We start from the raw sequence: 57671 nt of genomic DNA on the forward strand, positions 1-57671 counted from the left end.
ATCGGCTGTCTGTACTTGCTTTTGAAGTTCTTTCTTCTGCTTCTCCAAAAGAAGCACTTTCTGCTCGAGCTCTAACAGTTTTTGATCCTTTGATTTAGGCATCTTTAAAGTGGATTTGTTCACCCAATCAAAGTTACCATATTTCCTTAACCAGCCTGTCACTGTAGAATGAGACTGAATTCCATACTTGCGCGCGGCGGCTTTTATTCCCAATTCCCCACGCTCTATCTCTGAAACAACCGATAGTTTAAAAGCATAACTGTAATCTCGTTGGGTTCGCTTAACATACTTACTCTCTTGTTCTTCTTTCATAACATTACATTTTGTGTAACGCTATTTCAGGACGGGACAGTAACTAATTATTAAAAAGCCTCACAAACTCATTTTGTGAGGCTTTTTAAATGGTATTTGTATTCCTACTGTTTAATCATCTTTCCTACAAACACTCCGCTATCCTGACTTTCCACCATAATCACATAAGTTCCTGCAGCTAATCGAGATATCGCCAAGGTAACCGAACTTGGACTCTGACGAATCACCTCCACGATGGAACTGACTTCCTTTCCATTAGGATCATAAATCCTCATCGAATTCTCAGCAAATTCCAAATCTCCCAAGGCTTGGATTTCAACTTGGGTAGAAGCTGGATTTGGATAGATCTTCAGTTCCTCAGACACTAAGATCCCTGGATTGAATATGCCTGATATGGTCATAGTCACGGGAGCAAGGCGAGTCGTGCAGCCAGCTTCATTAGTCAATTCCACGCTGAATTCACCCATCTGGTTTACAGTCAGCGTTCCTTGCGAGTCTCCTGTTAGTTTCTCTCCATTTCTAAACCACTGATAAGTGTAATTACCTTCAGGAGCTTTAAGAATATTTCCATCCACGACTATTTCACCGCTAGGTTTGGCTAGGGATTCCACCACAAATTTCTCCGTTTCGAAAAGACACCCACCAGCATATCTGACAATAGCATGGTAGCTACCTCCTTCTTTTATTTCCAGGGTTTTGCCTGTGGCTTCACTCACTTCAGTTCCATTTCTTCTCCATCTTACCACTTCAAAGTCAGCTTCTGATACCAAAGTCAATACCTGACTTTCTCCTACACAGATAGCCGCTGGACCATTTACAGTAACAGGCCTAGTATTTACAGCTTTCACAATAGCACTTGCTAGTCTCACTGTATTAAGTCTAGAAGCATCTGTAGCGATAATCTCAATAAATACATTCTTGCCTACATCTTCGCAGGTTATCTTTTGTTTATTGATAGTCAAACTTTCAATACCACAATTGTCTGATAAAGACTTTATGAAATCTTCGGGATTCAAGACCAACTCCCCAACACTCAAATCAAGCTTAACTTCAAAGTTTTTGGTTTCTAGTTGTGGGAATATTGGATCCTGAACCCTTACCTCAATTTTCTCTTCCCTAGAATTCCCTTTATCATCCGTAATCAATACTGTGATTTCTTGGTAACCCAAATCCTCACAAGAAAAGGATGATTTGCTCAGCACCACGGTGTACTCTAAACTAATAGGCCACTTAGTGAATACTTGTTCAGGTTTTAAGGTTGCCTTGCCATCTTTATCAAGTAACAGCTCGACTTTATCCTTTGTCACTGGCGTCTCAGTAGCTTCTTCAAATCTTACATCTATTGAATTGGAAAAAACAGAACAGCCATTCACAGGCTTTACCTTAGCCCTGTAAACACCCGCCACACTAACGCTAAGCTCTTTCGTAGTATTAGCTGAAAGTTGCTCATCTCCCTTGTACCAAGCCTCTACCGTGTAGTCGAACTCTGAACCCAGAGTCAATTTCACTGTGCTTCCTTTCACTCCTTTTGTAGGGCCGCTTATTGATATCTTTTTGCTCTCTGTGGTCTCTATCGTCAGGTAGGCAACCGACTCGGTTGCATTCCCTGATTTATCTTTTACCAAGAGATTAACTTTAATTGGAGTTTTGGTCGTAAGATCCCCGCAACCAAGGGTCTTGGGAGTTATTACTACCTCTAGCTCATCAGCACAGTTATCGCTCAGATTTTGGATGAAAAAATCAGCTTTAAGTTCGAATTGTTTGCTAGTCACTAGATCAATCACCGCGGTATAATTCTTCACCTGAACCTTTGGAGCGATTTTATCCAACACCGTCACCTTCACCACTCCAGTCCATTTGACTTCCCCAGCTTCAGAAACCTTGACTTCCACTTCTTTTATCCCCAAATCAGTACAGGAATAGGCTAACTCTCTGGAAAACTGATAAGTGTAGTCAGCGGAATATCCAGAAGTAAAATAGCTTGAAGCTACGGTAGACACTACTCCATTTTCATCGAGATTAAGCGTAAGAGCATCCTTGAACACAGGAGTTGCAGCAGTTTTACGCAAGGGGATTTTCAAATTGACCACATCTTTGTAAACCCTTCGTTCTACCTTCTGTAGATTATAATTTTGATCCACCACAGGAAAGGAATAAACAGGAGTGAAATTGACCAAAGCATATTCCTGATCGCCTTCCACGCTTCTTTCCAGATTCACTTCCAAATGTCCATAATGCTTTCCCCCATCTACTAACACAGGATTGGCACCGGATGTATTCCACTCTTCTACCGAACTCTGATCAGCAGACCATTTTCTATATTGGTTGTAATCTAGGGTGTTAAATGGATTGCCAAACCAGTCTCTCTTTTCACCTCGCAGTCCATCTCCAGCAACGCCCACATCGTAATACATCACGCCCTTACCGTCGCTATCCTCATCCACAAAACTTCTTTCAAACAATTCATCATGTCCTGAGAACACCGCAACAACTCCATACTCTTCTAACATTGGATTGATCACCCTCATCGGAGTACCAACTTGTCCTATAGAAAGCTCATGATTCAAAGGCACGCCATGTTCACCAGAAGAAAAAGCAATGTGATGGTATTGTACAAAGATCAATTGGCCATTTTCACTGGCATTTTTCAGGTTTTCTTCCAACCAAATATATTGGTCACTTCCAGGTCCATAACTGCTCAAATCATTTCCTCCAGCCGCATTGTATTGTGCTTGAGTATAGTTCTCCTGTGTGTCAGTACCTGGCAGGGTATATTGTTTTCCTGTAAGTTTTGGCTGCCCGTCGAAATCAGCAGCCGTCTGATCTGGAGTTCCATTGCTGGAGTCTAGTGTCAAAATAGTCACTGGCCCATAATCTACGCGATAATAACTCTGACGATGTTTTTGTAGTGGATCTTCTGTCGGTGTTTCAAAATACGCGTGGAAACGCTTTCTACCCAAAACCGGGACGAAATCACCTTTTTCATTGGTGCTGTATCCGCCATTTATTCCTCCATACGCTTCCCAATTTCCCAATGCTGGAATGATTGCATAGCTGGACAAACCAGCTCCTTTTTCACCTGCATTTTGTCTAAAAAACTCATCCCAACCTGGCTGATATCCAGCTCCCTGCACCAAGTCTCCTGGCATGATGATAAAGTCAGGATCGCGTGAATTTATAATCTTCAGGTTTTCACTATATCCCTTTTCCTCCGTCAAAAAATAGTTGGGAAGCTCAAGGCCTTGCTCTATAGTAGTTCCAAACTTCTCCTTCCACAGGTCAGGAATAGTAGTAATCGGTCGAACTAATGGACTTCCCGGATACCATGCCCTATTAGTAACTCTACCTCTGGGGTCTGTTTCAGAATCTGCCAAAGCAATAAACCTGATTTTCTCCCAGCTACTTTTGGAAGAAGGCATCGTGAAATCGCCTGAATAATCTACTCCTCCAAGAGTCACCACATAATTCACCTTGGTATCGGCAGGTAGATCCACAGGATATCTATATCGAAACACCTGATCACTTCCGAGCCAGCTCCCCTGCTCCAAACCTTCAAGAACTTGATTTTTTTCTGGTGTAGTGTAATAAATTTCAGGAACAGATTCAGCTGCAATTTCGCCTTCATAGATCACCGAACCACTAGCATTGGTGAGCTTAATAGAACTTGCAGTTTGAGAACTACTAAACCAAGTCAATTGAATTTTTCCCTCCCCATACACTTGTAGGTAAGGATAGATCCTAAATGGATTCACTCCCGAGATTTTCAGAGAAGCGAAAACTATAAAAATCAATAACCCAACTACAAACAGTATATGCTTTTTCATAATCAAACAATTGAGGTGAATAAAGCACAGCTACATAATAAGCATAAGCTTTACAGGCACCAAGCTACAAAATATCAAGCTATTTGATAGATATCAAATAATCAAAACGAGCTTTTCCTCAACTATTCCACCCTACTTTTGAGCAGGAATAATTGCACTGGATTTAGCGGATCATTGGTGAATATGTAAATGTTTCGCTGATCTATCCCTTGTCTTCCCTTAGGGTCAAAAACCACTTTAAGTAAAATAGATTCGCCTGCTTCCAACGTAGTTTTCGGCAACTCAAGTTTAAGGCATTCACAATTCCCCTGTACTTTTTTGATTTCCAGCACTTGTTTACCTCTATTGTTCAAGACCACATTCACTACTTGAATAGCATTTGCTTTAATCGTTTTCAAGTCTTTCTCCTTTGGATCGATGACTAGCTGTGGCACTAGATTCAAGTCATCTTTGGCAAAAGGCGCATAGTATTCAAAAACATCAGCCAGTACATCAAGCTGTATAAAAGTGGTGCTATCCTTCCAATTAAGCGAAACTTGATCTTCGAAATAACCCAAGTCATTTTTCAACTTCCCATCATAAAGAACCTGAAGTAATCCTCGGTCATTTGGCATAATAGAATCCGTGAGCTGGCTAAACTGTATGTATTCCGGACCTGCAAACTGAAGGCTGTCTTTGTAAAAAGGAGTTTTGCCAAAATTGTAAACCTCCACCTGCTTCAATTTTGGTTGATTAGTAAACACCTCGCCCACATTTACCTTGGAAAGGCGAAAGCCCAAATCCCCTTTACGAGTTCTATACGTTCCTGCAGGGTCACTTGCTCTTGGAATAGCATTTCCTTCGATATAAAGCGTATCCTGCACACCGAATAAATTGCCTTTCACAATGATCATCCTAGAAAACAAACCAGCGCCTGAAGAAGGGTCAAATGAAACTTGCAAAACTCCACTTTCTCCTACCTGCAAGGTGTCCTGAGTGTATTCAACGGTGGTACAACCACAATCCGTCACAACAGTTTCGATGAAAAACAGAGAATCCTGCGTATGGGTAAACTGAAATTCTGCTAACTGCGGACCCTGCTCTTCCAGAACAGTTCCCAAATCAACCTTATTCACTGCCCAGATCAACTTTGGTGTTATAGTCTCTTGAGCCAGTGTAAGTTGGGAGAAAAAGCAAAGAAATAAGAGGGTGTAAAGGGTCTTTTCAATTCTAATCATGCCCGCAATTAACGCATAATTTCAAACGTATTATAGGCTGATTTACTTAATTTGCAGCAAAATCAGACCAATGGCAAGAGTACTTACAGGCATTCAAAGTAGCGGCAGACCACACTTGGGGAATATCCTCGGTGCGATCGTCCCTGCTATTGAATTGATCAAACAGAACAAAGAAGAATCTTATATTTTTATCGCAGACTTACACTCACTCACCACTTCTAAGGATGGGGAACTGAGAAAGCAAAACACACTGGCTGTGGCTGCTGCATGGCTGGCTTTCGGATTGGACATAGAGAACACTACGTTCTACCGCCAGTCCAGAAGACCTGAAGTCGCGGAATTGAATTGGTATTTGAACTGCTTCACACCCTTTCCTATGCTTGCCAATGCGCATAGTTTCAAGGATAAGGCGGAAAAGCTATCTGATGTAAATGCGGGTTTGTTTACCTACCCGGTATTGATGGCCTCAGACATTTTGCTGTATTCTGCAGATTTGGTTCCTGTCGGAAAGGATCAAATGCAACACCTGGAGATGGCTAGAGATATCGCCTCCACCTTCAACAGAATCGTCGGCGAAGACATCTTGACTATTCCAGAAGCCAGAATTGATGAAGTGGTGAAAACCATCCCAGGTACGGACGGCCAGAAGATGAGTAAGTCTTACAATAACTTCATTGATATTTTCCTTCCTGAAAAAGCACTGAAGAAAAATGTAAACAGCATCGTAACGGATAGTAAGGAACTAGAAGAACCTAAAGATCCGGATACAGACAATGTATTTAAGCTTTACAGTTTGATCGCTTCAGAAGAGCAGACCAAGCAAATGCGAGCAAACTACGAAGGCGGAAACTATGGCTATGGCCATGCAAAGAAAGAATTCATGCAGCTGATCCTAGATAAGTACAGGAAAGAGCGCGAGTTATTCGACTTCTATATGAGTCATCCAGAAGAAATTGAAATGAAGCTTGCCGCTGGCGAAGAAAAAGCCAAAGCTGTAGGAGCAGAATTACTCGATAAAGTAAGAGTGAAGCTGGGGTTTAAGTAAACATTCAACCTTTGAGGTGTTATTTCGAATGAGGAACGAAGGAGAAATCTCCTCGAAGGTTTGATATCTTATTTTACAAAAAATGGCTCCGTCATAGTTGATGGAGCCATTTTCATTTCTATTACTAATCGTGCCTTTGGCACTCTGTCAAACTCACTCATCATACTACCCCAGAATTTCATTCTGGGCATCTACAGGCCTTGCCTTTGGCAAGAAACTTAAACCCACTACTAATATTGAGTTGTGCCAAAGGCACATATAGTAATAACCCTGAATCCAGCGAAGTGAAATTCAGGGTTAACAAGAAGTCTCAGGTAAATGAGAGTGCCAACGGCACGATCGGTATCTCACTCAATCATAAAAGACCCCTTAATCCTTTGTGGAGTTCTTCGCGTCCTTCGCGATTTGGCGGTTTAAAAGGATACTTACTTTGTGCTTTACCGTTCGTGCCTTTGGCACTCTGTCAAACTCACTCATCATACTACCCCAGAATTTCATTCTGGGCATCTACAGGCCTTGCCTTTGGCAAGAAACTTAAACCCACTACTAATATTGAGTTGTGCCAACGGCACATATAGTAATAACCCTGAATCCAGCGAAGCGGAATTCAGGGTTAACAAGTAGTCTCAGGTAAATGAGAGTGCCAACGGCACGATCAGTCTGACACTCAATCATAAAAGACCCCTTAATCCTTTGTGGAGTTCTTCGCGTCCTTTGCAATTTGGCGGTTTAAAAGGATACTTACTTTGTGCTTTACCGTTCGTGCCTTTGGCACTCTGTCAAACTCACTCATCATCCTAACCCAGAATTTCATTCTGGGCATCTACAGGCCTTGCCTTTGGCAAGAGAATTAAAACATGCAACTGAACAGTTGTGCCAAAGGCACAAATAGTAATAACCCTGAATCCAGCGAAGTGAAATTCAGGGTTAACAAGAAGTCTCAGGTAAATGAGAGTGCCAACGGCACGATCGGTATCTCTCTCAATCATAAAAGCCCCCTTAATCCTTTGTGGAGTTCTTCGCGTCCTTCGCGATTTGGCGGTAAAAAAAATAAAACCTTCGAGGTCTTAAAGACCCCAAAGGTTAGAAGGTCTAAACAAACTCTTTGAAAACCACAGAGGCATTATGACCTCCAAATCCGAAAGTATTACTTAAGGCAACGGTCACTTTTTTCTCTAAAGCATGCTGGGTGACAATCTGAATTCCTTCTGGAATCGCAGGATCCAGGTTTTCAGTATTTATGGTTGGAGGCACAATTCCTTCATTGATTGCTTTCACGCAAAATATTGCTTCAATCGCTCCAGCAGCTCCTAGCAAATGTCCAGTCATAGATTTGGTAGCCGAGATATGCAACTTATCATAGTTGCCATCCAATAACTTCGAAATGGCTTTGATTTCACTCAAATCACCTGTAGGAGTAGATGTGGCATGCGCATTTAAGTAATCCACATCCTGAATAGTCAAGCCTGCTTCTTCCAAGGCAAACTTCATGGAATGCATAGCTCCTGCTCCTTCTGGATGTGTAGCTGTCAAATGATATGCATCTGCTGTCATGGCTGCTCCTATCACTTCTCCATAGATTTTGGCTCCACGCTTTTTTGCATGCTCATACTCTTCCAGAATCAAAGCTGCCGCTCCCTCGCCCATTACGAAGCCATCTCTTTCAGCATCAAAAGGTCGGGATGCAACTTCAGGATTTTCATTTCTGGTAGAAAGTGCTTTCAAAGCATTGAAGCCTCCCATGGCTGCTTCGGTGATCGGTGCATCCGAACCACCAGTAATCATCACTTTTGCTTTTCCCCACCTGATATAGTTGAAAGCATCCATGATCGCAGAGTTGGAAGAAGCACAGGCAGTGACAGAAGTATAGTTGATCCCCATAAATCCGAACTTCATGGAAATCACTCCTGAAGCCATATTCACCAAGTATTTAGGGATGAAAAAAGGATTGAATCTCGGAGTAAGGTCATTACTGATAAACTCCTTCATCTCCTTTTCGAAAGTACCCATCCCACCTTGGCTCGTGCCCCAGATCACTCCTGCATCAAAAGGAGAGTCTAAGTTGGAAACATCTAAACCGGCATCTTCCAATGCTTCTGCTGCTGTATAAAGTGCATATTGAGTGTATAGATCCGATCTTTTGATGTCGTTTCGATCTAACCTTAGCGTCGCGTCAAAGTCTGAGATCTGGCAAGCAAATCGGGTTTTGAATTTTTCTGCGTCAAAATAGCTGATTGCTCCAGCACCGCTTTTGCCTTTTTTGGCATTCTCCCAGTTGCTCTTCACATCATTTCCAAGAGCAGATAATGCTCCCAAACCCGTAATTACTACTCTTTTTGAATTCATCTTTTAAATATACATCAGGGAAAACTATTCCTTTTCGCATGAAAAAACCCGGCTATTCACCAGGTCTTTCAAATTAATTATGGCTAATATCTAGATTCTTGATTCTAAAATCTAACATCTTAAATCTGTTCTAGTTATTCAATACCTATGTCTTTCTACTTAAATTATCTACTTCTCCAGAGGTCCTTCAATTGACGACCATTGATCAGCATCACAAATCTCGCTGGGTTCGGAATCAAAACGATGCGAACATCCTGCTTATCAAACTGCTCTGATTCCACAGGAACTCCCTGCTGACCCGCTACTTCATAACTCACGATACCGTTGGCATCAGGAAGAAGTGGCTTGTAAACATTAGCGATATATGCTGTAGGAAGTAAGATATCAGTGTCAGACTTAAGTTTATCCTGAATTTTCTCCATTTCAGTTTCAAGTCTATCCTCGTAGTTTTCGTTGAAATCATCTTCTAAATCATGAAGCTCTTCTTCCAGATCATCATAACTTTCGTCGCTATAATCCATAGCCGCAAGTTGATTTCGTTTTTTCACTATTTCGGTAAGCTCTTTATCCAGCGTATCCCAATTCATTCCGTTCAGTATTTTTGATTTGAAGTACAAAGATGGGGAATCCCTTTTTTTATGAAGAACTATTTCAAAGAAATTAACTTACTAAGAGGATTTTTCCATTTCTCCCTGGCTTGTTATATGCTTCGATTGCGGCTTTTACTTCAGCTAGAGGGAATTTCTCAGCTACTTCTGCGGTAGAATCATCACTCATAAGAAAGGCTTGAGTTTCTTGATAAAGCGTAGCTCTATCTTCTTTAGAAATCCGCTGTAAAATACTGCTCAGCCAAAACCCCTCTATAGTAACTTCTTTGAAGATCATCAATCCAGTGTTTAGCGGCATAGCTTGTCCACTCAAAACACCAAAGGAATACATCTTGCCAAATTGCTTGATACAAGTCAAGGCTTTAGCAGCCAGTTCTCCTCCTACTGCATCAAATACAGCAGAAACTCCTTCGCCGACTACATCAGTAATCACCTTTTTCAGGTCTTCTTTTTCTGTGTTCACTACTAAATCAGCTCCTAGATTAGCTAGATAAGTTTTCTGCTCATCATGGCGAACTGTACAGGCCACTTTTATTCCTTTGGACTTGGCCACCTGAATGGCAAATTTCCCAAAAGCCGAGGCTCCTGCGGTCAGTAAAAGCCATTCCCCAGCTTTCAATTCAGATTTATTCACCATCGCCACCGCAGTTACGGGATTGACAAAAGCCTGACATGCCACTTCAAATGACATACCCTCTGGCATAGGAATCACCTGTTTTGCAGGTAGAGTAATGTACTCTCTCCAAGTACCCATACTGGTTCCCTGTGCAGTGAACATCACTTTAGTTCCTACCGGCAATAGCCAGTCTGCATCAGCCTTACTTACTATTCCCGCAGCTTCAAAACCTGCACTACTAGGCAAATTTGGCTGGATACCGTATCGTCCCTGAATAAACATCAGATCAGAAGGATTGATATTTCTAGCTTTTACTTCTATCTGAACTTCATGCGATTTAGGCTCTGGAGCTGGTGATTCTTTTACCTGCAAAACATCCTCGGGCATTCCAGTTTTTTCAAAAATTACTTCAATCATAGTTTGTTAAAATTTGAGTTTGGCTATTATTAACCTGTTAACTAGGAATAATATGCATTCGTTCAGGCTTACTAGGTATCTTTTTTTAACTTGAAAGGAGAAAACTAACTAATAATGGATCTCTCCTCTTTATTCTCCCTCGAAGGAAAAGTCGCACTGATCACTGGTGCCAGTAAAGGAATCGGCTTAAGTATAGCCGAAATTTTTGCTGCAGCTGGCGCCAAAGTGGTGCTGTGTAGTCGCAAGCAAGAGGCTCTGGACATAGTTGCCAAAAAACTCACATCGAAAGGTTATGAAGCCATCGGAGTAGCTTGTAATGTGGGCAATATGGAAGAACTTCCAAGGCTTGTAGAGAAAACTATTGAGAAATATGGCCAATTGGATATCCTGGTGAACAATGCTGCCACAAGTCCAGTATTTGGGCCCGTACACGAAACTAGTACAGAAGCTTTTGACAAAATCATGGATGTAAATTTGAAGGCTCCATTTGAGCTGGCAAAGCTGTGTTGGCCGCATCTCAGAAAATCTGCCAATGCTTCGGTAATCAATATCAGTTCCATCGGAGGCGTATCTCCAGAACATGGACTAGGAATCTACAGCGTAAGCAAAGCAGCTCTGATCTCAATGACCAAGGTTCTGGCTAAGGAATGGGGAGAAGCTAAGATCCGTGTCAATGTCATATGTCCAGGTTTGATCGAAACTAAATTCTCTGAACCACTTTGGGCAAACGAGAAAATAATAAGCATGGTAATGAAAAAACTTTCCATCAAACGCGTAGGAACAGCTGATGAGATCGGTGCGATGGCATTGTTCCTAGCCTCTCCGGCAGCAGCATACACCACAGGATCCGTCTTCACGGTGGATGGTGGTTTTACTATTTAAATGCTAAGTAATGAAATTGCAGTTGATGAATGAATACAGAAACACCTAACTATGGAGATTGCTAACATTTGCATTCTCGGCGCCGGCAACCTCGGCTCTAGAATAGGACTCCAAGCTGCACTTTCAGGCTTTCAGGTCACCGTATATGATGTCAATCAAAAGAGCCTTTCTGGTTCTTTGGTCACCATGAATAAGCTAATAAAGTACTTAATCAAATCTCAAGAAATAACTGAAAAAAAAGGGTTAGAAGCTATACAAAGAATCACTTTCACGCCTGACCCTTTAGTCGCTGTAGAAAATGCTGACCTAATCAGCGAAAGCGTCACCGAAGATTTAGACATAAAAAAAAGTGTGTGGAAGCAATTTGGCCACATCGCTCCTGCCAAAACTATTTTTACTACTAATACCTCCTACTTGCTTCCTTCTATGCTGGCAGAAGATAGCGGAAGACCCAAACAATTCTGCGCCTTTCATTTTCATGATGTGTTTCACTCCAAAGTCGTGGACATCATGCCTCATCCTAACACGGATCCAGAATTGATAGCTGTTTTGGAAGACTTGGGGAGAAAATTGAATCAGATCCCTATTCTGGTAAAAAAGGAAAACTCAGGCTATATTTTCAATACCTTGTTGGTATCATTAATAGATGCAGCAGGCAGACTTGCAACGGGAGAAGTAGCTGAAATAGAAGCTATTGATAAATCCTGGATGATCAACTTCAACATGCCTATAGGCCCATTTGGGATTTTGGATAATGTAGGTATCGATACAGCATGGCATATCACAAGTGTTAAGAGAAATGCAGCATCCAGAGCTTTTGCAGACTTGCTTAAAACATACATAGATCAAGGAAAACTAGGAGAAAAATCTGGGGAAGGATTTTATAAATACCCTAATCCCAGCTATAAAAATTCAGATTTCTTAAAATAATTTGAACAATTTCGCCGCAGAAAAGATCTACTAGGAAGAAACACTTCGTAATTCGCCTTACCCTTTATCACCCTTTATTACCCCTTACCTTTATTTCACCCCATGAAACAATTGTATTTATGCATTGTTTTAGGCTTGCTTTTCATGCAAGTCAGAAGCAGCAATGCGCAAATTTCCTTAAACCAAGAATCCGTACTTCCGCTTTCTCTTCATTCTGTAGCTGAAATCGTACAGGTAGATTCTCCAGGTTATACGTTGGAAGAAATTATAAAAAAGGAGAATTCCCTGGATTTTCATGCCTTAGAAAACTCCATTACAGATCTAGGCTTTACTGACCAGACTTATTGGCTTAGATTTTCTCTTGAAAATAACTCTGATCAATCTCAGACCTATTACTTAGAAACTGCCAGACCTATTACGGATGTGGCACATCTGTACCAATTACATCAAGGAAAAATCATCTCAGATCAGTTAAGCGGAGATTTGATAAAGTTCGCGGATAGGCCTTTCAACCATAGAAAGATAATTTTTCCTATCACCCTTCCTGCCGGTTCCAAATCTGATTTTTATATAAAATATCAAAGCGATGGAGAAGTAATCAGTCTTCCCTTAGTACTCAATGACACCTCTTCTTTAGTCTCGTCTTCGTTTTTCAATCAATTAATATTTGGCTTTTTCTACGGCGTACTCTTTATAGCTGGAGTTACCTATCTGTTCTTTTATTTTGGAATGAAGGAGTCGAGTTTCATCTACTATGTGGCGTATGTGCTTTCTGTAGCCTTGCTCCATATGAATCTTGATGGATATTTCTATCAGTACATCACACAAGATCCAGGATGGTTTGCAAATCGCTCCCTTCTGATCTTTGCGGCCTTGAGTTCTCTGGCTCTAGGCACTTACAGCTATGTTTATTTAAAAGCAGATGAAATCTCAAATTTCATCAAGAGATCGTTTCAGCTGTTATTTCTAGCCCATGGGATTCTCCTGCTAGCTATCTTGACTTACACAGCGGGTCAGGCATATTATTACCCGGCAGTAAATGCTTTAGGTTTCCTTATGCTTATTCTAGTCATCCTGACGATTTTCAAAAGCTTCCTAGCAAAAATACATGTGGATACTTTTTTCAGTATCGGTATTGCCTGTCTGACCTTCGGTTTTGTGATTTTCATTCTGAACAATTTCTCACTGATTCCAAATTCATTCTTCGCTTCAAATGCCTCTAAAATAGGAACCGGAGCAGAAATCCTGTTTCTATCACTTTCTATGGCAAATAGAATTCGCTTGTTGAAAACCGAAAAAGAAGAAATTCAGGAAATTGCTTTGATGCGTGCAGAGGAATCCAATGACATGAAGTCTTACTTTTTGTCAAACATGAGTCATGAACTTAGAACTCCTTTGAATGCGATTGTAGGACTGTCTAAATCCATAATAAGTAGTACGGACGATACCACAATCAAAAACAACCTGGAAGTGATCCAATACTCTTCCATGTCTTTGCTAGGCTCTATCGATGATATTCTGGATTATTCTAAAATTGAAAAAGGCGAGCTGAAACTGGCACATGTAGAATTTGATCTTCACAAAATTATTCAGGAATTGAAGGTCGTTACCAATCAGAAATCACGTGAAAAAGGATTGGAATTCGTCTATGAAGAGCGTAACAATATCAACACAAAACTGGTCGGTGATCCGATAAGGTTGAAGCAAATCATTTCGAATGTACTGAACAACGCTACTAAATTCACTCAAAGAGGTCAGATCAAATTAATTGTCAACACAGAGGAAAAGAAAGGGAATAAGCTCCTATTATCATTGGATATTGAGGATACTGGAGTTGGGATTGCCAAAGATAAAATCACTAGAATTTTTGATTCATTCAGCCAAGAGCAGATTAATTACAAACGGAAATATGGAGGTTTTGGAATTGGCCTTTGCATCGTAAAGGCGCTAGTGGATCTTCATTACGGTTCTATAAAAGTCAGTAGTGCGAAAAATGAAGGAACCCAGGTAACTATCAAAATTGAGCTTGAGAAATCTATGGCCTCACCAAAGACCCAAGATTTAATGACGCTGGCTCAAGCTGAGAAGCTGATGCAAAACAAGCATTTCTTGGTTGTAGAAGACAATACCGTGAATCAACTGGTCATCAAGTCAATTCTTAGAAAATGGAAAGGTGTAAGTTTTGACTTTGCAAACGACGGCTTAGAAGCTTTAGAAGCTCTGAAAACAAAAGCCTATGACGTCATCCTCATGGATCTACAAATGCCTGAAATGGATGGATATGAAGCCACCGAGCTAATTCGAGCCGGAAATTCTGGAATGAATTCTAAAGACATTCCCATTATTGCTGTGACTGCTGACACTACTGAAAAGACCAAAGCCCGTGTATTCGCAATTGGTATGGATGACTACATCACCAAGCCGATTGATCAGGAATTACTTTATGCCAGCGTAGAAAAAGCGCTTTACTTAGAAAAAATCAAGCTGAATATAGACATATAGGTAGATGCCTCCCGGACGAGATCATTCAAAATAGCTACTGAACTCCGCGTTTAAATTCTGCGGTGGGTAAATAGTCTATGGGCAAAAGATCGCCCACTCGTTCCCAACCTATGTAACCTTCGACAACTAAGCCAAAGGGATCTGAAAGGCTGCCATTTTCAAAAATCTCCAAAGAATCAACCGTCATTCGCATTATGGAAGTTTGACTCTTACGTACCTCTCTACCAAGACCTTCGACATATAATGGACTTTCTTTTTCCAACAAATAGGTAATAAGTAAATACCCATCTAACTCGAGAAATTCTCTTGTTTCCCTATTCTTCCTAATATCTAAGGAGGTAATAACTTCCGTCGCCACACTGTCTATAAATTTGCCAGCATGCACAGGATCATCCTTGCGGTACAATCTTCTTATCTCAAAGCCCTGAGCGATAGTTTTACCAATGTATACCGATCGAATAAAGTGCTGCAAACTTCCATTATAGGCCTCCAATCTGTTTTTTTCTACTCTTCTTTGCCTCCCTCTGGAAAGACTTGAATCAGGTATAAATAGTGGATAGCCTCCGTAAGTCACAAAGCCCTTTTTGTAATGAAAGCGGAAATCATTGAGTAAATAGTCGAGCCTATACCCCAGATTTGGATTTTGGATTTTAAGAATTTCTTTTGAACTAGCTATCAACAAACCCGGCTCAGAAATATCATCTAATATCATAGACATTTCATTGTCTATTTTACTAGCTCTTCCATTTCTCGATGTGCCCAAAAAATACCTTTTGAAATCAGCCAGATTCCTATACCAAGCAGGGTCACGTTTGTCATTTACATCTAGTGTTTCTAAATCTTCATCTACCGGAACAAGCATAAATTTGTATCCTTGCGACTTTACTGTGGAAGCAGGAAGATTAAATGTTAATCCCTGATAACCCAGCATCCGCACTATCACTTCATAGTTCCCTTCTGGTAAGTAAATAGAGAATTTCCCATCCTCGTCTGTAGATGTACCAAGGGTAGTATTCGCTAAATATACGGTGGCGTAAGGAATCCCTTTTCCCGTTTCATTGTCAGCTACTGTTCCTTTAAAAATCGCCTGAGAAAAGGACGAAAAGCTCCCAAAAAATAAAAACAAGCCTAAAACACACTGAAATAGCATTGAATTAGGCTTGCTCATATAGTATAAAATTGAACTTGAGTTCGTGGTTTTTATTTACTTTTTCTTGGCAAACTTCCCACCTTTTTTCTTTGGTTCAGGCTGATTTTCAATGATATGAATCGTCTCTTCGTAGGTTAAAGTTTCTGCTTCCTTATCCTTAGGAATCTTGTAGTTATTCTTACCCATCTTGATGTAAGGTCCCCATCTACCATTCAATACCTGAATCTCAGGATTCTCATCAAATGACTTGATATGCTTCTTGGCATCTGCCTCACGCTTATCTTGAATTAATTTGATTCCTTCTTCTTCATTGATACTCAAGGGATCCATTTCCTTAGGAAGGGAGACGAAAGAACCATCATGACGTACATAAGGTCCAAATCTACCAATTGCTGCTACCATCTTTTTATCTTCAAACATCCCAATGTCACGAGGCAACTTGAATAGCTCAAGCGCATCCTCCATCGTGATATTTTCGATAAATTGACCTTTTTTCAAACTAGCAAACTGCTTCTCTTCGTCTTCAGAATCACCAATTTGAACCAAGGGCCCAAACTTACCAAGTCTCACGATCATCGGCTTACCACTTACTGGGTGATTACCAAGTTCACGACTTGAATTGATATCCTGTCTAGAAATCTGCTCTGTATCCTCTACATTCTTATGGAAATTGCCATAGAAAGACTCTAGCATATCCTGCCATACTTGCCCTCCAGCAGCTATATCATCAAACTCCTTCTCTACTCTAGCGGTAAAGCTAAAGTCGATCACATTTGGAAAATGCTCTACTAGGAAGTCATTTACCACCATGGCGATATTGGTAGGGAAAAGCTTCTGCTTCTCTGCACCTGTATTTTCAGTTTTAGTTGCGTCTTTGAACTCGCCTTTGGCGATGATCATTTCCACATAATCTCTTGGCGTTCCATCTCTGGATTCTTTGATCACGTATTCGCGTCTCTGAATCGTAGAAATAGTAGGCGCGTAAGTAGATGGACGACCAATTCCCAGTTCTTCCAACTTCTTCACCAAGGATGCTTCTGTATATCTTGGAGAAGCTCTGGAGAAAGTCTCACGACCCTTCATTTCCTGAAGAGCTAAAGACTGACCAATTGTCAATGGAGGTAAAAGTGCTTTTCCTTCATTGCTATCGTCCTCTTCCGGCTCCTCATCTGTATCTTCTAAGTACACTTTCAAAAAGCCATCAAACTTGATGATCTCTCCAGTTGCTACCAGATTCTGAGTCTGGTTTGATATATCTACCGTGATAATAGTCTTCTCCAATTCTGCATCAGCCATCTGCGAAGCAATAGCACGCTTCCAGATCAGCTCATAGAGGCGCTGCTCGTTGCGTTCTCCCGTCACATGGGAATTAGCGAAGTCGGTAGGTCGGACGGCTTCGTGAGCCTCCTGAGCGCCTTCAGACTTGGTAGTGAATTTTCTTGACTTATGGTATTTCTCTCCATATGAATCGTGAATTGCTTTTTTGGCAGAAGCCATTGCATCATCCGACAGATTCACACTATCTGTTCTCATATAAGTAATCTTACCCGCTTCATACAGTTTCTGCGCTACAGACATAGTCTGAGCCACTGAGAAGTAAAGCTTTCTACTTGCTTCCTGCTGAAGTGTAGACGTGGTAAAAGGTGCCGCTGGAGATTTCTTCCCTGGCTTTTTTTCCAGGTTAGCAACTGAGAAATCAGCTTGAAGGCATTTTTTCAGGAATTCCTCCGCTTCAGCTTTGGTGTCAAATTTCTTTGGTAACTCAGCTTGGAAAGTTCTTCCTTCTACTTCGAAAATCGCGGTAATTCTAAAACTTGACTTGGCTTTGTGCTGCTCCACTTCCCGCTCACGATCCACGATCAAGCGAACCGCCACAGACTGTACTCTACCAGCAGAAAGCCCTGTTTTGATCTTCTTCCATAGAATAGGAGAAAGCTCAAAACCAACCAAACGATCCAGAATACGTCTAGCCTGCTGTGCATTGACCAAATCTATATCAATACCTCGAGGGTTTTCAATAGCTTTTACAATTGCATTTTTGGTGATTTCACGGAAGACGATCCTTTTCGTGTTTTCATCCTTTAGCTTTAGCACTTCTTTTAGATGCCAAGAAATTGCCTCTCCCTCACGGTCATCATCACTCGCTAGGTAGACAGTCTCCGCATCCTTCACTAGAGCTTTGAGGTTTTTGATCACATCCTTTTTATCGGCCGTGACCTCGTAAGTAGGACTAAATCTATTTTTAATATCGATCGCCTTATCGCCTTTTGGAAGATCTCGAACGTGACCGTAGCTAGATGCTACCTTATAGTCTTTGCCCAAGTATCCCTCAATGGTTTTGGCTTTGGCAGGTGACTCGACGATAACAAGGTTTTTTGACATATAAAAGCAATTTTTCTGGGTTTTCAAACCCGATAAGAAAAGCTAAAAATAGACGGCATTGTATTCTCGTCCAAATATTTAAAATTGACTAGACCCGATTTGGTGGGATTTTTGATGAAAGTGACAAATACTTTTAAGGGTATAAACCACTTATCATGAAGCAATTGTTTTTACTCAGACACGGAGAAGCAGGTTTTTCTCAAGGTTCAGATTTTCAAAGGCAACTCACCAAAAAAGGGAGAGAAAACCTGATCCGTATGGGGGAATCCTTAGATGAAAAGCTAAAATCTGTGGATTTGATGTATTGTTCCTCGGCAGAACGAACCATGGAAACAGCTAATCTAATAGGCACGCACATTACTATTAAAGAGTCTATTTTCACCCGCGACATCTATCAAGGAGATTTGGGAGTACTGATAGCTTTACTGGAAAAAACTTCAGTTTCAGTTGATACTTGTCTTTTTGTGGGTCACAATCCCACCATTAGTTTACTTCTGGCACATATTTCCGATGAACAATATCTGGGATTGCAACCTGGAATGATGGCTGTAATTGACCTGGAAATATCGGATTGGAAAATGATTGGCTTTGGAACTGGAATCCTAAAAGAAATTATCCAATAAACACACATCACTTTTAGATAATTACCCAACAATTAAAACCACATTTCTAATTTTTATCAAAAAAATCTACCCTAAGATCAAATTACAAACCCTACTTCCATTATATTCGCATAATAATTCACAGATAAACGGATAATATGAATCACCAAAGTAAATATTAGCTATATCTGCATTTGTTACAACTGTATACTACTCTCAAAATCCGGAATCTTACCCCGGTACCTAGCCCAAAATATTCGAGTGAATCCATTGCCATGGAACCAAAATTTGATTTCCAATCAAATGGCTAAATCGTTGAGTACCCTTTTAAAGAATACATACCCAAATTGAGATTACCAGATTAAAATTAAAAAATAGAATGCCCAGCATTACTAGTGTGAATTAGTTTTTGCTTTACTCAAGTAGGCTTCAAAAGATTAGCAGAAAGAAACACCTTCTCTATTCCCCAGTAGCAAACTAAGTTTAAATGCAAAAAGCCCTGAATCCAGAAGATTCAGGGCTTTTTCATACATACTGTTTTATTAGAAATCCGTCGATTTCCCATCCAAATCAAGCTTCTTGATCCATATATTTCTGTAATAAACATCATGCCCTTCAGCTTGCAACTTCAATCCTCCAGGTGTATCCGTAATTCCTTTGCCTCCATCATTGCCTCCATCTAAACCAGAGTTTGGACCTCCCCAAACTTGCTGTATTTCCTTATCCTCATGTATTTTTACACCATTCAGGTAGACAGTTGCTCTAGGCTTCTCTACTAATTTACCATTTTCGAAACGCGCTGCTTTAAACTCAATGTCATATGCATTCCACTTGCCTATGCCATAGTACTCTTCGGAAGTTGGAATATGCTCATTGATCAATGCACCCAACCCATGATCACCGTAGTCTCCATCCAAAATCTGAATCTCGTAGCGATTTTGAAGATAAACACCTGAGTTTCCACCTTCGCTTTTGATGAAAAACTCCACATGTGCACGGAAATCGTTGAATTTATCTTTCGTAACTACATCTGCAGCTCCATAGAGGCCGCCTGCTGATGCCGGGTCATTACTACTGATTGCTTTGCCTCCATCGACAGGATCACTGACTTCAGGCCATTTGATTGGCATTTCAGCCTTAAATCGTGGCCCTTCCCAATAGGTCCAGTTTTTCTCAAGTGATTTTTTTGAACCATCCAAGTATACCTTGGCTCCCTTCTCAGGTTTTGCTCCTACTCCAGTTTGAGCGTGTACAAGTGTTATTGCACAGATCAATGCCACGCTAAGAGATAGTCGCTGGAAAATTTTATTGTTCATAGGTTTATGAGTTTAGGTTATTTTTTCGAAATTAAATATTAGACAACGTCCAATTGTTGAATTTGGTTAATTTTAAACAATTTCAAACTATTAATGCCATGAAATCAAACCTGCCTGATGCAGACACCCCTGGCTAATAGTTGATAGTAGAAATGAGTATTTATAATGTGAGATCCCTCCCAGCAATGGGTTGACCAATGAACAGCAAATTATAAACATATGAAATGGGAAGGAAGAAGACGAAGCTCAAATGTAGAGGATAGACGTGGCCAAAGCAGTGGTGGTTCACGTGGCGGTGGGTTTAGCCCTATGCTCATTGGCCCTCTGATTAAAATTCTATTCTCTAAAACCGGACTAATTATCGTCGGGATTGTTATTGCTATCTCAGTAGTCACTGGCACCAACCCCTTGACATTCTTAGGGAATTTCATGGGTGGTGGTGGACAAGGATTTACCACGGAGAGCAATTACACTCCTACTGCTGAAGAAGATCGTTTAGCTGCTTTTAGTGAAACTATACTAGCTGACACGGAAGACGTTTGGAATAAAATCTTGGATAACTATAGAGAACCCACTTTGGTACTTTTCAGCGGACAGGTATCTTCTGCTTGCGGCATGGCTTCCAGTGCTACAGGTCCTTTCTATTGCCCTGGTGATGAAAAATTATACATAGACCTTAGCTTCTTTAAAGAAATGGAAGTGAAGTTGAAAGCTCCGGGAGATTTTGCCCAAGCTTACGTAATCGCTCATGAAGTAGGTCATCATATCCAGAAAATCTCTGGTATCACTGCGGAAATGGACAAACTTCGAGGTCAAGTGAGTGAAAAAGAATACAATCAGTTTTCTGTGAAACTGGAGCTTCAGGCTGATTTCTTAGCAGGAGTTTGGGCAAATCATAGCCAAAGATCCGTCGGATGGATGGAAAAAGGTGATTTGGATGAAGCTCTCAATGCTGCAAATGCTATCGGAGATGATCGCCTTCAGAAGCAGTCTACAGGACGTGTGATGCCTGATTCCTTCACGCACGGTACTTCAGCTCAGCGTATGAAGTGGTTCAAAAAAGGCTTTGAAACTGGCGACATCAACCAAGGCGATACATTCAATGACCCTAGCTTATAGGAGAAGTCAATTCGTCTCCAATACCAAGATCTGTTCAGGATTGATCTGATGTATATATTGGCGTAAAATATAAAAGGTCTCCGGCACTTGTGTCACTAGCTCAAGTTGAGATGGAATATCTTCGGTAATCTGGTCATTTTCCAAATAGGCAAATCTGCTCAGCATACCCCTTTCAAACATACAGTAAGCAGTTTCATTAGAATTCCGCCCGTCTAACTTGATCAGAATCTCCTTTTGGCTCTCCTTTATTTTGCCCATAAAATCGGTAACTCGGTTATTGTATTCTTGTGGCTTCTCAGTGAAATCACAGCCACCGTTACAGCTCATTTCCTGCTCTGAATCGCAATTCACTTTTCTGAGTCCACATAATTTGGGACATAAACCGTAAGTGCTGATCCCAGTTTTTAGAAAGGCATTAGCCTCATCCATGGAGAAAAAGGATTCGATGGGCTTAAAAAACTTCGTGATTTTAGAAACTTGAAATCTCCCGTAGCCTGAGTTATCCTCATAATGAAACAAGCCAAATAAGCGTTTAGGGAGCTTTGAGGCAGAATTATACTTAGGCCATAATCTCTTGATTTCCAAGGTTTCAAATAGAAGCGCCATTAACTCTGTTCCCGTCAATTCCCATTTCAAATCAAAGACTTCAGTCTTTAGCTTTTGCTTGAGATTAGGAAGTAATTGCCCAGAAAAGTGATTCTTAAATCGCTCTCGGATATTTATCGCTTTGCCTACATAGATCACTTTTCCATGCTCATCAAGCATGTAATAAACGCCACATGCCGTAGGGATTTCCTTGAATTTGGAATGAGGGAAATTCGGAGGAAGAAAAGATTCTCCAGTATTTTTCTTAAGAGATTGATTGATAATCTGATAGTCAGATTTGATCATTCTATCAAACAAAATCGCAGTAGCCTTTGCATCTCCCATTGCTCGGTGCCTGGCTTCGATTTGTATTTTCTGGCTTTCGCAAAGTCTCCCAAGGCTATAAGAAGTCATGCCAGGATATACTTTTCTACTTAGTTTGACAGTGCAGAGTTTGGGAGTTTTGAGCTCCTTCCCCACTTTCAAAAATGCTTCCCGAAGAAAACCGTAATCAAAACTAACGTTGTGCGCTACGAATACTCGATCGTTTAGCAAGTCCCACAACTCTTCGTGTACAGCTGAAAAAGTAGGCTTGTGCCTCACCATAAAGTTATCAATTCCAGTCAATCCAGTGATGTAAGTTGGGATCGCTTGCTCAGGATTAATAAGAGTCTGATACTCTCGGATAATCGATTCCCCGTTGTGAATCAAAACCGCTACTTCTGTTATACCACCATGCTTGGCTGCGCCTCCGGTGGTCTCAATATCTACTATGGCAAATTCCATTGCCTAAAAGTATGAATTAGAATTTTCTCTAGAGAATAGATGTCACAGAATGACGCGGTTTGTATGAATTTTTGATTTTCTATCCCCACTGAGGCAATAGGTACTAATCCAAACAACAGCCAAATCACACACTAGTTGCAATTTTTTACCATTTATCCTATAAATGCAACTTTGTTTCATTTATACTAGTTTATAATTTCTACGCCTTCTATTTTTGTATTGTGAATTTGAAAACAGGAATACTATTAACATTGATTCTACTGCTTGGATTTAATATCCAAGCTCAGGATTGCTCGCTTTCTATCAGGGGAAAAATCATCCATCTAGAAAATAATGAGCCTATTGAGGCAGCATACGTGTGGGTAATTGAAGCTGAAGAAGGAGCTGTGAGTGATCAAAATGGAAATTTCACGATAAAAAATCTCTGCCGCGGAGACTACACCGTCACTATACAATACCTAGGTCATAAAACCATTACGGACACCATAAAGTTAGAATCCACAACTTTTAGCAAAACCTACAGGTTAGAGGAAGAAGCAGTGGGTTTACAAGGCGTGGAAGTACACGGACACCGCGATGCTGTGCAAACTACGACTGCAGTATCAGCCCTTTATGGAGAAAATCTGATGGAATCCCGTGGAGAAAACTTGGGAGAAAGTTTAAAACGAATCTCCGGAGTATCTACTTTTTCTACAGGAAATAGCATCTCAAAACCTGTGATTCACGGTATGCACAGCAATCGGATTATGATCATGAACAATGGCATCCGACTGGAAGGACAACAATGGGGAGCTGAGCATGCGCCGGAAATCGACCCCTTTCTTGCAGATGAAATCACTGTAGTGAAAGGCGCAGAAACAGTACGGTATGGCCCCGAAGCTATGGGTGGAGTGATTTTGGTAAATCCAGCACCCCTTCCTACTAAAAAGATGAGCAAGACAAGTCTTAACCTAATCGGCGCAACAAATGGCCGAATGGGCAATGTCAATTTGGTGCATGTGGGAGGCTCAGACAAAATCAAAGGCTTGGGGTATCGTATCCAAGGCTCCGCCAAAAGATCTGGAAATGTAAAATCTCCTGAGTATTTCCAACAGAACACTGGCTTAAGTGAGCTCAACTTAAGCAGCTCGCTTGGCTATAGCAGTTCCAAACTTGGAGTGGAAGCCTATTACAGTCTTTTCCATACCGAACTTGGAATACTGAATGATTCGCACACTGGAAATCTTTCTGATCTTGAAAATATTATTGAGAATGGACGGCCATTCGCAGATGGAGAGTTTAGTTATGACATCCTCAACCCAAAGCAACGAGTAACCCATCAACTGGCAAAGCTGAAGTCCCACTATCATATTTCTGAAAGCTGGAAATTGAATTTCCAGTACGGTTTTCAGCTCAACCACAGACAGGAATTTGACAAAAGACGTGGAGACTTGAATGACAAAGCGAGCTTAGATCTAGAACTCTATACCAACACAATTGATCTCTACGTAAACCATACCCACAAGAATGAACTGAGTGGAACCTGGGGAGTCAATTTCATCCAACAGGCAAACAGCAATGTTCCGGGTACAGGAGTAACTCCACTGATCCCAAATTATGACATGGTGAATACTGGCTTTTACGCTATGGAGAAGTACTCTAAAGGCCCACTGGAAGTAGAAGCTGGCATAAGGTATGACTTCAGAAATGTCAATACTGCCAGATACATCAATGAAGAGTTGAAAACGGCTGATATTGCTTATCAAAACTTCTCAGCATTTCTGGGTGGACTCTATCACATCAGTCCGGATCTGACGTTCAATTCAAATCTCGGATCCGCTTGGAGACCTCCAAATGTAAACGAGTTATTCAGCGAAGGACTACACCATGGAGCAGCAGCAGTAGAAATTGGAAATCCTGATTTGAAATCAGAGAAGTCACTTAAATGGATCAATGAACTCCAATATGATGGCAAAAGAACACATTTGGAATTCACCGCATACCTGAACCCTATCAGCGATTACATATATCTAAATCCTACTGGAGAAATCTATACGAGCCTTCGGGGTACATTCAACATCTACGAATATTTGCAGGCGAATGCACTATTCTACGGCTTTGACTTTGCTGGCAGCTACGAGTTCACGGATAAAATAAGTGGGTATTTAAAAGGATCTATAGTACAGGCAAAGAACACCGATGTCGATAACTATTTCCCTTTTATCCCTTCCAACAGAATGGATTGGGGCATTTCCTACGACTTTTCCAAAGTCACCGACTCACGTACAAACAAGATAACTATAAGCAATGTATTGGTCGCCAAGCAAAATAGAGAGCCAGATTTTGACATTGCTCCTCCTCCCTCAGCTTATGCACTTTTCAATATTTCTTACAATAAGCAAGTGAACATTGGAGACGATAAATTGAATCTAGGTCTACAGGTGCAAAATCTCCTCAATACTAACTACAAAGATTATATGAATCGCTTCAGATACTTCTCCTACGATATGGGAAGAAATGTACTTATAAAAATCAATTACGAATTCTAACCAACTATTTATGAACACAACCAACAAACTTTACCTCATCGCCCTAGCAGTGGTTTCATTTGCCTTCTCTAGCTGTACCAGCGAAGACCCCGTTTCAGAAAATGACGGAGAATTGATCACTGATGTCACACTGACTTTTCAGGAAATAGATGCAAATGGAAATGCAGTCGGCGCATCTTTTGACTTCACCGCTTCAGATTCCGAAGGAATTGAAATTGGCTCTACTCCAACAGTTGAAACCGTTACGCTGACCAAAGGAAAAAGATATGAAATGTCCATTGACGTATACAATTCAGTAGCTAGCGAAGACATCACAGAGGAAATTAGAGCTGAAGGTGATGAGCACCAATTCTATTTCTTAGGCTCAGCATTCACCAGTTCTCCGTTTCTATCTTACGAATACAATGATGAGGGAGCTGAGATAATCGGCCTAAAAGGAATCGTGACTGTTCAGCAAAGCCCAGGCTTTACTACTGCAGATTTCCAACTATTACTTCGTCACGCTTTGGATAAAAACTATCCTGGTGCAGAAAATCCTAATTTTCAGGATTACGCTAAAGCAGGTGGAGAGACTGATTTAGACATCACTTTCCCAGTTGTAGTACAGTAATATTTTAAGTTTACAAACACAAAAAGCAGCTCTAGAGCTGCTTTTTGTGTTTAGGCATGTTACTCTAAAAATTCGGTGAGCAACTTGTCATGAGTGTAGCGTCAAACTTTAGGTTCTCATTGACATTGGAGCCAATATTACCTGCCACCAAGATCACTTTGTAATCTGGTCCTTCACTAGCTAAATGCACCTTCACGTGTCCATCAAAGGTCTTCATATCTTCAAAACTCAACTTTGTTCCATTCATTAATGAGCCTAGTAGCGTCTTGCTTTGAAGGGTAGCTCCACTCACTGGATTTAGCATAAATGCCATGGGAGCTTCTGGATTAGTATAATCTCCGAAATGCAAATGCGCCGGAAATGTAGTGGCACCAGTACTTTTTGCACCTACCAATTGTAAAATCAATTCTAAATTCCCGTCAGTTAATTCTCTGATAGTAAGTGTGCCAGTATATTCATAATCACTGGCCTTATTCAATTGATATTCCAGCTTCTGTCCTGTGTAAAGCTCAGGATCATTCTCACTACATGCTCCAAAACTCATTAAAATTAGAAGTCCAAAAATTATATTTCGCATAGATCAGTCTTTGGTAGCTCAACGGAAAGAGAAATCATTCTGTTCGATAATCCTAAAATTATCAATTCAATTGGAATACTTCTGCTTTTAAGAATACTGACAGTCTTTTTACTGAATGATTACTATAAAGAATTCTGCCAGTAGCCGAATTATATGAGGTCGGTAGACCAAAATTTCATACCGTTGACTATGGACTGTTGAAAATTAATTTGCTCTCCAGAAGAAAGGAGTAAATAAAATCAATAAAGTATAGAGTTCTAATCTTCCCAGTAGCATGATCACAGAAAGGAAGATTTTAGCAGCAGGCGAGAAAAACGCAAAATTATCCACTGGCCCAACTGATCCTATTCCAGGTCCCACATTCGCTAAACAGGTCGCTACAGCTCCAAATGAAGTAACCAAATCATATCCCATCAGTGAAAGTGCCAAAGAACCTAGGACAAAAGTCAATAGGTAAATCAGCAAGAAATTCATGATGTGTGTGATGATTCTACCTGTAACCCGATCACCATTTATGATCAAAGGAACAATTGCTCTTGGGTGCACCAAGCGCTTGAACTCCAGCCATGAATTCTTGATAAATGTTAGGTGTCTCACGAACTTGATTCCACCCGCAGTAGATCCAGCACAACCACCTATAAAAAGCAACATAAAACAGATAAAGGTCACTCCTTCACTATACTGCGTGTAATCATCCGTCACAAATCCTGTAGTAGTAACAATAGAAACTACCTGAAACAGTGACTTCCTAAATGCCAATTCAGGATCAATACCCGTAGCTGCTATCGGGAAATAAAGAATAACAGCAACTCCAAGTAGAGTTAACCCATATGTTTTAAACTCATCACTCTTCAGTACTCTCTTGAATTTACCAATCAAGCCAAAGTAAATCACCGTGAAGTTGGTACCCGCCAAAAACATAAATAAAATGGCTACATATTGAATGAAAGCCGAATCATAATACGCCATGCTGGCATTCTTGGTGGAGAAACCACCTGTTGCCAATGTTGTCAGCGCATGATTTATTGCATCGAAGAAGTTCATTCCTCCGGCCCAATAAAGCAGCATTGCCAACACGGTAAGGCCTACGTATACATACCACAGTCTCTTAGCTGTTTCTGATATTCTTGGGTGTACCTTATCAGAAGTTGGCCCTGGCGATTCAGCCACAAAGAGCTCAATTCCACCAATTCCCAACAGTGGAAAAATAGCTACAGTCAATACGATTATTCCCAAGCCACCAATCCACTGAGTCATACTTCTCCAAAAAAGCAAGCCCTTAGGCATCGCTTCAATATCAGTTAAAATAGAAGCTCCCGTGGTCGTAAGGCCAGACATGGTTTCGAAAAGCGCATCTTCGAAACTGACAATTTCATGACTCAAAATATAAGGAAGCATCCCAAAACCAGCCATAAAAACCCAGCTCAAGGCTACTATCAGGTAACCTTCTCGTTTTCTGATATTTTGGTCTTGCTTAGAAAAAGAAAAGAAAAGCGTCATTCCGATGATCATGGTGATCACAGCAGAACTCAGTACTGGCCAAGGATCCTCATTGAAATGAAGGGAAAATCCAACTCCAGGAAGCATCAAAAGGGCTATTAGCACCAAGAGTGCGCCCATGATCTTCCCTATTTCTTTGAAATGAATCATGCCTTAATGAAACAATTTTTCAAGTGCATTCTTAGCCTCAGGTAAGGCCAAAACAATTGCCTTATCATTCAAATCAAGCTGAAAATCTCCATCTGGAATAAAAACCTGCTCTCCTCGGATAACTCCCGCTACAATAGCTGAATCCGGAAAATGAAGCTCTCTAAGTGGATTCTTAATCAATCGGTTATTCTTACAAACTGAATACTGGATAAACTCAGCATCCACCCCATAAATACCAGATACGGCTTCTACAGTACCTTTTTTCAGGAATCTAGAAATCTCATTTGCCGCTACCAGCTTTTTATTAATCAGCGAATCCACTCCTATACTATGTGAAATATGAATGTATTCCCGTGTATCAACGTGAGCGATTGTCTTATAAACGCCATGATTTTTGGCGGTCAAACTCGCAATAATATTCGTTTCAGAAGACTCTGTCAAAGCAAGGAATGCATCCATCTGCTCCAAGCCTTCTTCAATTAGAAGCTCTACATTTTTGTAATCACCTTGGATCACAAGAGAGTTCTTAAGGTTTTCTGCAAGCCATTTACAGCGTTCTTTATCTTTATGAACAAGTGTCACACGGAAGTGATCTTCAAGTCTAAGTGCAGTAGTCAGAGCCATATCATCGCCACCGATGATCATCACATTTTTAATCGTGTGCTTCACCTGACCCAGAACTTCCATGATCGTCTGTGTATTTTTCTTGTTGGAGATGAAAAATACATGATCATTATTACGAATAATCGTGCTACCACGAGGTATGATCGTCTTTTGATCTCTTAAGACAGCAATGATCCGTATATCTTCAAAAATCGGATTAGACTTGGTGTCCATGATACGCTGATTGACCAAAGGATTACTTTGATCCAGCGTGATACCTACAATATTCAGTTTCCCTCCTTCAAAGTCAAAAACCTCCGTAAAACTGGAGTTCTCGATCATATTGAAGATATGCTTGCTACAAAGCATAGTCGGTGAAATCAAATTATCAATCCCAAGATTTTGGAAATAGGACATGTTGTCTGGCTCCATATAGGAGTGATTTCTGACTCTTGCCATCACTCGCTTAGCTCCCAATTGCTTAGCCAAAACGGCCGTCACAATATTGGTTTTCTCCGAGGTAGTCACCGCAAGTACCATACTGGCCTTGTTTACATTGGCGCGCTTCAGAACTTCAAACGATGTCGCATCCCCTTGCACTGTCAAAACATCAAGTTTGGAAGAGACATAGTCCAGGACTTCTCTGTCTGTATCGATCAGTGTGATGTCCTTATTATCGTAACTTAATTGCTCAGCGAGGTGGTAACCCATATCCCCAGCGCCTGCAATCACAATATTCATCCCCATAGAGGTAATTCAGGTGATTTTTGAATTGGCAAAAATAAGTGCTTTCTAAATGGTAATCAGTTATTAAGCTATTTCTTTTGTGCCTGACAGGTCAAAGTAACAAAGCTAAAATAGAAAAACTCAATTTTTGAGAGGTTTTTCAAAGTGACTTTCACCACGAAGTGCACACCATTTTTCGCAAATGCGACAGCTCTAATGAGTGCTCAGACACAGGAATAGAACAGTTATCTTTATTCATTTTGATTGAAAAACTGATCTTTCCCGCCTTTTACTTTTCGCTTTCAACTTCTCACTTCTCAGTCTGACATGACTGAAAACTGAAACTGCACCACCCAACTACTCCTGAGAACTGCTCACCGCCACTAGTATTAACCACTTTTCAATTTTCACTTCAGACTTTTCATTTCTCACCGCTTACTCATCAAGCAGCTTGCTACTCTCCGTCTCCGGCAATTCTTGGATATCCTTTAATTTCCTCTGAATCACCCTTGTCCTAGCTCCTACCAGCTTATCCAATTCGGAATTGGCCTCCGTTAGCTTCTTTTGGGTCCTTTCTATCAGTTCCCCAAACTTCCCAAACTCAGTCTTGATTGCTCCCAAAATCTGCCAAACCTCAGAACTTCTCTTTTGGATTGCAAGCGTCCTAAAACCCATCTGAAGACTATTGAGAATTGCAGAGAGAGTCGTTGGCCCTGTGACAAGCACTTTATAATCCTGTTGTATTTGTTGCGTAAGCCCAGGTTCACGGAGAATTTCAGCATAGAGACTTTCTACTGGGAGAAAAAGTATGGCAAAATCCGTAGTGTATGGTGGATGAATATACTTGTTCTGTATATCCTGAGCTGCTTTTTTTACAGCTTTAAATAGCTCATTTCGATTAATTTCTATTTCTGGTTTCGAGGCAATCTCATATGCATCTACTAACCTTAAGTAAGATTCCTGAGGAAATTTAGAATCTATAGGCAGTAAAATCGGCTCCGTTTGCCCTGGCATCTTTACAGCAAACTCCACCCTTTCACGAGTGCCTTTTCCTACAGAAGCGTTAAGCACATATTGATCAGGCGAAAGCAAATTCTCCAAAATCGCCTGCAACTGATATTCTCCCAGTACGCCACGGCTTTTCACGTTTGTCAATACGCGCTTCAGATCTCCTACTCCTGTTGCGAGACTTTGCATTTCGCCCAAGCCCTTCTGCACGGCCTGAAGCTGATTACTAACCATCTCAAATGATTGCCCAAGGCGGGTTTCCAGCGTTTTCTGAAGTTTTTCATCCACTGTCTCACGGATCTTTTCCAATCGCAATTCAGTCGTTTTCATCAGATCCTCTTGGCGGCGATTCAGTTCATTAAACTTCTCTCGTTGAAGCGTGTTGAATTCTTGAACGTTCTGGCGAAAGACTTCCCCAAAGGATTTCAACGCTTCATTTTGATCTTTGGAATTAGCGCGAATGCTATTAAAAACCAACTGAAACTGATTGGTTAGATTCTCGCTCGCCTCTCTCCGTGATTGCGCCAAAGCTATTTCTAGCTCTTTACTCATTCTAGCTAGTTCAGTTTGCAGAAAGGCTTTTTCCTGATCATTATTCTTTCGTAGGAAAAATAAAACCAGAAAAATCACTTGAAGAATAATTACAAGAATTATCAAATACTCAATCGGCATACGTCATCAGTTTGGGTTGTTGAAAGTAGTCGTTTCGTACTTCCACCCCTAAAAATGATAGATATTTCGCGACAGACTCCGTCGGTATTTCTTCCATAGGCACATGGCCTGCATTTTCAAAAACAATCAATTTAGACCCTGGAATGGCTTTTTCTAAGGTATATGCCTGCGTCACAGGAATCCAAGAATCTTCTTCACCCCACATGATCATGGTCGGCATAGTCAAGCGATCAAAGTCAATCCTAGACTCACGCGGAGCAGCCAATCTGTCCAAAGTTGCTTTCCGATTGCCCTTACGGCGCATCAGTTCATAGTAGCGATCAATATCCCGTTCTGTGATTTTACTTGCATCTGAATAAACTTGCTTCATATTCATCGCAAATAGAAAGCGAGGTGTACATTTCAGTAGTAGCTTGGAGAAAATTGGGTTATTAGCCAAACTGAAAACCCAGGCTCCACCGGGTTTAGTATTTCCTTCTACCGTTTGCTTAGGTGCTCCTGCTGCATCGATTAGATTCAGAGAAAGTACTTTGTCTGGTCGAGTAGATGCGACTTGCATAGCTACAGCTCCACCCATAGAGCTTCCTGCCAAATGGAATTTATCCAAGTTCAATTTCTCAGACAACCTCAAAACCAACTGGGAATAATCAGTCAAACTGTACCGCTTCTCATCATCTGGCCCCGTAAGACCATGTCCAGGAAAATCAATCGACACAGTTAGAAAATATGGGCTAAGCTCTTGCTGCCACACATCCCAAGTATGAAGAGATGAAAAGCTTCCATGCAAAAGAAAAATCGGATCACCCTCCCCCATTATCCGCACATGTACATTGATTCCATCAACTTCTATAAAATGTGATTGGGCAGTCCCGTATTTCTCCTCAATTTCATGAGCAGGGATATCACTTCTGAAAATGAGTAGTAGAAAAAATATACAAGCCAGAGCCAAGACGACTAAAACTTTTAAAATTCGTTTGATCCAAAGCATAAAATTCGGCTTTTTTGAGTTTGTGATTAATCTAGCCCGATGGGAAAAAGTACAAAAATCTACCCGTTTCTCTTTCTATGCTACTAAAGAAACATTGTGAGTTTTAAATCATTTTTCAAAAACCTCGGGCCTGGCCCCATTATCGCCGCAGCATTTATTGGCCCGGGAACGGTTACAGTTTGCACGCTTGCTGGGGTGAACTTCGGTTTCTCATTACTATGGGCGCTGGGATTATCTATCATTTCTACCGTTGTTTTGCAGGAAATCTCAGGAAGACTTGGCTTAGTCACAGGTCAGGATTTAAGCCAGTTGATTCGAAATCAAAAAGGGAAACCGTTGTTTAGGTATTTTTCTATGGGATTGGTTTTGATAGCTATTGGTCTCGGAAATGCGGCTTATGAGTCAGGAAATATCTCTGGCACAAATCTGGGGTTACAGGTTTTCTGGGCGGCCCCAATCGTAAACCTTGCTGGATTTGAGGTGCTTACTGGTAATCTAATCCTTGGAGCATTTGCATTTATTTTACTGTGGATCGGTAATTACAAAGCATTGGAGCGTGTGCTAGTAGGTTTGGTGATATTCATGTCCATTGCTTTTACAGCCGCAGCTATACTTACCAAACCAGATTGGTCAGCTGTATTTGCCGGCTTCCTCCCTAGATGGAATGACGACAATCTTCCAACCTTAGTCGCTTTGATCGGAACCACCGTAGTGCCCTACAACCTATTTCTTTATGCCAGTTTGGCTAAAACAAGATGGTCTGGATTTGCAGACATTCCCTGGATGCGAAAAGACATCGCTATTTCAATCATTCTTGGAGGACTGGTTTCGATGGCGATTTTGATGGTAGGGGCTGCTAATTCAAGCAGTGAAATCACCAGCGCTATTGACGTTTCTAAAGGCTTGGAAGGTGTTTTCGGTAGCTTCGCAAAGTACCTGATGGGGTTTGGATTAATGGCTGCCGGGCTTACTTCCAGCATTACCGCGCCACTGGCAGCGGGATTAGTCATCTGCGGGATATTGGGTTGGAGTCAGGAGATCCGTTCTAGCTCTATGCGTGCATCGATGGGAATCATCGTGGGACTAGGTTTAGTTTTCGCTTCTCTAGGAATCAAACCTGTACAATTGATCACCCTGGCTCAATTGGCAAATGGCATTCTTCTTCCACTTATAAGTGGTTGGATTATCTGGATTGCTTCGCAAAAGGAAATCCTAGGAAACTTCCGAAATAAACCAAGACAAACTGTTATCGCTGGGGTAATCTGGCTGGTGACTTTGATCTTGGGATTGAAGAGTATTCTGGCGGTGCTTGGAATATCAATGTAGTGTTCTCTCGGGGCGGCAAGTAATTTTGACCAATAAAAATTTAATCATAAGTCAAACCTTCATCAGACTATTCCAGTATAACTACTATTTACTTACTACATCTTTTTTAAGTGCAAATCCATGAAACGACTACTACTTCCTCTTGTGCTTCTTATTTCTTTTACTTCCTGTTTAGACAAAAATGATCCTAATACTTTTCTAGCGGGTAAATGGAAATTACGCTCAATCGAGAGCGCTTGGACAAGTCATGTATTTGAGGGTTCAGATATGGTATACACTCAAACATATAGGTTCAATTACGATGGCACTTTTATAAAAACTCAAAATTCAGAGGACGGGAATTTTGAAGCAACTGGCACTTATACTACCACTCCGCGACAAGAACTTTCATCTCCAGATGTTCGGTTTTATCTTGACCTAGTATATTCTGATGGAGACCCCATTGCTGGTGACTGCTATGGATTGGACCAGGAACATTTAGTCGTGAAGAATAACAAGCGAATAAGAAATACTTGGGGTGAGTGTGATGGCTCCATTTTAACCTATGAAAAGAAGTAAAGCTCTACCCCTACATTTGATCTCTTTTCATATAAATACAAGTTGATCACCCCTCCTTTTTTTAAATAGTAACTAAGAATAATCCACTTATTGCCAATTCACGTCCTAAAAACCTCCTGTTTTTAGAGAAAATACGACTTTTTATAGGCTAGTGTTATTAATAAAAAAGCTCACTTTTCGACAGAAAATTGTTAATACAACAACTTTTCTCGAAGAGATTTATAAAATCTGCATTTTCTGCACCACTTTATTAAAAGTAAGTTTTTACCTGCTGAATCCTGAAAAATAAAATTTTCTCTCTTATATATGGGTTTGAACAAAATATTTTTTTAAATTATACGAAAGCGCAATTAACCCTTAACCCTAATATTCATGAAAAAGCTATTACTTTTCTTTGTTTGTGGGATGCTTTGGGTAAGTAGTCTCAAGGCTCAACAAACGCAGTACATGGTATTCGAATTTGTCAAGGTTGATAACGATCAACTTTTTGATTATATCGAGTTTAAAGATCAAATGGAAAAAGTATACAGGCAGGCTCTAAACGACCGCCGTATCAAAGGCTGGGATTTCTGGTCACTCCAGTCCGGAGCTGATCATTCAGACTTTCAGTACATCATGGTCACTTATTATGATGACCCAGTGAAGATGATGAATGGATTGGACGAGCAGTCAATGATGGAATACACCAAAATTGCCTACCCACATCTAAACAGCATGCAAGTCAGCAAAATGTTTCAGGAATCTCTAGCTATGCGGGATATGCCTATGAGACTATACATGCGGGAAATCTCAGAAACAAACGACAAGTTCCAGATGAAACCTGGTGTACTAGCTTCTTTTGACCTAATGAAAGCCCGAGAAGGCAATTTCGAAGCTTATGAAGAAGCAGAATCACAGATTTTCAAGCCAATCCATCAGAAATTCGTAGAACAAGGATTAATGGGACACTGGAGTTTGTTAAGGACGGCTCTTCCTCTAGGATCAGAAGCAAAATCCACTCACTTGACCATGAATGTCTATAAAGATTACATGCAGTTTTTCAATGCGCAATCTTATGAAGACATGAATCAAACAGAAGAACAGAGAGTAGCTGTAAATGAAGGTCTAAACTCTAGAGATCAAAAATGGGTTTACCTCGCAACATTAGAAAACGTAGTTCGATAGTCCGGTTGTAACTTACGTAAAGAGGCTTCGAAAGAGGCCTCTTTTTTTGTTTTATAACCACATAGGAGAAAGTTCTCATAGATTAGAAATGTTACCTGATCTTCCTATAAGTCGCTACTACGACTTTTGTGGTAAAGATTTTTTCACCACAAATGGAACAAAGGACATAAAGTTTTTAAAATCTACAGATTACAATGTTTTCTATGTCACTATGCGGTAATAAATGATCAATTCTCAATGGTCAAATTCAATGGTCAAAGAAAAGGATCATAATTTAATCTTCAAACTCAATGGTCAAGGAGATATCCTGAGGTTTAAAGAACCTCCCTCCGATCATACAACCTAAAAAGTATCAGTCCAATCACTGGCCCTATAAATAGCAAAGCTAAAACCTGATCAATATGAATCCATTTCAACAGGAACTGAGCTAGTTGAATACTGCCAATGGATATCGCAAAACCCATTGAATTCACTAAAGTAAGCGCAGTTCCACGGTATTCTGCAGGTACACTTTGGGCGACTAAGGTAGAAAACTGAGGTGAATCAGCTGTCACTAAAATCCCCCATACTAGTAACAAACCTATCCATGCCCAACTTGGTAATCCAGGTGCAAATAATACCAAAACACAGCAAACCCCTGAGCCAATAAGCGCCCACTGAGCTACCTTTTTACTACCAAATCGTTCAGCTATTCCTCCACCTATTGCACAAGAGATCCCTCCTATTGCTATCACGAAAAACGAGAGTAAACTATCCTCAGGCAGGATTACCTCATTTCCATTCAGAAAGATGATTAACATAGGCACGAATGCCCAAAAAGTATACAACTCCCACATATGCCCAAAATAGCCTGAAGCAGCACTTTTCAGCGCTTTTATCTTCGAGAGCTTAGGTAATAAACTTAGGTCAAATTTTGAATTGACCTTGTGAAAAGGGCCATCTGGAACAAAGAAACCAACGATCACCCCTCCTAGCAAGACTAAGCCCGAGGTAAACCAAAGCACTATTTTCCATGAGAAATTTAAATCTAAGCCTTTTAAAAGATGAGGAAATGCAGTGCCCAAAACCAATGCGCCTACCAAGAAACCTAGCGCAGCACCTAACCCTTTTTGATAATAATCAGCCGCGATTTTCATTCCTACAGGATAAATACCAGCTAGGAAAAAACCAACCATAAATCTACAGACAAGCACAGAAGTAAAGTGCAATGGTAGTATGATAATCAGCAGATTAAAGCAAGCCGCAAAAACAGAACTGAAAAAGAATACATCACTTGGAGAAAAGCGATCTGGCACCGAAAAAAAAGCAAAAACCAGAGTACCGAGTATAAAACCAAATTGGACTACCGATGTAATGCTTGCCAAAATCCCCGGTAATTCAAGTAATTGGCTGATTTCGGGAGCTACAGCATTACCTGCAAACCACAGCGAAGTGCCTAAAAATTGAGCAATTACGATCAAAATCAAGGCACTTCGAGATGTTATTTGAGATTTCAAGCTCCTAGAATTCCTCTAATAGTTTGCACTTCTTCAGCACTGAAAACAGAATTCCTCACTGCAGCTACGTTATCATCCAATTGCTCTGGTTTGGAAACTCCAACCAATACAGAAGTGATTCGCTGGTCTTTCAGCAACCAAGCAATTGCCATTTGTGCCAGTGTTTGCCCTCTTCCTATTGCAATATCATTAAGCTTCGAGATCATATTGATTTTTTCGTCAGAGATCTGCTCTGCTTTCAGGTATCTACCATCCTTGGCAGCGCGAGAATCTGCTGGAATTCCTTTCAGGTATTTATCTGTAAGTAGTCCTTGCTCCAGCGGAGAAAAAGCAATGCTTCCTACGCCTTTTTCTCCCAACACGTCCATAAGTCCATTTTCAACCCAACGGTCGATCATGGAGTATCTCGGCTGGTGGATTAAGAGTGGTGTACCCAAACGCTCCAGAATCGCATAAGCTTTCGCAGTATCTTCAGCAGAGTACTGAGAAATCCCCACATATAATGCCTTGCCTTGTCTCACTAGTAGATCAAGTGCTCCCATCGTCTCCTCTAGTGGAGTATCTGGATCTGGTCTATGATGATAGAAAATATCCACGTAGTCCAGCCCCATTCTTTTCAAGCTTTGGTCACAACTTGCTACCAAATACTTTTTGGAACCGTAGTTCCCATAAGGACCAGGCCACATATCCCAGCCAGCTTTAGAGGAAATAATTAACTCATCTCGCAAAGTAGAGAAGTCCTTTTTCAGCATTCTACCGAAATTTTCTTCAGCAGAACCAAATGGAGGCCCATAATTATTTGCCAAATCAAAATGACAAATACCAAGGTCAAAAGCTCTACGAAGAATAGAACGTCCTAGTGTGAAGTCTGCGTTATGACCGAAATTATGCCATAAACCAAGGCTAATTTCTGGTAACATCAAGCCGCTATTTCCGCATCGGCGGTACTTCATTTGATGGTAGCGATCAGCTGCAGGCTGATAAGGTAAAAGTGGTGAATGATCGTTAATGTCCATTAATTATAGGTTTGAGTTATTGTTTAACCGAACCAAATTAGAGCGATTAAAACTGAAATCAAACCTAATCCCATAAGAAGTAACCAACTTTTCCATATGTAACTGATCCAATGATTATACTTGATCCCGGCGGCAGCAAGCACCGCCATCATCCCTCCATTTGTAGGCGTCATGAGATCCATTAAACCACAGGCATACTGATACGTCAGCACAGCTATTTGTCTAGAGATGCCCAATAAGTCCATCAATGGCACAGCAAGCGGGGTAGTTAATACAGCTTGACCTGAAGTACTCGGTACGGGAATGTGAATAATTGCTTGACTTAGGTACAAACCTACAGCAGCCAACTGTATAGGCATACGCTCAAGGGGCTCAAACATCGCCTGAATCATCGGATCAACACTAGCTGTATTCTGCAAAATCAAATAAACACTCCTTGCTAATCCCACTATTACTCCGGCAAATATCATTTCGCTAAAGCCGGCTGTATATACTCTAGCTGTGCCATTGAGCCCTAATTTGCCTATCAATCCACAGCTAAACCCAACGACAAAAAATAACGCACTCATTTGATTATAGTCCCAATCTCTATAGATAATTCCCCAGGCCATTACAGCTACCCCACTGAATGTCAAAAATAAGATCACTGCATGCTGAAGTGATATTTTCACTGCTTTCAATTCATAAACTTCAGAAACGGCAGTTTTCATTTTCCCATACTTAATATGATAACTACACCAAATAAAGATAGCCATAGCTAGGAAGACTAATCGATACGCTAATCCTTCTGCGAAATCAAGTTCAGCGATGTTCTGTGAAAGCAAAGAGCCAAAGGGATTGAATGGCGAAAAACTTGCTCCTACAAGGGCCGAACCTAAGGCTAATGCGATAATAGACCGAATATCGTAATTGATTTTCTTCGCCAAAATCACCAACACTGGTGCCATGGCAATAATCTCCTCCTGCATCGCAATCGTACTGCCGCAAAAAGCAAAGACAATTCCTATGATATAAAGAAGCAAGTACTGTCTACTTCGAAACCGATAAATAAGAGCTTCAATACCAACTTGAAGTGCACCAGTTTTTTCCACTACGTAGAATGCTCCTCCTATTAGCAAAATCAACACAACAATATCAGCCCCTAGAATAAACCCTTCTGGTATAGATAGGGCTATCTCATATAAGCTTGCATTGTGATCTTCTACTGTATGAAAACTTCCCGAAACAATTATCTCTCTCCCAGTCTCAAGATCCAATACTCTATCATAACTACCAGATTGAATAAAATAGCTAGACAAGCCTGCCAGTAAAACAAAACCTACTAGGATAATGATTGGGTGCGGGAAAGATAGTTTCATACTAACATCACTATTTATGGATTGATATAGGATATAATTTGCCTAGCAATTTCAATTCTAAAATCCTCCTTGTCTCTGGAATTCGAAAACAGAAAAATACCAGTTTCGGCTTCTTTGGAATAAAACAAGAGGCTAGAATATCCTGCCTGTCCGCCATAGTGTCCGAGCCATTCTCTGCCTTCAATTTGAGTCTTCTGAAAACCTAACGGAACCTTACTCTCATCAATAGTGAGCCAGTCCAATGGTCTTCGGAAAGCTCCACTTTGTCCCCGCAGCAAATGAGTAATAGCTATGCTCATATCTTTTGTGGTGGTAATCAGACCAGAGGAAGGAGAAGGAAGTATTGGGAAGTTGATCCTTTTAGGCTCAATCCTTTTCCATATAAATGTCTTCTGATACCCTGTGATTCCATTATCCTCTAGAGGCCAAGCTGTAACAAAGTCAGAATCTGACATTCCAGATGAAGCCAGCACACCATTTTGGATTAGTGAATGAAAATCACGGTCTTCATATTGACTGAGCAAAAATCCAAGTAAGTCGTAATTTGAATCCGCATAGTTATAACCGACAGAATCTGTATGATAGGTGGATGAGTTCTGCAAAAACTCTGCACCCCAATCCTGCAATACTTGAGATTTTGAGGTCGAAAAAATCATTTCAGAAAAATTCTTATCGCGAACACCTGACTCGTGAGTCAAAAGATCTTGAAATCGGAGTTTGGAAAGAGATGATGATTTGAATTTTCCTTTCAATTCTAAAGAAGACACTGGATCATCGGGAGAAATCCCATTGTCACTTAATGTATTCGCCAGTGCCAAAGCAGTGAACAATTTGGAAACTGAGGCAACCACAATTGCACTTTCTACCATCAAAGAATCCTTGGTTGCTAGATTTTTATACCCAAAAGCATTCAAATAGATGACTTCGTCATTCTTCACTACAGCCACGGATATACCAGGCAATAGGTATGTTGACATGGCTTGATACAAAATAGAATCAATGCCTATGGATTCGGATGTCACTTCAGAAATAGGAATATTTCGGACTTTAGGATAGCTATGCCACCATTCCCATGCAATAAATAGAGCGATCCAGAAAACCAAAACAGCCGATAAGATCTTGATTTTCTTGTTCATTGAGGAAACTACTTTGGGCCAGGTGATACTAGCCATTTATTGAAAATTCCATGAGCATAAGATTTTCTTATCCTGAAAGATTGGAATACACCACTTAAAACTCTTCTTCTACATGTGCGAGAAATCGCAATCAAGATTCTCCCGATCCCAGTTACCCAACTGTGCAGCAGCGTCGTAGGTACTTTGCAAAAACTCTAGAAGCATCTCATTAGGAGCGGAGGATTTTCTCACATCATCGTAATTCAGCATAAACTCGCCCAAGTCTTTACTCCAATAGGCCTGCTCAGGTGAAACTTTAGCATGCTGAAAATCAGGATAATTCGGATAGCAATACGCGTAGAAAATAGGAGTTTTGAAAGCTTCACTCCCCGGCCAAAAACCAACACTAAACACTTCATGGGAATAGGCTTCTTGCATTACTGCTAGTGGGATATTTGGAACCTGACCAGAAAACTCAGGAGCTTTACTGCCAGAAAATCGCGTGTATGCCAAATCAAAAGAACCCCAAAAGAAGTGTATAGGGCTATTTTTACCTGTAAATTTTGTCCTGAATACGCCAAATACATTCTGAATATGAACTAGCGTTTTCCAGAGATTTTGAGCTGCGTTAGCTTGGTAAATTAGCCGTTTCTTATTCTTTGAAAATGGAATAGGATCTGGGATTTCATTTGGAATGGAATGAATTTTCACATCAATTCCCAAAAACCTCAGCTTTTCCATTAATTGCTCATAGAAGCTAGCAACCGTCTGCCCTCCCAACTCAAAACGGTCCTGTGTACCGTTGCTGGTTTTTATTCTTAACTCGTGATGAATGAAGTCAAATTTGATATCAAAAACTCCATTTTCATAAGGGATAAGACCTGTTGTCAACCCCTGTGAATCGACATAGAGTGACACATGCCAAGAATGGTTTTGCCAAGGCGATTTTTTGAGCCGCACCTTGCCCACGATCTGTGTCCAATGATGTAGCAGATAAATGGTGTCTTTACTATCTTCAAATTGAAGTATTGGCCAAGAATTCTTTTTAGGTGCCATAAATAAAAGTTTATCTCTCAATTTATAGGTTTTCCGTGCTGAACAAAAATTAAATCTCAGTCTTTAGCATTTTTTCAAGAGTCTTTATGCCAGAAGTAGCATTTTCCGAGATATAAAAAACCTTTTTACCTAAACCAACCGCAGGATTGACTGGATCAATCAAAAAAATTCTGCTGCTAGTAGGAACGTAATTCACTAAACCTGCCGCTGGATAAACTTGCAACGAAGTCCCTATCACTACCAAAATGTCTGCCGTAGCGACAATTCCTATGGCTACATCCATCATGGGAACTTGCTCACCAAACCAGACAATATGAGGGCGCAACTGACTGCCTTTCTCACATGTATCACCTTCTTTGATTTCCCAATGGTCCAGCTCATAAACCAAATTCGGATCCACTGAACTTTGAGCCTTTTTCAATTCTCCATGAAGATGAATTACGGTGGAAGAACCAGCTCTCTCATGTAGATCATCGACATTTTGAGTGATGATGGAAATTTTATAATCCTTTTCCATTTCAGCTAATATCAAATGGGCCTGATTTGGCTCGCATTCGAGTAATTGCTTTCTGCGTTGATTATAGAAATTCTGTACGAGTTCTTGATTTCTTTGCCAACCTTCGGGCGAAGCCACTTCCATCACTTCATGACATTCCCAAAGTCCACCCGAATCTCTAAAAGTTTTGATTCCACTCTCTGCAGAAATACCCGCACCGCTAAGAATTACCAAGTGTTTCTTACTGCTCATGGGTTATTGGGATTTTGGATCTTGTAAATTTCGAATGAACACTAGTTAATCTACCTAATTCCCCGGAGATTAACGCTGAAAAGGATCGCTGATAATCGCAGATTATTCCATAGCGATCAAAGTAAATTCACCGAGTCAATTGCGCAAATCTGTGTCATTTATCCGCGAAGCTCTGCGGGAAATCTAATCAATCTTAAATAAACCTGCACTTGAGGTATTTGATCTTTTCCCCCTTATCAGAAAACATCTTTTCATAGCGAGTTTGTATCCCAAAGTGATCATCCTTCCATTCAGATTGATAGAAATCATGAGTAAATCCGATCACTTCTATATCTACCCTGCTTTGAAAAAGCTCTAGAGAATAATTAAATAAGTCAGTATTATCGGTTTTGAAGTGTAAAAAGCCATCATTCTTTAGCATGGGCTTATACATTTCCAAAAAGCGAGGTGAAGTCAATCTACGTTTCTCATCTCCATCCCGAGGAAATGGATCTGGAAATGTGATCCAAAGTTCAGAAATCTCATCTGAAGCAAAATATTTCTCTAGAAGCTCAATTTGAGTTCTAAGAAAAGCAACATTGTGAATTCCTTCAGCGGTGGCAGTAGAACTACCTTTCCATATTCTGCTGCCTTTGATATCAACTCCAATAAAGTTCTGATGAGGGAAATTACGAGCCAATCCCACAGTGAATTCTCCTCTACCACAGGCTAATTCTACGACGATTGGATTAGGATTTTGGAACTGTACTTCATTCCAGTTTCCTTTGATCGTTTCAAAAAGTGGCTTACCAGCCTGGATTACATTTGGATTCTCGTCGTTCTCTTGGAAGCGAACCAGTTTTTTTCTACTCATCTAAAGCTCTTCGATTTCTGCAACCACAAAAGTACTCCCTCCCACAAAAATCAAGTCATCTTCCGCTGCATTTTTTCTAGCAAATGCTAAAGCTTCATTAATATCAGGAATAATCTCACCTTTCAATCCCACAGAAACAGCCTTTTCTGCTAATTGATCAGCTGGCAAAGCTCTAGGAAGTTTGGCTTCGCAAAAGACATAGTTGGCTGATTTTGGTAGCAAAGAAAGAACTTTAGAGATATCCTTATCCTGAACCATCCCCAACACAAGCCAAAGTGTCGCATAAGAGTAGGTCTCCAATTGGGCTAGGATCTCCCGAAAACCAGCTTCATTATGCCCTGTATCACAAATCACCGTTGGATTAGATGACAGCGTCTGCCACCTACCTTTCAGGCCAGTTAACTCCGTGACATTTTTCAACCCTTCCAAAACTGCTTCATTTGGCAAATCCCATCCCAAATCCCTCATCTGAGCTACTGATTCTAGAATGCCTGGAAGATTGTATTTCTGATAGTTTCCATTTAGCCCGAAAATCAGATCAATCGTTTCCTCTCCCTGTGCGGTGGTCTGTGTCTTCACAGACCACTTTGACTCTTCACTAATGACAACTTTATATTTGGTTTTGCCTTCCTCTTCAGCGACTTTATAAGCTATCCAGTCTTCATCGGCAAAAGTGACTGGAGCGTTCATATCAGCAGCTTTATTCATGAAGACATCTTTTGTTTCCTCATGAGTCTCGCTAATCACCACAGGCACATTTTTCTTAATAATTCCAGCTTTTTCTCCTGCAATCAATGGAAGGGTATCTCCAAGAAATTGCACATGATCAAAACCTATATTCGTGATCAAAGAAAGCTCAGGCGTGATAATATTCGTGCTATCGAAATTCCCACCCATACCGACTTCTATGATAGCGATATCCACTTCCTCCTGCACAAAGTACCAGAAAGCCATCCCCACAGTCATTTCGAAAAAGCTAGGCTTCAATTCATCCAGAAAGCCTTGGTTTTCTTCCACAAACTTTACGACTAGCTCAGGACTAATTTCCTGGCCGTTTATTCTTATTCTTTCGGTGAAAGATTTGAGATGTGGTGAGGTATAAAGTCCAGTTTTGTAACCTGCACTTTGAAAAATAGCAGCTAAACTATGAGAAGAACTTCCCTTTCCATTGGTGCCTGCTACGTGAATAGATTTGAATTTTAATTCTGGATTCCCGAGATGATCACAAAGCAAAATAGTACTTCTAAGATCCTTCCTGAAAGCTGAAGCTCCCACTCGCTGGAACATGGGAAGGGAGTTAAACAAATAATCCAGCGTCTCCTGGTAATTCATTGCTTAATCTACCTTAATGACAAACGTGATTTTACCTGAAGAAAACTCAGCAGCTGCGCCACCCTGTTTTTTAAAAGATATCTGATTTACTACCTGACGGTAATAAGCCAACACATCATTTGACACATTATATTCCAACGGAACTGCCTGCACTACTCTTCCCAAATCGTCAATGGTGATTTTAAAAACTATTCTACCGTTGCGAGTAGATACTCTATCATTGATATTTGGACGCTGCGCAAAATCCCATCCAGCAAGGTCTAGACTATATCCGTCACCTGAATTAGCCCCTTTTCCAGAACCTACTCCCATGATAGCTCTGCCGTCAACTGTTCCTTTTGGGTCACCTTCATCGCCTTTCTCGTTGGAAGTTCCTTGAGCTCCGCCAGATGCAGGCTTAGTTCCAGTACCTGAAGTACCACCAGCTCCGAATATCGCTCTTTGATCAATTTTCGGCTTTTCAGGTGCTTTTTGCACTGTCTCTTTCTCCTCAGCTTTTGCTGGGGTTTCCACAGGTTTAGCAGCCTCCTTCTTTACTGGTTCTGGTTTGATGGTTTGTTCCGTGGCTTTCTCCTCACCTCTTATTGGAGATGGTTTTGTGGTCACCGCTTTATTAACCGATGGCTTTGGCTGAGCTTTAGGTTTGGCTGTTTCTGTCTTAGGACTAGGCGCCGGAGTGGCTGGTTTTGTCACTGCTTCAGCTATTTCTCCCGGAGCAGCAGCTTCTACTACTGGTGTTGGGGTTTCTGAAGGAGCATTTGGACTATTTCGTTCGCCAGAGCCTGTTGGAGTAAAACCAAGATTAAGCTCTAGACCGAATGTAGGTAATGGTGGAACAGGCTGCTTCCAAACCACAATAAAATAGAGCGCAATCAAAAGCAACACGTTGAAGATAATTGTGATTACCCACGATTTTTTCTTGCTTTCGTTCTCTATTTTTTCTGCGTTCCAGTATTCCATTGCCTATTAGAATGGTTTTGTTGCGATTGAAACATTTGCTTCCAATCCTGCTGCAATTCCTCCGATCTCCACTAAGTACTCCACTGGAACATCTTTGTCTATGTGCAACACGACTTGACCTTTCTTATCCTTTAGTAAAGAAGTCAATTCTCCCTTGATTTGTTCCCTTGGGACAATTTTGTCATTGACAGAATACTTAAGATCCTTAGTGATCGTAACGCTAACTTCCTGCATAATGATATCCGAAGTTTCGCTGGAAGGTAAGTTCACAGGCAAACCTGAAGGAGTGATGAAGGAAGAAGTAAGCATAAAGAAGATCAACAACAGAAATATAATATCTGTCATCGATGACATACTAAATGCTGGATCTACTTTATTTTTAGCCTGAAGTCCCATGGTATTAGTCTTGAAGCAAATCAATAAATTCTATCGAAGAATATTCCATGTTATGAACAAGCTTCGACACTTTTGATACTAGATAGTTATAACCCAAGTAAGCAATAATACCTACTACCAAACCTGCGGCAGTGGTGATCATCGCTTCATAGATGCCTTCAGATAGAAGCTTTGGTGAAACCATCCCTTCCTCTTGTGCTATCGCAATAAATGCTTGAATCATACCGGCAACCGTTCCCAAGAAACCAATCATAGGCGCGGCACCAGACACCGTTGCCAGGAGATTCAAGTTTTTCTCCAACTTGTAAATCTCTATTTTACCAACGTTCTCGATAGCTACTTCAATATTCTTCAAAGGCGAACCAATACGCTCAATTCCTTTAGCAATCATGTTTGCAACCGGTGTATGTTCTCCAGCGCAAAGGATTTTAGCTTTTTCTGTCTGACCACTCTGCACCAATACTTTCACCTGATCCATGAGATGCGAGGAAGTTTTGGAAGCTTTATTGAGTGTGATCAATCTTTCTACAAAGATGAAAATTGCCAGAATGAACAGTAAGTAAAGCGGAACCATCATGTATCCGCCTTTGATTAAAAGATCAAGAAGGCCTATGTTATCTTTGGTGGCACCCATCGCCAGGCTATCTGCTGCAGAAAATGTGTCTGTAGAGAGCGTTTGAAGTAAAATCATATTAATATTTCAAAATCCATAAATCTTCCTTGTACTGGTCTTTGATTCGAGCTAGCTCTTCATTGATGGCTGTCCAGCCTCTCGAAGTCCCTATTGCCAAACGATAGTTTGTGACGTCTTCGTATGGTGTAATCAGGTAAATCGTCTCTGCTCTATTCTTATATTGCTCTGCTTCCTCCAAAGCCATAGCTTCATTAGGAAGGCTTCCCACTATAATAAAGAATTGAGGTCGATCAGCTTTTTCTGTAACGCGAACCAAAGTTCCAGACACCCTAGACGCAATAGTTGTACCAGTTTGAGCTGATTCAGCGACAGGTGTAACAGAACTTATAGAATCTGAAATATTATCTTGATTGTCAATTACTTGTGTTTCTTCACTTAGGGTGGAATTGACCGCTACTTCATCATTTTCCTTAGCGGCTACACCTTCTATAGACTCAGAAATAACCGCACTAGAATCTTGAGAGGTAACTACAGACTTATTCATTTGCCAAATTATCACTATGACTACAGCCAAAGCCAAGATTGCAGCAATCCAAACCCAAGAATTGCTGGATTTTTTTTCCTCAATTTTATATTCAGATCTGGAAACTTTCTCACTCTCCACCAGTGAAGGTTTAATAGCTTGAATAGTCTTCTTTTTGACTTCTGCCACATCTATTGGGGCAATTTTCTCCTCCTCTTTCTTAGGGATTTCGGCCTGAGCCAAAGGAACAACTTCTACATATGGAAGACCATAGTCCTTAGAATCAGTCCAATGCTTATTATCTGTGGTTTTACCAGTCATTGCTTTCGGGGAATGTTACGAAACTAAATGAATTGAGTCTAAACCCCAACCCAAAGCATCAAACTATCTTAGAATTTAAAGGATGCTCCTCCTATAAACTGAATACCTCTTACTGGATAATTCAACCAACGCATGTTTTTACCATTCAGGATATTATTGCCTTCGGCAAAAATTGAAATTCGATTGGTGATCCCATAATCAGCTTTCAGTTGTAGATCTGCTATAGTTTTCAAGTTGACTACATCATACGGCCCGCTGTATCCTACAACATCGCTCAAATCACGTCCACGAGCTTTTATACCGCCCATCAAATTCAAATTTGCTTGTACAATCAATCGTTCAAGAGGCGTCACCTGATTATTTATTCTCAATTCCCAAACAGGTTTATTCCAAGCTTCAGCCTGTGTACTTAGATCATATTGGTACAGATCCAACCTACTGTTAAGCGAGTACATGTCTGAGAACTTGTACCCCAACTCAGCATTGATATTGTAAACCGTGGTTTTGTCGTCATATACCAAACTAAATCTCGCCGAATCAGTAGTCACCAAATTACTGGTGTAATTATTCACAAAGAAGTGAAGCTGATTGTAACGGCTCACATTGGCAGCGGCACGATAGCTGAAAGCTCCCTGAAACTGACCTACTATCCCAGCCTCAAATTTGTAATTCTGAACTGTATTAAGCAATTGCTCACTTGGTCCCAAATATGGATTTTCATTTACAAAGCTGTAATAAGTGTTTCGCTTCACATCGCCTGAGAACTCCGCGAAAAAGCCAAACTCTTCAGCAAACTGATAATTGGCTTTTAGAACAGGAAATACATGAAAATCACTTGCTTTATTTTCCAAAGAATCATTTTCAGAAACTAGATTGACTCCCGCCGTGAAATTAAACGCTTCATACTTGTAAGAAATAGTAGGACGTATAGCAAAATAAGTTCGCTTCAATGAATAGTTTAGATCCTCAGGATTAGTACTGAAATAGGAAAACCCAACTTTACCAGCCCAATCATCTGTTGGTCTGAATGTCCCGCTTGCCTCAACTCCAATCTGATTTTCTTTGACTAGGTAGCTATCAGTGAAATTTCTAAAACTCAACTGACCTTCATAAGAAAAAGGACCAACTTTCTCAAGCTCTCTTATCCCGGCTTTCACCTCAACAGCTTGAAGAACATTACTATCGAACCCTTTAAAGGCTCCATTGTCATCAAGTGTATATCTAGGATCTAAACCATAAAACTGGTAACTGTCCTGATTCCAACTAATGCCACCAAAGACCTCAAATAGATCTGTAAAGTAACTTCCGTCAAAACCTAAATTCGTGTGAGATTCCTTGGATTCTTCAGCTAACACTGGGCCTTTTCCAAAACTCTGATGATTCAACTGCAATGAATAATTGAAATCAGCAATGTCTATCCCCATGTATCTGGCCTCCAAAAGTGGAGATGCAAAATTGCCATAGCCTGCGCGTACATATCCTGGAAATAACTCCATTCGCTCTGGCGTATAAACCTTCTGAGAAGGCTCAGCTTTCAAATCCAATGGTTTCAAATTTAATGGATAGCTGGTCACTAAATATCTGTATTCATTCATTCCTGTTGGCTTAGGTAGCACAGGCAGTTTCTCGTACATTCTTGGTTGTACTGGCACCGTGAGCACACGGTCTTTTCGGATTACAAATTCCTGATCCGTGACAGCTCCCCTCTGTTGGGTTTGTGCCATGACCAAACCAGATGTCAAACCGATAATTCCTGTAAAAAGGATAGTTGTCGCTAACTTTTTCATGGTTTACTTAAGGGTTTGAAGTTTTGATTGAGCCATTTGTTTGATTTCTGCATTGGTAGAATTTTCTACGATAGATTCCAAGGTCGCCTTCGCCTGGAATTCCTCCCCACTTTTCACATAGTTATCTGCCAAAAGCAAGAAGATCCTCCCATACCAATAATCGTAATTAACGAATGGTCCCGACTGATCAAATATCAATTCGCTGGATTGTGTGATTTCACCCTTTTCTTGGGCACCTAATGCCAATAAATAAAGCCCTTCAGCTCCCTGCTCAGTTTTATAATCAGCTACTAGAGCTGTTAAAGTCAATTCCGACTGAGGTTTTTGGTTTAGTTCCTTTTGCGATTTTGCTTTGATAAGCAAGGCTTTTGGAGATGATTCAGGAATAACTCCATCAAGCGTAGCTAAACGCTCAGCTTGTGTGATCGCCTGCTGATATTTCCTTGTTTGAAAATTCGCAATCATCAAGCCTTGAACAGCCTCAGCTTCCTCAGGTTTGCTACGTGCATTTTGTACAGAAGTCTCTAGGTATGGTATTGCTTGGGCAAAATTGCCTCTTTCCAATTCTATCACACCTATCTTCTGCATAGCACGAAGGCGCTGCGGAGAAGCTGGCTCTCTTTCTAATGTTTTGAATTGCGCTAGTGCTTTTTCAGTATCACCAACCTGCATGTAGCTATCTCCTAAGAAATAAAGTGCGTCTGCACGCTGAGCTGATTGCGGATAGTTTTTCAGGTAATTCTCGAATCCTCGTATAGCTTGAGAATAGTTCTTATCGAAAAATGTTCCTTTGGCAGCTTCAAATTCCAAAGATTGAACGCTTCCGTTACTTGGGTTAGCACCTTTATACTTGGTCAAGTAATCAGAAAACTCACCAGATCTTCCTTGAAGAGCGACTGTTTCCTGAAGACCTTTTAGTGCAGTTTCAGCATTTTCAGCATTAGGGTGATTATTTAAAATCGTGCTGTAATCCTTAATAGTCTGATCGTAATTCTGAAGTGAGAAATTTGCCACAGCTCTACCTTCCAATGCATAAGGAACGAAAGGGCTATTTGGCTTGGTTCTGAGCAAATCCGAGAACGAAACAGAAGCAGCCTGGTAGCTGGTTTCTTCCATATATATCTGTCCTCTCTGATACAGTGCATCTTCTAAATACAAGCTATTCGGATAGCGAGAAATCAACACATCCAATTGACCTAGCGCTTGCTGATTGCTAGATTGGAAGTTTTGCACCACTGCCAATCTGTAGTAAGCATAATCAACTCCTGAATTACCCTCATTGATAGCTCGTTGGAAAGTAGAAGCAGCTTCGCCAAATCTCTTTTGAACATAATAGCAATCGCCTAATCTCAAAAGCGCATCGTCGTATTGCTGCTTGTTGGCAATGATCTGTCTATTCTCTGTGAACTTCCTGAACTGCTCTTCAGCTTTTGGGTATTGCTGGGAATTGAAGTAAGCGTAACCTAATCCATAATGGGTTTTGGAGACGGTGCCATTTGTTCCTGATGGACGCTGGCTAATTACTGATTCATAGGATTTGATCGCCTGCGGCAAATTATCAGCTGCTGAATTGATTTCCCCTTTCCAGAAATAAGAATCTAATACCATGCTTTTATCAACAGGGTATTTTAGTGATTTATCTAAATAGGCTAAGGCAGGATTCCATTTCTGATCACGGTAATAAACCATGGCCTGATAGAAAGCCACCTTTTGGTAAGCTTCCTGAATTCTTGGCGACTTATTCGCAATTTTATCCATCTGATCGATGGCACGTAAGTAATCGTTGGTATTTACAAGTGCCTCAGAAAGCAAATTCTCAGCTTCTGCTCTGTATTTACCTGAAGGATAAGATTCCACATATTCGTCTAAAGCAGTGATGGCAGCCTGGAAACTCCCCTTCTGTAGGTTTACTTTAGCATAATTAAATATGGATTCTTCTTTAATGGCAGGATTGAAATCTGATTTTGCTGCTGACTGGAAGCTCGTAGAAGCAAACTGATAATTCTCAAGTTTCAGATACGACTGAGCTAGATAATAACTGGAAGCTTGTCCAATTTCATCAGATGAAGATGCGGACACCTTCAAATAATCCGTAGCACGTTGGTAGTTTTTGATTTCAAATTGAGAAATACCCGCTTTGTAAACTTCCTCTCTTCCCAATTCACCTTTACGGGAATTGATATAAGCATCGTAGTTTTCGGCAGCTTTCGGAAAGTTCTTTTTGGCATAATAAGCTTCCGCCAAATACAAATAAATCACTTCCCTTTTCTCAAGGTTTTGACCATTTGTCAATTTTGGCTCAGCAAAACTGATCAATTGATCATAACTACCTTGCTTATAATAAAGGGCTGCCAATAGATAAGGAACCTTATTGGCATAGTAAGCAGATTGGGAAGCAGTCTGAAGATCAGAAATGGCTTTTGCAGTATTCCCATTATCCATAGCGATAAAACCACTGTAATAATAGGAATCAAAGCTCGCCTGCTGGTTTAGCACTTTTCCTGCATCAAAATAAGGAGCAGCTTGTCCATACTGATTAAGCTGAAAATGAGAATAACCCTGTTTAAAAAGCACTTCAGCACGGTTCTCCAAAGTCAGTTTTTCGGTATTCACCAACTTATAGCTGTCGATCGCCTCTGGGAAATTCCTTTTAAAGAAAAAGTGATCTCCTAGATACAAGCCCGCAGTGGTTACCGAAGGATCATTTCCATGATCATAAATATAGCTTTTCATCAAACCAGCTCCGTCTGGGCTTTCTACCTGTAGGGCTGCCATGGCTCGATTTAGTTCAGCATTTTTTGCTTGACCAGAGTTTACAGGCCTTGCTAAAAGCCTGGTGTTATCATAGATACTTGCTGAAAAAAGCTGCTTCTCAAAAAGCTCCAGATTATGATCTAACTTCTGTTGTGGACTGGTCTGGTAGAGGCTAGACTGGGAGTACGCCTCCAAACTAAGTCCAAGGCTCGCCAGGAGCACAAGGTGATATTTCATATGTTATTAATTTCTATTTAAAGGCCATATGCCCGCCCGGCTGACTACCGTCGGACAGGGAATCTCGCATAAGTGATAATTTCACCCGAGAAGCTTGCTGCCATGCTCGATTTCATGCGTTTATATTTTGATATTTAGCAGCCGCATGGAATCTCTCATGTATTGCAATTGTCCAACTGTTTGGAACTTGCAATCATGCTCAATTTCATAGTGTGGCTTAGGTAATCAATGCAAAATCTTGTAAACAAGCTCGCGGAGGTTTTCGGCTTCGCTCATACTTCCGGAATCAACTCCTTTGAAACGAAGATCAGCCTCTTTGATGTATGCGAACACATCAATTACCTTGCCCAAATTGTAGTTTCGGGACGCTACCATATATTCTTTGACTACAAATGGAGGCAACCCTAAAAGACTGGCTAGCTGCTGCTCATTTGCTCCTGTTTTCTTCGCCTGGTGAATCAAAGCGATTCTAGTGAAATAGTTAAACATCAGTGAAAACATAGGGATCACCGGATTCGCCTTTGGATTCTGGATGAAATAATGAATGATCTTATTTGCTTTGATCACATCCTTAAATCCTATTGCTTTTAAAAACTCAAAGTTATTGTAGTCCTTGTTGATTCCGATGTACTTGGAAATGTGCTCATTAGTGATTTTCGTAGGCTCCCGAAAATTGATCAGCATCTTCCCTATTTCATTGGAAAGTACTTCCAAGTTATTACCGATAGAATCCGCCAAAAGTAATGCTGCACGCGTATCTATGGAGTGCTCAGTTTCCTTAATAAACCCTTCTATCCAGTCCGTCAGCTTGTAATCCTTGACTTTGTCCGAGCGAACATAGACAGTTTTCTTATCCAGTTCTTTGTAAAGCGCAGATCTACCATCCAGCTTTTTATACTTATGAGCAAAAACTAAAATCGTACTTGGAAGAGGGTTTTGTACATAGCTCACCAGCAATTTCTGAGAATCTTCTTTTGTTAGATCAGACAAACTCTGGGCTTCCTTTACGATCACTACTTGGCGATCTGACATCATCGGGAATTTCCTCGCGTTATTGAGGATCATACCGACATTGGAGTCTTTTCCATAAAGCACCACTTGGTTAAATCCACGTTCATGCTCTGCAATCGCATTCTTCTCAATGAAGTCTGTGATCTGATCAATAAAGAAAGGTTCCTCCCCATCCAAAAAGTAAATTGGAGCGAACTTTTTCGCTTTCAGATCCTTAAGTACAGCTTGTGGTTGTTGGGGCATAAATTTGGAATAATCTCAAGCCTTAAAGATAACAGGCCTATCCATTTGCCTGCAAAAACAGAGGAAAGATTCTTTGGTAAACTATTCAAGAGTTAACTTTGTCTTTGTGTAGCGGGAGTTGCAAAGTGAAAAGTTTGAGGTAAAAGTAATGAGCCTCAGAAAATATTTATAAAATTGAAGCAACACGAATTTCGACATCTCGCCCATCGGCAGGTGAGCACTCAGTCTGACAGACTTAAAACAATTGATATTAAAAAAGAGTAATAAAATAAAATATTGCGGCCTCTACGTAATCTCCGCGAACTCTGCGGTTAAAAAAGAAACATTATGAGCTTCGAAAAAGGAATTGAATTATATAAGTCAGGGAAATTTGAGGAGGCTTTGGCCATTTTTGATGGATTGGTAAAAGCTAACCCGGATCAGCCACAGCTTCATCTTAGTCGTGGTAGAATACTTTCCCGACTAGGAAGAACTGAAGAGGCATTGGTAGAATTTGACCTGATCACTTCACTTGAACCATACAATACAGATTTCATCTCTGACCGAGCGGTGGTTTTACATTTGCTTAAAAGAAATGAGGAAGCACTTACCGAGCTGGATAGAGCAGCCAATCTCGACCCAAAAAACCCCTATCGCTACAGCAGTCGTGCTTATTTCAAAGATAGAATCGGTGATTTGGAAGGCGCGATTGCAGACTATGAAACAGCTATAGAACTCGATCCAGAGGATGCCGTCTCGCATAATAATAAGGGAATGGTAGAGGAGAAGTTGGGCTATCAGCAAAGATCAAAGAAGAGCTTTGAAAAAGCAGACGACCTGATCGGCTACAAACCAAAAAAAACAGCAACACCAAGTCCAAAGGCAGCTGAAGAAAACTCAAGCTTCCCTGAGATAAATCCAAAAGCTAAAGCAAAGCCTGTAATCCGTTCTCAAAAGAAAGAAATGAGCTTTGGCCATTTTATGAATACACTTGGAGCTGTTTTCACGGATGCTAAAGCAAGAAAGGAATTTGGGGATTATTTGAAGAGCGTGTTTGGTAGCAAAAAGAATGAATAGAGGGATTTGGTTTTTTCTAAAACAACCATGCTTATCTTAAATCAGGCAGTGCCCTCAGTGCCTTTCTTTGTGACCAAAAAACTTAAGAAGATTTAATCACCCAAAGCGGTTTATTAATGAAATAGGCCATTTTTTTTGATAAACTCTTCGAGAAAATCTGATCAAAAAACGACTTCTTTTCACTAAGCGTCACTAAGATATCGCCCTTGGCGGTTTGGAGGTAATTTTCCAATCCCAAGGCCACGTCATCGCGGAAAGATTTCAAGACAAAATTCACTTTATCATACTTAATAAAGGGCTCTATTTCCGCTACCATAGTCATGTGCAGAGATTTATCAAGGGCTTTGTGAGTAGTGCTCACATGCACCAAATCAATCTCAGAATCGAAAAACTTAGCTACTTCCACGATTTTTTGAATGGCTATTTTATCCTCTTCTAAGTAATCACTTGCATACACAAGCTTGCGTGGAGCTTTGAAATAAACCTTTCTAGGTACTACTAGAATATCACGATCAGACTGCTCCACAATCCTACTTGCACGAGAGCCTATAATATTTTCTCTAAAATCATTGACACCTTCAGTCCCAACAACAATTAAACCTGCATTTATTTCAGTTGCATACTCAAGAGTTTCTTTAACTATACTACCTTCTTTTACTACAGAAATGCAGCTTTTCAATCCATTCTTTAAGCTTTCCTTTAGTACAGCTTCTTGTAGGTTTTGAAGTTTTTCAAGCACAAAATCCATTTGATGTTTACCTAATTCGTCATTAGGTGACAATTTCTCATAATCCTCCCGGTTCAGCACATGAAACAATATCAAATCTGCTTTATACTTTTCACCCAACCTAGTCGCATACTCAATGGCATTCAGCGAGCATTCAGAAAAATCTGTAGGACATAATATTTTAAAAGTTTGCTCCATAGCTTATTAGTAACCTCTAGTTCGATTAACGACATTAACCAGTTCTCTACTTTCCCTGATTCGCTTAATATTCTCTATTACTTGTGGCGCTGCTGCTTGCGGATTCGTCACACTTGCTATATGTGGAGTCATTGCTATTTTCCAATTCTCCCAAAAAGGATGATCTTTTGGCAAAGGTTCCTCTCTATATACATCAAGCATGGCACCCGATAGATGCCCGTCATCCAAAGCTTTGATCAAATCATCCTCTACCAAATGCTTGCCACGAGCTACATTGATGAGATACGTATTGGGACTACATTTTTCAAACAGCTGGGTGTTCAAAATGTTTTCAGTATCGGGAGTAAGTGGAAGTAAACAAACCAACACATTCACTTCCTTTAAAAACTCATCTAATTTGTCTTTAGTATAATACGGGTATTCAAAATCAGTTTTTTCTGAAAAGCCAAAGCCAACCACTGGGAACCCCATAGAGTGGAGTTTGTCCATCACATCCTTCCCTAGAGCCCCCACTCCCATTACTCCTACAGCCACATCCAATTCTGGGCAACTCATATCCCAGACTTTTTTCGTCTGATTCATTTGGTAGCGAGCGGTCTGCCTATGATAATTCAGCACTGCCATCACCACATAATTAGTCATTGAAAAAGTAAGCTTTTCATCTACTATCCTTACTATGGGAATTGATGAAGGAATTGATTTATCTCTCAAAATATGGTCAACACCAGCCCCCATTGAGCTAATCAGTTTTAGATTTGGGAAATCAGAAAGAATTCCTTCTGGGTGTTGCCAAAGGAAGACATACTCCACTTTTTCTGGCTGGGTAATTTCTGGGTATACCTCAAGATCCAAATCAGGTGCAAGGGCTTTAAATTCTTTGATCCAAACATCCGGGTTCTTACCGGGACTAATAATTGCTAAACTCATATTGTTCTATACGGAGGATATAAATTGAGGATGAAAAACATCGGAAAACCTTCTCGATAACGCAAAAAAATGAGTTCTCCACTTTAAATTATTGCTTTAAAAAACATCAAATTGCAGAGCTTTTCAGAACATCCTATCAAATTTTACGCTTAAGTAACTTTAAACCAAATTATAACTTCCATTCCAATGAAACAAAAAATAGCATTCACTTTAGCATTTATGCTGTGTAGCCTTTTTTCTTTTGCTCAGCAGATTCAAATGCCCCAAGCTTCTCCTTCGGCTAAAATTGCTCAGAAAGTAGGTTTGACAGATGTGACTGTAGACTATAGTAGACCAAGTACAAAAGATCGAAAGATTTTTGGAGAGCTGGTTCCCTACGGTCAGGTTTGGAGAACGGGTGCCAACGGGGCTACAGTTCTTTCTTTTTCAACGGACGTGCTAATTGACGGAAAGAAAATTCCTGCAGGTCAATATGCGCTTTATTCTGTTCCAGGTAAATCAGAATGGACAATGATACTTTCCAAAAATATCAAACTTTGGGGAGCTATTGGATATGACCAAAATGACGATGTAATACGATTCAAAGCAGCGCCAGTTAAGCTTAAAAAGAAGAATGAAACCTTCGAAATCAGTTTTGCTAACATGACAGACACTGGTTCAGACCTTTCTTTGAAATGGGAGAACACTAGAGTTGATTTTAGAATTGAGACCGAAGTAGACCCACTTGTGATGGCTCAGATCAAAGAATTCGTAATAGACGGCGACAGTGCTGATCCAAGCTTATTGTATTCTGCGGCAAGCTACTATTACACTAACAGCAAGGACATGAATCAAGCATATAACTGGATAAATGAATCTGTGGAAAATGACCCAAAATACTGGACTATGCATCTAAAAGCTAAGATTGAAGCGGCTTTGGGCAAAAAAACGAACGCCGTAGAAACTGCCGCAGAAGCAATTGACTTGGCTGAAGAAGCCGGCAATAAGGATTATGTAGGATTAAATGAAAGACTCATCAAATCTCTGAAATAAATAAAGGGACACAGGTCCTGACACCTCTAGCTACCCCATAGCTTTAAAGCTAAATACAACAAAACAAAGTCGCCCAGCACGGGCGACTTTGTTTGTTTAATTTGTATTCCAAAAGTATTCAGTAGTAATCCCTGTTTGGAGATACTAATAAAGTGTCAAACCAAATATTTTTTGCTAAAACGTCTCATTATTTAAGGAATATTCTAAATATTTTCGAAGACGATTTGGTTATTAAAAAAGTTAATCTTACTTTTGTGCCGTCAATAAGACATAGAACAATTTTTCGTGCCGTGAATTCCTTACTGTCGCTTGTCGGGATATTTATTAGGACCGAATGGCAGGGAAATTAAGGAAACATCATGGATCAAACACTCAAGTTCTCAGACTTGGGAATTTCTTCAGAAATTCTTAAGTCAGTGGAAGAGATGGGCTATACCCAACCTTCCCCAATTCAAACACAATCAATTCCTTTTATCCTTCAGGGTAGAGATGTCATCGGACAAGCTCAAACAGGAACAGGTAAAACAGCAGCTTTTGCTATCCCAATCATTGATTTGGTTGATGCTGATATCAACAAGCCTCAAGCAATCATTCTTTGCCCTACTCGTGAACTTGCTGTTCAGGTAGAAGGCGAAATCCAAAAACTTGCTAAATATCACAGAGCAATTAACTCTGTAGCTATATATGGTGGTGAGTCTATCGATCGTCAGATCAGAGTTCTTCGTAAAGGCGTACAAATCGTAGTAGGTACTCCAGGTCGTGTACAAGATCATATCAACCGTGGCACCTTGAAGCTAGATTCTGTTGGCATCCTAGTTTTGGATGAAGCAGATGAGATGCTA

General features: G+C 40.5%; 46 protein-coding genes (1 of these 46 running past the window's edge). 14 read left to right on the forward strand and 32 right to left on the reverse strand.

The features are described 5' to 3' along the window. The 3 genes from BM291_RS14365 to BM291_RS14375 form a co-directional block, all read right to left on the reverse strand. On the reverse strand, nucleotides 1-312 hold a 312-nt coding region (locus BM291_RS14365), incomplete at its 3' end, for a helix-turn-helix domain-containing protein (RefSeq protein ID WP_092898632.1). A 104-nt stretch (nucleotides 313-416) separates the two neighbouring features. Continuing rightward, on the reverse strand, nucleotides 417-4136 hold the full coding sequence (locus BM291_RS14370; RefSeq protein WP_092898634.1) for a T9SS type A sorting domain-containing protein: 3720 nt from the start codon (nucleotides 4134-4136) through the stop codon (nucleotides 417-419). 122 nt (nucleotides 4137-4258) lie between these two features. Next, nucleotides 4259-5353 (reverse strand): DUF1573 domain-containing protein, encoded by a 1095-nt coding sequence (locus tag BM291_RS14375; protein WP_092898636.1) that lies wholly within the window; start codon nucleotides 5351-5353, stop codon nucleotides 4259-4261. A 70-nt stretch (nucleotides 5354-5423) separates the two neighbouring features. On the opposite strand from BM291_RS14375, the gene trpS reads away from it, so the two are divergent. Continuing rightward, the gene (gene trpS, locus BM291_RS14380; protein ID WP_092898638.1) at nucleotides 5424-6398 is read left to right on the forward strand and encodes a tryptophan--tRNA ligase; all 975 of its coding nucleotides are present in this window, start codon (nucleotides 5424-5426) and stop codon (nucleotides 6396-6398) included. A gap of 1092 nt (nucleotides 6399-7490) precedes the next feature. Here the strand turns inward: trpS and fabF are convergent. From fabF to BM291_RS14400, 3 genes are all read right to left on the reverse strand, one after another. Continuing rightward, nucleotides 7491-8744 (reverse strand): beta-ketoacyl-ACP synthase II, encoded by a 1254-nt coding sequence (gene fabF / locus BM291_RS14390; RefSeq protein ID WP_092898642.1) that lies wholly within the window; start codon nucleotides 8742-8744, stop codon nucleotides 7491-7493. Between the two features lie 164 nt (nucleotides 8745-8908). Then, a complete protein-coding gene (locus BM291_RS14395) occupies nucleotides 8909-9331 on the reverse strand; it encodes a hypothetical protein (protein ID WP_092898644.1) in 423 nt (140 codons plus the stop codon). A 73-nt stretch (nucleotides 9332-9404) separates the two neighbouring features. Further along, nucleotides 9405-10385 (reverse strand): zinc-dependent alcohol dehydrogenase family protein, encoded by a 981-nt coding sequence (locus BM291_RS14400; protein ID WP_092898646.1) that lies wholly within the window; start codon nucleotides 10383-10385, stop codon nucleotides 9405-9407. A gap of 114 nt (nucleotides 10386-10499) precedes the next feature. On the opposite strand from BM291_RS14400, the gene BM291_RS14405 reads away from it, so the two are divergent. The 3 genes from BM291_RS14405 to BM291_RS14415 all read left to right on the forward strand — a co-directional run bounded on the left by BM291_RS14405 (nucleotide 10500) and on the right by BM291_RS14415 (nucleotide 14699). Beyond that, nucleotides 10500-11267: an SDR family NAD(P)-dependent oxidoreductase gene (locus BM291_RS14405; protein WP_092898648.1), complete on the forward strand. Its 768-nt coding sequence runs from the start codon at nucleotides 10500-10502 to the stop codon at nucleotides 11265-11267. Nucleotides 11268-11318: 51 nt separating this feature from the next. Next, complete coding sequence (locus BM291_RS14410; protein WP_092898649.1) at nucleotides 11319-12197, forward strand: 3-hydroxyacyl-CoA dehydrogenase; 879 nt, start codon at nucleotides 11319-11321, stop codon at nucleotides 12195-12197. 144 nt (nucleotides 12198-12341) lie between these two features. Continuing rightward, nucleotides 12342-14699, forward strand: coding sequence for a hybrid sensor histidine kinase/response regulator (locus tag BM291_RS14415; protein ID WP_175499709.1), 2358 nt, complete (start codon nucleotides 12342-12344; stop codon nucleotides 14697-14699). Nucleotides 14700-14733: 34 nt separating this feature from the next. On the opposite strand, the gene BM291_RS14420 is transcribed toward BM291_RS14415, so the two are convergent. Next, the gene (locus BM291_RS14420) at nucleotides 14734-15867 is read right to left on the reverse strand and encodes a carboxypeptidase-like regulatory domain-containing protein (protein ID WP_092898653.1); all 1134 of its coding nucleotides are present in this window, start codon (nucleotides 15865-15867) and stop codon (nucleotides 14734-14736) included. A gap of 36 nt (nucleotides 15868-15903) precedes the next feature. Next, entirely contained in the window at nucleotides 15904-18231 is a 2328-nt protein-coding gene (gene topA, locus BM291_RS14425; RefSeq protein ID WP_092898655.1) for a type I DNA topoisomerase, read from the reverse strand. A 155-nt stretch (nucleotides 18232-18386) separates the two neighbouring features. Here topA and BM291_RS14430 point away from each other — a divergent pair, with 155 nt between their 5' ends. After that, nucleotides 18387-18854, forward strand: coding sequence for a SixA phosphatase family protein (locus BM291_RS14430; RefSeq protein ID WP_092898657.1), 468 nt, complete (start codon nucleotides 18387-18389; stop codon nucleotides 18852-18854). Nucleotides 18855-19375: 521 nt separating this feature from the next. On the opposite strand, the gene BM291_RS14435 is transcribed toward BM291_RS14430, so the two are convergent. After that, entirely contained in the window at nucleotides 19376-20149 is a 774-nt protein-coding gene (locus BM291_RS14435; RefSeq protein WP_092898659.1) for a 3-keto-disaccharide hydrolase, read from the reverse strand. 219 nt (nucleotides 20150-20368) lie between these two features. On the opposite strand from BM291_RS14435, the gene ypfJ reads away from it, so the two are divergent. Beyond that, on the forward strand, nucleotides 20369-21268 hold the full coding sequence (gene ypfJ, locus BM291_RS14440; RefSeq protein WP_092898661.1) for a KPN_02809 family neutral zinc metallopeptidase: 900 nt from the start codon (nucleotides 20369-20371) through the stop codon (nucleotides 21266-21268). Between the two features lie 6 nt (nucleotides 21269-21274). Here ypfJ and BM291_RS14445 read toward each other — a convergent pair whose 3' ends face one another. After that, nucleotides 21275-22639: an exonuclease domain-containing protein gene (locus tag BM291_RS14445; protein ID WP_092898663.1), complete on the reverse strand. Its 1365-nt coding sequence runs from the start codon at nucleotides 22637-22639 to the stop codon at nucleotides 21275-21277. Nucleotides 22640-22860: 221 nt separating this feature from the next. On the opposite strand from BM291_RS14445, the gene BM291_RS14450 reads away from it, so the two are divergent. After that, the gene (locus tag BM291_RS14450; protein WP_092898665.1) at nucleotides 22861-25167 is read left to right on the forward strand and encodes a TonB-dependent receptor; all 2307 of its coding nucleotides are present in this window, start codon (nucleotides 22861-22863) and stop codon (nucleotides 25165-25167) included. A gap of 10 nt (nucleotides 25168-25177) precedes the next feature. After that, on the forward strand, nucleotides 25178-25777 hold the full coding sequence (locus tag BM291_RS14455; RefSeq protein ID WP_092898667.1) for a hypothetical protein: 600 nt from the start codon (nucleotides 25178-25180) through the stop codon (nucleotides 25775-25777). Between the two features lie 64 nt (nucleotides 25778-25841). On the opposite strand, the gene BM291_RS14460 is transcribed toward BM291_RS14455, so the two are convergent. From BM291_RS14460 to BM291_RS14480, 5 genes are all read right to left on the reverse strand, one after another. Next, nucleotides 25842-26354: a hypothetical protein gene (locus BM291_RS14460; RefSeq protein ID WP_092898669.1), complete on the reverse strand. Its 513-nt coding sequence runs from the start codon at nucleotides 26352-26354 to the stop codon at nucleotides 25842-25844. Nucleotides 26355-26558: 204 nt separating this feature from the next. Further along, nucleotides 26559-28004: a TrkH family potassium uptake protein gene (locus BM291_RS14465; RefSeq protein ID WP_092898671.1), complete on the reverse strand. Its 1446-nt coding sequence runs from the start codon at nucleotides 28002-28004 to the stop codon at nucleotides 26559-26561. A gap of 3 nt (nucleotides 28005-28007) precedes the next feature. After that, nucleotides 28008-29354, reverse strand: a complete 1347-nt coding sequence (trkA, locus tag BM291_RS14470) for a Trk system potassium transporter TrkA (RefSeq protein ID WP_092898673.1) — start codon at nucleotides 29352-29354, stop codon at nucleotides 28008-28010. A gap of 414 nt (nucleotides 29355-29768) precedes the next feature. After that, complete coding sequence (locus BM291_RS14475; RefSeq protein WP_092898675.1) at nucleotides 29769-31013, reverse strand: DNA recombination protein RmuC; 1245 nt, start codon at nucleotides 31011-31013, stop codon at nucleotides 29769-29771. Continuing rightward, a complete protein-coding gene (locus BM291_RS14480) occupies nucleotides 31003-32001 on the reverse strand; it encodes an alpha/beta fold hydrolase (protein ID WP_175499710.1) in 999 nt (332 codons plus the stop codon). Before BM291_RS14480 ends, BM291_RS14475 begins: the two co-directional genes overlap by 11 nt. Before the next feature lie 96 nt (nucleotides 32002-32097). Here BM291_RS14480 and BM291_RS14485 point away from each other — a divergent pair, with 96 nt between their 5' ends. The 3 genes from BM291_RS14485 to BM291_RS14495 all read left to right on the forward strand — a co-directional run bounded on the left by BM291_RS14485 (nucleotide 32098) and on the right by BM291_RS14495 (nucleotide 35049). After that, entirely contained in the window at nucleotides 32098-33327 is a 1230-nt protein-coding gene (locus tag BM291_RS14485; RefSeq protein ID WP_092898677.1) for an Nramp family divalent metal transporter, read from the forward strand. A 120-nt stretch (nucleotides 33328-33447) separates the two neighbouring features. Continuing rightward, nucleotides 33448-33885 (forward strand): hypothetical protein, encoded by a 438-nt coding sequence (locus BM291_RS14490; protein ID WP_092898678.1) that lies wholly within the window; start codon nucleotides 33448-33450, stop codon nucleotides 33883-33885. Nucleotides 33886-34257: 372 nt separating this feature from the next. Next, nucleotides 34258-35049, forward strand: a complete 792-nt coding sequence (locus tag BM291_RS14495; RefSeq protein WP_175499711.1) for a hypothetical protein — start codon at nucleotides 34258-34260, stop codon at nucleotides 35047-35049. Nucleotides 35050-35363: 314 nt separating this feature from the next. Here the strand turns inward: BM291_RS14495 and BM291_RS14500 are convergent, their stop codons facing one another. From BM291_RS14500 to holA, 15 genes are all read right to left on the reverse strand, one after another. Continuing rightward, the gene (locus BM291_RS14500; RefSeq protein ID WP_245786886.1) at nucleotides 35364-36545 is read right to left on the reverse strand and encodes an MFS transporter; all 1182 of its coding nucleotides are present in this window, start codon (nucleotides 36543-36545) and stop codon (nucleotides 35364-35366) included. Further along, complete coding sequence (gene mgrA, locus BM291_RS14505) at nucleotides 36542-37561, reverse strand: L-glyceraldehyde 3-phosphate reductase (protein ID WP_092898680.1); 1020 nt, start codon at nucleotides 37559-37561, stop codon at nucleotides 36542-36544. Before mgrA ends, BM291_RS14500 begins: the two co-directional genes overlap by 4 nt. A 23-nt stretch (nucleotides 37562-37584) precedes the next feature. Then, on the reverse strand, nucleotides 37585-38919 hold the full coding sequence (locus tag BM291_RS14510) for a YfcC family protein (protein WP_092898681.1): 1335 nt from the start codon (nucleotides 38917-38919) through the stop codon (nucleotides 37585-37587). A 14-nt stretch (nucleotides 38920-38933) separates the two neighbouring features. Next, nucleotides 38934-40055 carry a serine hydrolase domain-containing protein gene (locus tag BM291_RS14515; RefSeq protein WP_175499712.1) on the reverse strand — a complete coding sequence of 374 codons (1122 nt, stop codon included), beginning with the start codon at nucleotides 40053-40055 and terminating at the stop codon, nucleotides 38934-38936. A 108-nt stretch (nucleotides 40056-40163) separates the two neighbouring features. Then, nucleotides 40164-41090 carry a DUF5996 family protein gene (locus tag BM291_RS14520; protein WP_092898683.1) on the reverse strand — a complete coding sequence of 309 codons (927 nt, stop codon included), beginning with the start codon at nucleotides 41088-41090 and terminating at the stop codon, nucleotides 40164-40166. Between the two features lie 49 nt (nucleotides 41091-41139). Further along, a complete protein-coding gene (locus BM291_RS14525) occupies nucleotides 41140-41838 on the reverse strand; it encodes an SIR2 family NAD-dependent protein deacylase (protein WP_092898684.1) in 699 nt (232 codons plus the stop codon). A gap of 193 nt (nucleotides 41839-42031) precedes the next feature. Then, a complete protein-coding gene (gene trmB / locus BM291_RS14530; protein ID WP_092898686.1) occupies nucleotides 42032-42691 on the reverse strand; it encodes a tRNA (guanosine(46)-N7)-methyltransferase TrmB in 660 nt (219 codons plus the stop codon). Then, nucleotides 42692-44023 (reverse strand): bifunctional folylpolyglutamate synthase/dihydrofolate synthase, encoded by a 1332-nt coding sequence (locus BM291_RS14535; protein ID WP_092898688.1) that lies wholly within the window; start codon nucleotides 44021-44023, stop codon nucleotides 42692-42694. Between the two features lie 3 nt (nucleotides 44024-44026). Continuing rightward, entirely contained in the window at nucleotides 44027-44983 is a 957-nt protein-coding gene (locus BM291_RS14540; RefSeq protein ID WP_092898690.1) for an energy transducer TonB, read from the reverse strand. Nucleotides 44984-44989: 6 nt separating this feature from the next. Further along, nucleotides 44990-45379 carry an ExbD/TolR family protein gene (locus BM291_RS14545; protein ID WP_092898692.1) on the reverse strand — a complete coding sequence of 130 codons (390 nt, stop codon included), beginning with the start codon at nucleotides 45377-45379 and terminating at the stop codon, nucleotides 44990-44992. A gap of 4 nt (nucleotides 45380-45383) precedes the next feature. Beyond that, nucleotides 45384-46070, reverse strand: a complete 687-nt coding sequence (locus BM291_RS14550; RefSeq protein WP_092898694.1) for a MotA/TolQ/ExbB proton channel family protein — start codon at nucleotides 46068-46070, stop codon at nucleotides 45384-45386. Between the two features lies 1 nt (nucleotide 46071). Next, entirely contained in the window at nucleotides 46072-46857 is a 786-nt protein-coding gene (locus BM291_RS14555; protein WP_092898696.1) for a hypothetical protein, read from the reverse strand. A gap of 68 nt (nucleotides 46858-46925) precedes the next feature. After that, a complete protein-coding gene (locus BM291_RS14560) occupies nucleotides 46926-48644 on the reverse strand; it encodes a TonB-dependent receptor (RefSeq protein ID WP_092898698.1) in 1719 nt (572 codons plus the stop codon). A 3-nt stretch (nucleotides 48645-48647) separates the two neighbouring features. Beyond that, on the reverse strand, nucleotides 48648-51635 hold the full coding sequence (locus BM291_RS14565) for a tetratricopeptide repeat protein (RefSeq protein WP_092898700.1): 2988 nt from the start codon (nucleotides 51633-51635) through the stop codon (nucleotides 48648-48650). A gap of 225 nt (nucleotides 51636-51860) precedes the next feature. Then, nucleotides 51861-52889, reverse strand: a complete 1029-nt coding sequence (gene holA, locus BM291_RS14570) for a DNA polymerase III subunit delta (protein WP_092898702.1) — start codon at nucleotides 52887-52889, stop codon at nucleotides 51861-51863. 327 nt (nucleotides 52890-53216) lie between these two features. Between holA and BM291_RS14575 the strand changes: the two genes are divergently transcribed. Then, nucleotides 53217-53945, forward strand: coding sequence for a tetratricopeptide repeat protein (locus BM291_RS14575; protein WP_092898704.1), 729 nt, complete (start codon nucleotides 53217-53219; stop codon nucleotides 53943-53945). Between the two features lie 82 nt (nucleotides 53946-54027). Here BM291_RS14575 and BM291_RS14580 read toward each other — a convergent pair whose 3' ends face one another. Continuing rightward, nucleotides 54028-54870 carry a universal stress protein gene (locus BM291_RS14580; RefSeq protein ID WP_092898706.1) on the reverse strand — a complete coding sequence of 281 codons (843 nt, stop codon included), beginning with the start codon at nucleotides 54868-54870 and terminating at the stop codon, nucleotides 54028-54030. 6 nt (nucleotides 54871-54876) lie between these two features. Then, nucleotides 54877-55797 (reverse strand): 2-hydroxyacid dehydrogenase, encoded by a 921-nt coding sequence (locus BM291_RS14585; RefSeq protein ID WP_092898708.1) that lies wholly within the window; start codon nucleotides 55795-55797, stop codon nucleotides 54877-54879. A 186-nt stretch (nucleotides 55798-55983) separates the two neighbouring features. Between BM291_RS14585 and BM291_RS14590 the strand changes: the two genes are divergently transcribed. After that, on the forward strand, nucleotides 55984-56829 hold the full coding sequence (locus tag BM291_RS14590; RefSeq protein ID WP_092898710.1) for a DUF2911 domain-containing protein: 846 nt from the start codon (nucleotides 55984-55986) through the stop codon (nucleotides 56827-56829). 359 nt (nucleotides 56830-57188) lie between these two features. Continuing rightward, nucleotides 57189-57671, forward strand: the start of a protein-coding gene (locus BM291_RS14595) for a DEAD/DEAH box helicase (RefSeq protein ID WP_092898712.1). It continues 1320 nt past the right edge of the window; 483 of the gene's 1803 nt are visible here — the first part of the coding sequence; its start codon is at nucleotides 57189-57191; the stop codon falls past the right edge of the window.

Source organism: Algoriphagus aquimarinus (genome assembly GCF_900112005.1).
Lineage (GTDB): Bacteria > Bacteroidota > Bacteroidia > Cytophagales > Cyclobacteriaceae > Algoriphagus > Algoriphagus aquimarinus.

Coding starts and splice junctions, on each gene's coding strand:
- mgrA (WP_092898680.1), bottom strand. CDS start 37,561: ATGGACATTAACGATCATTCACCACTTTTACCTTATCAGCCTGCAGCT.
- BM291_RS14585 (WP_092898708.1), bottom strand. CDS start 55,797: ATGAGTTTAGCAATTATTAGTCCCGGTAAGAACCCGGATGTTTGGATC.
- holA (WP_092898702.1), bottom strand. CDS start 52,889: ATGCCCCAACAACCACAAGCTGTACTTAAGGATCTGAAAGCGAAAAAG.
- BM291_RS14420 (WP_092898653.1), bottom strand. CDS start 15,867: ATGAGCAAGCCTAATTCAATGCTATTTCAGTGTGTTTTAGGCTTGTTT.
- BM291_RS14490 (WP_092898678.1), top strand. CDS start 33,448: ATGAAACGACTACTACTTCCTCTTGTGCTTCTTATTTCTTTTACTTCC.
- BM291_RS14435 (WP_092898659.1), bottom strand. CDS start 20,149: ATGAACAATAAAATTTTCCAGCGACTATCTCTTAGCGTGGCATTGATC.
- BM291_RS14565 (WP_092898700.1), bottom strand. CDS start 51,635: ATGAAATATCACCTTGTGCTCCTGGCGAGCCTTGGACTTAGTTTGGAG.
- BM291_RS14555 (WP_092898696.1), bottom strand. CDS start 46,857: ATGACTGGTAAAACCACAGATAATAAGCATTGGACTGATTCTAAGGAC.
- trmB (WP_092898686.1), bottom strand. CDS start 42,691: ATGAGTAGAAAAAAACTGGTTCGCTTCCAAGAGAACGACGAGAATCCA.
- fabF (WP_092898642.1), bottom strand. CDS start 8,744: ATGAATTCAAAAAGAGTAGTAATTACGGGTTTGGGAGCATTATCTGCT.
- topA (WP_092898655.1), bottom strand. CDS start 18,231: ATGTCAAAAAACCTTGTTATCGTCGAGTCACCTGCCAAAGCCAAAACC.
- BM291_RS14465 (WP_092898671.1), bottom strand. CDS start 28,004: ATGATTCATTTCAAAGAAATAGGGAAGATCATGGGCGCACTCTTGGTG.
- BM291_RS14400 (WP_092898646.1), bottom strand. CDS start 10,385: ATGATTGAAGTAATTTTTGAAAAAACTGGAATGCCCGAGGATGTTTTG.
- BM291_RS14395 (WP_092898644.1), bottom strand. CDS start 9,331: ATGAATTGGGATACGCTGGATAAAGAGCTTACCGAAATAGTGAAAAAA.
- BM291_RS14545 (WP_092898692.1), bottom strand. CDS start 45,379: ATGGGACTTCAGGCTAAAAATAAAGTAGATCCAGCATTTAGTATGTCA.
- BM291_RS14510 (WP_092898681.1), bottom strand. CDS start 38,919: ATGAAACTATCTTTCCCGCACCCAATCATTATCCTAGTAGGTTTTGTT.
- BM291_RS14520 (WP_092898683.1), bottom strand. CDS start 41,090: ATGGCACCTAAAAAGAATTCTTGGCCAATACTTCAATTTGAAGATAGT.
- BM291_RS14550 (WP_092898694.1), bottom strand. CDS start 46,070: ATGATTTTACTTCAAACGCTCTCTACAGACACATTTTCTGCAGCAGAT.
- BM291_RS14430 (WP_092898657.1), top strand. CDS start 18,387: ATGAAGCAATTGTTTTTACTCAGACACGGAGAAGCAGGTTTTTCTCAA.
- BM291_RS14405 (WP_092898648.1), top strand. CDS start 10,500: ATGGATCTCTCCTCTTTATTCTCCCTCGAAGGAAAAGTCGCACTGATC.
- BM291_RS14575 (WP_092898704.1), top strand. CDS start 53,217: ATGAGCTTCGAAAAAGGAATTGAATTATATAAGTCAGGGAAATTTGAG.
- BM291_RS14590 (WP_092898710.1), top strand. CDS start 55,984: ATGAAACAAAAAATAGCATTCACTTTAGCATTTATGCTGTGTAGCCTT.
- BM291_RS14375 (WP_092898636.1), bottom strand. CDS start 5,353: ATGATTAGAATTGAAAAGACCCTTTACACCCTCTTATTTCTTTGCTTT.
- trkA (WP_092898673.1), bottom strand. CDS start 29,354: ATGGGGATGAATATTGTGATTGCAGGCGCTGGGGATATGGGTTACCAC.
- BM291_RS14540 (WP_092898690.1), bottom strand. CDS start 44,983: ATGGAATACTGGAACGCAGAAAAAATAGAGAACGAAAGCAAGAAAAAA.
- BM291_RS14525 (WP_092898684.1), bottom strand. CDS start 41,838: ATGAGCAGTAAGAAACACTTGGTAATTCTTAGCGGTGCGGGTATTTCT.
- BM291_RS14480 (WP_175499710.1), bottom strand. CDS start 32,001: ATGCTTTGGATCAAACGAATTTTAAAAGTTTTAGTCGTCTTGGCTCTG.
- BM291_RS14580 (WP_092898706.1), bottom strand. CDS start 54,870: ATGGAGCAAACTTTTAAAATATTATGTCCTACAGATTTTTCTGAATGC.
- BM291_RS14560 (WP_092898698.1), bottom strand. CDS start 48,644: ATGAAAAAGTTAGCGACAACTATCCTTTTTACAGGAATTATCGGTTTG.
- BM291_RS14455 (WP_092898667.1), top strand. CDS start 25,178: ATGAACACAACCAACAAACTTTACCTCATCGCCCTAGCAGTGGTTTCA.
- BM291_RS14475 (WP_092898675.1), bottom strand. CDS start 31,013: ATGCCGATTGAGTATTTGATAATTCTTGTAATTATTCTTCAAGTGATT.
- ypfJ (WP_092898661.1), top strand. CDS start 20,369: ATGAAATGGGAAGGAAGAAGACGAAGCTCAAATGTAGAGGATAGACGT.
- BM291_RS14495 (WP_175499711.1), top strand. CDS start 34,258: ATGAAAAAGCTATTACTTTTCTTTGTTTGTGGGATGCTTTGGGTAAGT.
- BM291_RS14535 (WP_092898688.1), bottom strand. CDS start 44,023: ATGAATTACCAGGAGACGCTGGATTATTTGTTTAACTCCCTTCCCATG.
- BM291_RS14415 (WP_175499709.1), top strand. CDS start 12,342: ATGCAAGTCAGAAGCAGCAATGCGCAAATTTCCTTAAACCAAGAATCC.
- BM291_RS14445 (WP_092898663.1), bottom strand. CDS start 22,639: ATGGAATTTGCCATAGTAGATATTGAGACCACCGGAGGCGCAGCCAAG.
- BM291_RS14460 (WP_092898669.1), bottom strand. CDS start 26,354: ATGCGAAATATAATTTTTGGACTTCTAATTTTAATGAGTTTTGGAGCA.
- BM291_RS14410 (WP_092898649.1), top strand. CDS start 11,319: ATGGAGATTGCTAACATTTGCATTCTCGGCGCCGGCAACCTCGGCTCT.
- BM291_RS14370 (WP_092898634.1), bottom strand. CDS start 4,136: ATGAAAAAGCATATACTGTTTGTAGTTGGGTTATTGATTTTTATAGTT.
- trpS (WP_092898638.1), top strand. CDS start 5,424: ATGGCAAGAGTACTTACAGGCATTCAAAGTAGCGGCAGACCACACTTG.
- BM291_RS14515 (WP_175499712.1), bottom strand. CDS start 40,055: ATGAACAAGAAAATCAAGATCTTATCGGCTGTTTTGGTTTTCTGGATC.